We start from the raw sequence: 43,564 nt of genomic DNA on the forward strand, positions 1-43,564 counted from the left end.
TGAAGTGTGTTGGTGTGGTGGTGGTTTGAGAACTCAATAGTGTATTTGTACTACTAAATACTTTTTATAGTCAATGATTGCCAGTCCGGTGTCGGCCCGTGCCTTTGGGTGTGGGTGGTCTTAGTTGGTCTTGAATGACATCGGGGTTTTTGTGGGATGGTTTTTCTGTATAAAACTATTCCGTCAATGTATATATTAGAGAGCCTTTGATGAGGCTTTCCGCATTTTTTTGTGGAGGGTTCGATTCTGGCTCAGGATGAACGCTGGCGGCGTGCTTAACACATGCAAGTCGAACGGGATCCAGGCAGCTTGCTGTCTGGTGAGAGTGGCGAACGGGTGAGTAATGCGTGACCAACCTGCCCCATGCTCCGGAATAGCTCCTGGAAACGGGTGGTAATGCCGGATGTTCCGCACCATCGCATGGTGGTGTGGGAAGGATTTTATCGGCATGGGATGGGGTCGCGTCCTATCAGCTTGTTGGTGGGGTAGTGGCCCACCAAGGCTTCGACGGGTAGCCGGCCTGAGAGGGTGACCGGCCACATTGGGACTGAGATACGGCCCAGACTCCTACGGGAGGCAGCAGTGGGGAATATTGCACAATGGGCGCAAGCCTGATGCAGCGACGCCGCGTGCGGGATGACGGCCTTCGGGTTGTAAACCGCTTTTGATTGGGAGCAAGCGAGAGTGAGTGTACCTTTCGAATAAGCACCGGCTAACTACGTGCCAGCAGCCGCGGTAATACGTAGGGTGCAAGCGTTATCCGGAATTATTGGGCGTAAAGAGCTCGTAGGCGGCTTGTCGCGTCTGGTGTGAAAGTCCATCGCTTAACGGTGGATCTGCGCCGGGTACGGGCAGGCTAGAGTGCAGTAGGGGAGACTGGAATTCCCGGTGTAACGGTGGAATGTGTAGATATCGGGAAGAACACCAATGGCGAAGGCAGGTCTCTGGGCTGTTACTGACGCTGAGGAGCGAAAGCGTGGGGAGCGAACAGGATTAGATACCCTGGTAGTCCACGCCGTAAACGGTGGATGCTGGATGTGGGGCCCTTCCACGGGTTCCGTGTCGGAGCTAACGCGTTAAGCATCCCGCCTGGGGAGTACGGCCGCAAGGCTAAAACTCAAAGAAATTGACGGGGGCCCGCACAAGCGGCGGAGCATGCGGATTAATTCGATGCAACGCGAAGAACCTTACCTGGGCTTGACATGTTCCTGACGACTGCAGAGATGTGGTTTCCCTTCGGGGCAGGTTCACAGGTGGTGCATGGTCGTCGTCAGCTCGTGTCGTGAGATGTTGGGTTAAGTCCCGCAACGAGCGCAACCCTCGCCTTGTGTTGCCAGCGGGTTATGCCGGGAACTCACAAGGGACCGCCGGGGTTAACTCGGAGGAAGGTGGGGATGACGTCAGATCATCATGCCCCTTACGTCCAGGGCTTCACGCATGCTACAATGGCCGGTACAACGGGATGCGACATGGCGACATGGAGCGGATCCCTTAAAACCGGTCTCAGTTCGGATTGGAGTCTGCAACCCGACTCCATGAAGGCGGAGTCGCTAGTAATCGCGGATCAGCAACGCCGCGGTGAATGCGTTCCCGGGCCTTGTACACACCGCCCGTCAAGTCATGAAAGTGGGTAGCACCCGAAGCCGGTGGCCTAACCCCTTGTGGGAGGGAGCCGTCTAAGGTGAGACTCGTGATTGGGACTAAGTCGTAACAAGGTAGCCGTACCGGAAGGTGCGGCTGGATCACCTCCTTTCTACGGAGAATTCAGGCGGCTGTTTGGCCGCCGGTGTCGGACCCGCCCCCGGATGTTCCGGGTGGTTGATGGTCCTGCTGGTGTGGAGAGATTGTTGGGTCCTTTTGGGCCGGTACGGATACACTGTTGGGCTCCCGGATCGCCACTTGTGGCGCCGGAATGCCATCGCATGGTCCCTGTGGGTTCGTCCTGCGGGTGTGGCGTGTGGTGTGCGTGGTGGTTTGAGAACTGGATAGTGGACGCGAGCAAGTATGTTTTTACTTGCTTTTATATGACAATTTCAGACCGACCCTGATAGGGTCGTGTCGATCGTTTTGTGATCATTGTAGTGTGATGATTTGTTGTCTGGGAATAAGCTAGAAGAGGCCTTACGGCAGTCGCATGGTTGTGTGTGCGTTGCTGGTAAGGGCGTATGGTGGATGCCTTGGCAGACAGTACCGATGAAAGACGTAGCAGGCTGCGATAAGCCTCGGGGAGCCGTCAAGCTGGCTTTGATCCGAGGATTTCTGAATGGGGAGACCCGCCGTCCGTCATGGGGCGGCACCGCACTTGTGCGGGGGGTACGCAGGGAAGTGAAACATCTCAGTACCTGCAGGAGAAGATATTCCGTGAGTAGTGGCGAGCGAAAGCGGATCAGGCTAAACCGGCCGCGTGTGATAGCCGTCAGGCGTTGCGCGATCGGTGTCGTGGGAACGAGCATCCGGCCTCTGACGGGGCCGGCGGAAGTCATAAAGTGGCGTGTTAGACGAACGGGATTGAATTCCCGGCCGAAGAGGGTGATGGCCCCGTAGTCGGACATGCGCCGCCTTCCGGTCTTGTCTCCCAAGTAGCACGGGACTCGAGGAATCCCGTGTGAATCCGCCCAGACCGTTGGGTAAGCCTAAATATAACTGTCTGACCGATAGCGAACGAGTACCGTGAGGGAAAGGTGAAAAGCACCCCGGGAGGGGAGTGAAATAGTTTCTGAAACCATGCGCTTACAAACCGTCGGAGCCTTTCGGGGTGACGGCGTGCCTATCGAAAAATGAGTCTGCGAGTCAGTGGTATGTGGCAAGGCTAACCCGAGTGGGGGAGCCGTAGCGAAAGCGAGTCTTAAAAGGCGTTTGAGTCGCATGTCCTGGACCCGAAGCGGGATGATCTAGCCCTGAGCAGGTTGAAGCGCGGGTAAGACCGCGTGGAGGACCGAACCCACTTAGGTTGAAAACTGAGGGGATGACTTGGGGTTAGGGGTGAAAGGCCAATCAAATTCCGTGATAGCTGGTTCTCTCCGAAATGCATTTAGGTGCAGCGTCGCGTCATTGCCTCCAGGGGGTAGAGCTACTGGATGCTTGCGGGCCCGTATAGGGTACCAATAGCAACCAAACTCCGAATACCTGTGAGGTGTATCGCGGCAGTGAGTCGGCGGGGGATAAGCTCCGTCGTCAAAAGGGAAACAGCCCAGATCGTCGTCTAAGGTCCCTAAGCGTGTGCTAAGTGGGAAAGGATGTGGAGTCGCATAGACAGCCAGGAGGTTGGCTCAGAAGCAGCCACCCTTGAAAGAGTGCGTAACAGCTCACTGGTCTAGTGGTTCCGCGCCGATAATGTAGCGGGGCTCAAGCACACCACCGAAGACGCGGCAGCATGCTTTGGCATGCTGGGTAGGAGAGCGTTCCATACGGGGCGAAGCGGCGGCGTAAGCCGGCCGTGGACTGTATGGAAGTGAGAATGCAGACATGAGTAGCGAAAGACGGGTGAAGATCCCGTCCGCTGGATGACTAAGGGTTCCGGGGCCACGTTCATCGTCCCCGGGTTAGTCGGGTCCTAAGGCGAGGCCGACAGGCGTAGTCGAATGGATGAAGGAGTTGATATTCTCCTACCGGCTTTCAACCGCAAAATCCGAGGCTTGGAGTACTAACCTCCGGTTCCGTCGATCCCTTCCTTCGGGTTGGGTGACATGGTTCAGTTGGGACCGATCCTTGTAGTAGGACAGCACAGGAGTGACGCAGAGAGGTAGCCGGCCGCGGAGGTGGTTTTCCGTGGTCAAGCACGCAGGCCGTCCCATAGGCAAATCCGTGGGGCATATGGCTCAGGTGTGATGATGGGGCCCGTTGGGGCCGAATCCGGTGATCCTAGCTGCCAAGAAAAGCTTCGGTGTTAGGTTGCTAGCCGCCCGTACCCTAAACCGACACAGGTGGTCAGGTAGAGAATACCAAAGCGATCGAGCGAATCCTGGTCAAGGAACTCGGCAAATCACTCCCGTGCCTTCGGTATAAGGGAGACCCCGGACTGTGAAGGGACTTGCTCCCGGAGCGGTTTGGGGTGGCACAGACCAGGGGGTAGCGACTGTTTACCAAAAACACAGGTGCATGCGAAGACGAAAGTCGCTGTATATGCACTGACGCCTGCCCGGTGCCGGAAGGTTAAGAGGATCCGTCATCCACTTCGGTGGTGCAGCGGTGAATTCAAGCCCCGGTAAACGGCGGTGGTAACTATAACCATCCTAAGGTAGCGAAATTCCTTGTCGGGTAAGTTCCGACCTGCACGAATGGCGTAACGACTTCCCCACTGTCTCGACCAGGAGCTCGGCGAAATTGCAGTACGAGTAAAGATGCTCGTTAAGCGCAGAAGGACGAAAAGACCCCGGGACCTTTACTATACCTTGGTATTGTCATTAGGTGTGAACTGTGTAGCATAGGCGGGAGGCTTCGAAGCATGGGCGCCAGCTCGTGTGGAGCCGCAAGGTGAAATACCGCTCTGTTCCCACTTGATGTCTAACCTCGACCAGTTATCCTGGTCAGGGACAGTGCCTGGCGGGTAGTTTAACTGGGGCGGTTGCCTCCTAAAGAGTAACGGAGGCGCTCAAAGGTTCCCTCAGCCCGGTTGGCAATCGGGTGTTGAGTGTAATTGCACAAGGGAGCTTGACTGTGAGACTGACGGGTCGAGCAGGGACGAAAGTCGGAAATAGTGATCCGGTGCCGGCGTACGGACGCGGCATCGCTCAACGGATAAAAGGTACCCCGGGGATAACAGGCTGATCATCCCCAAGAGTCCATATCGACGGGATGGTTTGGCACCTCGATGTCGGCTCGTCGCCGCCTGGGGCTGTAGCAGGTCCCAAGGGTTCGGCCGTTCGCCGATTAAAGCGGCACGCGAGCTGGGTTCAGAACGTCGTGAGACAGTTTGGTCTCTATCCTCTGCGCTCGTTGGAATCTTGAGGAGACCTGCCCATAGTACGAGAGGACCTGGGTGGACGAATCTCTGGTATGCCGGTTGTCGCGCCAGCGGCACGGCCGGTTGGCTACATTCGGAAGGGATAACCGCTGAAAGCATCTAAGCGGGAAGCCTGCTCCAAGATTAGGATTCCATGGGACCTTGAGTCCCTGAAGACCCCATGCTAGAACACATGGTTGATAGGCCGGACGTGGAAGCCCCGTAAGGGGTGGAGCTGACCGGTACTAACGGTCGAGAGGCAATCACACACCAACACACCCTTGTGGGTGGGTTGGACGTGGGGTCCGCCTTCTGCCTATGCCCCTTACAGCAAGGAGCACTGCAACACATCACAGAACAACAGTCGTATCGCGTCCGCCGTCCGGTTCCCAAACCGCCACATCCCCCCGGGCCCCTTAGGGGCGGGGACAACAGAAAAGATTTGCGGCGGCCAGAGCCTGGGTGAGACGCCCGGTCCCATTCCGAACCCGGAAGCTAAGGCCCAGCACGGCGATGGTACTGCACTCGGAAGGGTGTGGGAGAGTAGCACGCCGCCGCATCACACGTTCGAGGGGCCCCCGGCCGGCACACAGCCAGCCAGGGGCCCCTCACGCATACCCAAACACGACCCACCGGCCCACCACACCAGCGCCAGAATGGCACCCATCCTGACAGGAGCAAGCCCAGGACCTCATACCGTACAAGCCGGACGAGACCGGCGACTACCATGGAAACACCAAGCATTGAGGCTACCGGTTTGTCGTTGCTTGTGTGCAATTAGCGCAAGCCATTGCTGCAAACGAATCCCCTCACACGTATTCGGGTATACTGGCTTCGGCCTCACCAGGGCTACTGTACTAATTGATGCGTATTCGTACGTTGGGAGGATGTGATGATTCAGGTGCGTCGAATAAGCATTAAAGAGCTTGAGGCGACGACCGCACGACTGGGACTCACCCTTCCTATCGAACAGACCGCTGTCTGGCGGCAATATCAGGACACCATAGATGGTCGCAGTAATTGGGGTGCCGTGGCAGTGGAGAATGATGGCTCTCCGTTAGCTTTCGTAGATCTCACCGATTACAGAACCCACGGATACCATTCACTCCACGCCACTCACGCGCCCGTATGGGTGCGTGAGCCCTCCGCTAAGGAGGAGCAAGCCGCCCTGCAAGCCCTCGCCGCATTTGTGCGCCGTGAGGACCGCAAGCAGGTCTTCCTGCGTATCGCTGTCACATCCGATCTTGGTATGACTAGGCCTGTGCTATCCACCATTGCCTATGACCAGACAGTGGTGATTGATGTAACGGGCGGTGATGAGGAGATACTGTCGCGGATGAAGTCACGTGGTCGCCGTGATGTCCGTAAGTCCCTACGAGAGAGTCCTGCGGTCTGCGCCGACGAGACAGAGCTTGCTCAAGCCTCCTTTCAGGAATACTACGACGTCATGCGTGAGACGGCCGAGCGGGACGGCTTCAATCCGGCCCCCTGTTCTGATTATGAGGATATGATCCGAATCCTCGGTCAGGAGCACTGCCGGGTCTATGCGGGTCGGGTTGACGACCAAGTGGTTACCTGGTCCATCGTCACCATTTCGGGATCCAGAGCTGTTCGCTATTACGGCGCCAGCCTCAACAACACTATGCGGGGGCATGTCACCGATAAGCTGGTCTACTTCGAGTGCTGTGACCTAGGTGCAAACAAGGACGTGGAGAGCTACGACATGATGGGGATTGGTGACGACTTCGCCCCAAGCCTCAAAGGCCTCAACGAATTTAAAACCAAGTTCACCAAAGAGGTCACTCCCGTCGCTCCAAGCCGCGACATCCCCTTGAGGAAAGCGTTCTACTGGTCTTTGGTCACCGCCAAACGTTTGCGTGATAGGTGAGGGAAGCTCCTGGGGATACGACCTAGTTGTTCATAGGTTGGCAATGGGGCCGATCAGGGAAGCATTCGTCTGCAGGTAGTGATCACCTATCTGAGTCAGACGAATGCTTCAGACATAATGTCCCTTATCGGATGACTGAAGAAAATCCTTCTAGCCGTCGGACCGGTGGAAGCCAGTCCGATGGCGGCCTTGAGAATGCTCAGCTGTTGCTGCTGGTTGGTAGTTGGTCGTCAGTGGTAGTTCATAGTCCGTAGTCGGTAGTCCATAGTCGGTCGTTCGTAGTGGCAGTCGTTAGTCCTTAGTTGTAAGGGATCGGTCGTAACGTGAATTGCCCGCAAATCTAACCAGGGATTAGCAGACTGTTTCTGTGAATATACGGTTTCGATACTGCTCAAGTCGTCAGGCAAGGGGGGTTTGGACCAGTGGAGTATCTCATATTGGCTCATGCTGGGTATGTGAAGCGACTGATCAGGCAAGATGCTATATCACGGGTATCTACAGGGCTTCATTGCAAGGCAAGACTGAGTGACACGCCCGGAGGGCAGGAATTTTGACCAATTTCAGAGGTCTGCACAGGCAGAACGGTAAAGTATTGAAACGTATACGCGGAAAAAGACACGCCGGTAAAACCGTGTAATTCCAACGAAAAGAACCAACGTCCCAAACCCCGATTTGCTTCGGTGGGCACTTCCGTGTAAGTTTACCTCTTGCTGCCTGACAGCGACAAGAAATCTTCTGGATACTTGAAGTGTGTTGGTGTGGTGGTGGTTTGAGAACTCAATAGTGTATTTGTACTACTAAATACTTTTTATAGTCAATGATTGCCAGTCCGGTGTCGGCCCGTGCCTTTGGGTGTGGGTGGTCTTAGTTGGTCTTGAATGACATCGGGGTTTTTGTGGGATGGTTTTTCTGTATAAAACTATTCCGTCAATGTATATATTAGAGAGCCTTTGATGAGGCTTTCCGCATTTTTTTGTGGAGGGTTCGATTCTGGCTCAGGATGAACGCTGGCGGCGTGCTTAACACATGCAAGTCGAACGGGATCCAGGCAGCTTGCTGTCTGGTGAGAGTGGCGAACGGGTGAGTAATGCGTGACCAACCTGCCCCATGCTCCGGAATAGCTCCTGGAAACGGGTGGTAATGCCGGATGTTCCGCACCATCGCATGGTGGTGTGGGAAGGATTTTATCGGCATGGGATGGGGTCGCGTCCTATCAGCTTGTTGGTGGGGTAGTGGCCCACCAAGGCTTCGACGGGTAGCCGGCCTGAGAGGGTGACCGGCCACATTGGGACTGAGATACGGCCCAGACTCCTACGGGAGGCAGCAGTGGGGAATATTGCACAATGGGCGCAAGCCTGATGCAGCGACGCCGCGTGCGGGATGACGGCCTTCGGGTTGTAAACCGCTTTTGATTGGGAGCAAGCGAGAGTGAGTGTACCTTTCGAATAAGCACCGGCTAACTACGTGCCAGCAGCCGCGGTAATACGTAGGGTGCAAGCGTTATCCGGAATTATTGGGCGTAAAGAGCTCGTAGGCGGCTTGTCGCGTCTGGTGTGAAAGTCCATCGCTTAACGGTGGATCTGCGCCGGGTACGGGCAGGCTAGAGTGCAGTAGGGGGGACTGGAATTCCCGGTGTAACGGTGGAATGTGTAGATATCGGGAAGAACACCAATGGCGAAGGCAGGTCTCTGGGCTGTTACTGACGCTGAGGAGCGAAAGCGTGGGGAGCGAACAGGATTAGATACCCTGGTAGTCCACGCCGTAAACGGTGGATGCTGGATGTGGGGCCCTTCCACGGGTTCCGTGTCGGAGCTAACGCGTTAAGCATCCCGCCTGGGGAGTACGGCCGCAAGGCTAAAACTCAAAGAAATTGACGGGGGCCCGCACAAGCGGCGGAGCATGCGGATTAATTCGATGCAACGCGAAGAACCTTACCTGGGCTTGACATGTTCCTGACGACTGCAGAGATGTGGTTTCCCTTCGGGGCAGGTTCACAGGTGGTGCATGGTCGTCGTCAGCTCGTGTCGTGAGATGTTGGGTTAAGTCCCGCAACGAGCGCAACCCTCGCCTTGTGTTGCCAGCGGGTTATGCCGGGAACTCACAAGGGACCGCCGGGGTTAACTCGGAGGAAGGTGGGGATGACGTCAGATCATCATGCCCCTTACGTCCAGGGCTTCACGCATGCTACAATGGCCGGTACAACGGGATGCGACATGGCGACATGGAGCGGATCCCTTAAAACCGGTCTCAGTTCGGATTGGAGTCTGCAACCCGACTCCATGAAGGCGGAGTCGCTAGTAATCGCGGATCAGCAACGCCGCGGTGAATGCGTTCCCGGGCCTTGTACACACCGCCCGTCAAGTCATGAAAGTGGGTAGCACCCGAAGCCGGTGGCCTAACCCCTTGTGGGAGGGAGCCGTCTAAGGTGAGACTCGTGATTGGGACTAAGTCGTAACAAGGTAGCCGTACCGGAAGGTGCGGCTGGATCACCTCCTTTCTACGGAGAATTCAGGCGGCTGTTTGGCCGCCGGTGTCGGACCCGCCCCCGGATGTTCCGGGTGGTTGATGGTCCTGCTGGTGTGGAGAGATTGTTGGGTCCTTTTGGGCCGGTACGGATACACTGTTGGGCTCCCGGATCGCCACTTGTGGCGCCGGAATGCCATCGCATGGTCCCTGTGGGTTCGTCCTGCGGGTGTGGCGTGTGGTGTGCGTGGTGGTTTGAGAACTGGATAGTGGACGCGAGCAAGTATGTTTTTACTTGCTTTTATATGACAATTTCAGACCGACCCTGATAGGGTCGTGTCGATCGTTTTGTGATCATTGTAGTGTGATGATTTGTTGTCTGGGAATAAGCTAGAAGAGGCCTTACGGCAGTCGCATGGTTGTGTGTGCGTTGCTGGTAAGGGCGTATGGTGGATGCCTTGGCAGACAGTACCGATGAAAGACGTAGCAGGCTGCGATAAGCCTCGGGGAGCCGTCAAGCTGGCTTTGATCCGAGGATTTCTGAATGGGGAGACCCGCCGTCCGTCATGGGGCGGCACCGCACTTGTGCGGGGGGTACGCAGGGAAGTGAAACATCTCAGTACCTGCAGGAGAAGATATTCCGTGAGTAGTGGCGAGCGAAAGCGGATCAGGCTAAACCGGCCGCGTGTGATAGCCGTCAGGCGTTGCGCGATCGGTGTCGTGGGAACGAGCATCCGGCCTCTGACGGGGCCGGCGGAAGTCATAAAGTGGCGTGTTAGACGAACGGGATTGAATTCCCGGCCGAAGAGGGTGATGGCCCCGTAGTCGGACATGCGCCGCCTTCCGGTCTTGTCTCCCAAGTAGCACGGGACTCGAGGAATCCCGTGTGAATCCGCCCAGACCGTTGGGTAAGCCTAAATATAACTGTCTGACCGATAGCGAACGAGTACCGTGAGGGAAAGGTGAAAAGCACCCCGGGAGGGGAGTGAAATAGTTTCTGAAACCATGCGCTTACAAACCGTCGGAGCCTTTCGGGGTGACGGCGTGCCTATCGAAAAATGAGTCTGCGAGTCAGTGGTATGTGGCAAGGCTAACCCGAGTGGGGGAGCCGTAGCGAAAGCGAGTCTTAAAAGGCGTTTGAGTCGCATGTCCTGGACCCGAAGCGGGATGATCTAGCCCTGAGCAGGTTGAAGCGCGGGTAAGACCGCGTGGAGGACCGAACCCACTTAGGTTGAAAACTGAGGGGATGACTTGGGGTTAGGGGTGAAAGGCCAATCAAATTCCGTGATAGCTGGTTCTCTCCGAAATGCATTTAGGTGCAGCGTCGCGTCATTGCCTCCAGGGGGTAGAGCTACTGGATGCTTGCGGGCCCGTATAGGGTACCAATAGCAACCAAACTCCGAATACCTGTGAGGTGTATCGCGGCAGTGAGTCGGCGGGGGATAAGCTCCGTCGTCAAAAGGGAAACAGCCCAGATCGTCGTCTAAGGTCCCTAAGCGTGTGCTAAGTGGGAAAGGATGTGGAGTCGCATAGACAGCCAGGAGGTTGGCTCAGAAGCAGCCACCCTTGAAAGAGTGCGTAACAGCTCACTGGTCTAGTGGTTCCGCGCCGATAATGTAGCGGGGCTCAAGCACACCACCGAAGACGCGGCAGCATGCTTTGGCATGCTGGGTAGGAGAGCGTTCCATACGGGGCGAAGCGGCGGCGTAAGCCGGCCGTGGACTGTATGGAAGTGAGAATGCAGACATGAGTAGCGAAAGACGGGTGAAGATCCCGTCCGCTGGATGACTAAGGGTTCCGGGGCCACGTTCATCGTCCCCGGGTTAGTCGGGTCCTAAGGCGAGGCCGACAGGCGTAGTCGAATGGATGAAGGAGTTGATATTCTCCTACCGGCTTTCAACCGCAAAATCCGAGGCTTGGAGTACTAACCTCCGGTTCCGTCGATCCCTTCCTTCGGGTTGGGTGACATGGTTCAGTTGGGACCGATCCTTGTAGTAGGACAGCACAGGAGTGACGCAGAGAGGTAGCCGGCCGCGGAGGTGGTTTTCCGTGGTCAAGCACGCAGGCCGTCCCATAGGCAAATCCGTGGGGCATATGGCTCAGGTGTGATGATGGGGCCCGTTGGGGCCGAATCCGGTGATCCTAGCTGCCAAGAAAAGCTTCGGTGTTAGGTTGCTAGCCGCCCGTACCCTAAACCGACACAGGTGGTCAGGTAGAGAATACCAAAGCGATCGAGCGAATCCTGGTCAAGGAACTCGGCAAATCACTCCCGTGCCTTCGGTATAAGGGAGACCCCGGACTGTGAAGGGACTTGCTCCCGGAGCGGTTTGGGGTGGCACAGACCAGGGGGTAGCGACTGTTTACCAAAAACACAGGTGCATGCGAAGACGAAAGTCGCTGTATATGCACTGACGCCTGCCCGGTGCCGGAAGGTTAAGAGGATCCGTCATCCACTTCGGTGGTGCAGCGGTGAATTCAAGCCCCGGTAAACGGCGGTGGTAACTATAACCATCCTAAGGTAGCGAAATTCCTTGTCGGGTAAGTTCCGACCTGCACGAATGGCGTAACGACTTCCCCACTGTCTCGACCAGGAGCTCGGCGAAATTGCAGTACGAGTAAAGATGCTCGTTAAGCGCAGAAGGACGAAAAGACCCCGGGACCTTTACTATACCTTGGTATTGTCATTAGGTGTGAACTGTGTAGCATAGGCGGGAGGCTTCGAAGCATGGGCGCCAGCTCGTGTGGAGCCGCAAGGTGAAATACCGCTCTGTTCCCACTTGATGTCTAACCTCGACCAGTTATCCTGGTCAGGGACAGTGCCTGGCGGGTAGTTTAACTGGGGCGGTTGCCTCCTAAAGAGTAACGGAGGCGCTCAAAGGTTCCCTCAGCCCGGTTGGCAATCGGGTGTTGAGTGTAATTGCACAAGGGAGCTTGACTGTGAGACTGACGGGTCGAGCAGGGACGAAAGTCGGAAATAGTGATCCGGTGCCGGCGTACGGACGCGGCATCGCTCAACGGATAAAAGGTACCCCGGGGATAACAGGCTGATCATCCCCAAGAGTCCATATCGACGGGATGGTTTGGCACCTCGATGTCGGCTCGTCGCATCCTGGGGCTGTAGCAGGTCCCAAGGGTTCGGCCGTTCGCCGATTAAAGCGGCACGCGAGCTGGGTTCAGAACGTCGTGAGACAGTTTGGTCTCTATCCTATGCGCTCGTTGGAATCTTGAGGAGACCTGCCCATAGTACGAGAGGACCTGGGTGGACGAATCTCTGGTATGCCGGTTGTCGCGCCAGCGGCACGGCCGGGTGGCTACATTCGGAAGGGATAACCGCTGAAAGCATCTAAGCGGGAAGCCTGCTCCAAGATTAGGATTCCATGGGACCTTGAGTCCCTGAAGACCCCATGCTAGAACACATGGTTGATAGGCCGGACGTGGAAGCCCCGTAAGGGGTGGAGCTGACCGGTACTAACGGTCGAGAGGCAATCACACACCAACACACCCTTGTGGGTGGGTTGGACGTGGGGTCCGCCTTCTGCCTATGCCCCTTACAGCAAGGAGCACTGCAACACATCACAGAACAACAGTCGTATCGCGTCCGCCGTCCGGTTCCCAAACCGCCACATCCCCCCGGGCCCCTTAGGGGCGGGGACAACAGAAAAGATTTGCGGCGGCCAGAGCCTGGGTGAGACGCCCGGTCCCATTCCGAACCCGGAAGCTAAGGCCCAGCACGGCGATGGTACTGCACTCGGAAGGGTGTGGGAGAGTAGCACGCCGCCGCATCACACGTTCGAGGGGCCCCCGGCCGGCACACAGCCAGCCAGGGGCCCCTCACGCATACCCAAACACGACCCACCGGCCCACCACACCAGCGCCAGAATGGCACCCATCCTGACAGGAGCAAGCCCAGGACCTCATACCGTACAAGCCGGACGAGACCGGCGACTACCATGGAAACACCAAGCATTGAGGCTATGGACTCTCGTCAGTAGGCAGGCGAATAGAGGAGGAGAGCAGTATGCAATTCCAAGAAATAGGAACCTCAGGTCTTAAGGCATCTAGGGTGGCCCTGGGAGCCATGAGAATGGCCGACAGGACTCAGGATCAGTGCGATGAAGTGGTCTGTGCGGCCGTGGAATCCGGCATCGACTTCTTCGACACTGCTGACTGCTACACGGCTGGAGTAAGCACGGCAAAGCTGGGCCAGGCACTCAAGGATTTATCGGTCGAACGGTCCGGTGTCTTGTTGCAGACCAAGTTCGGCATCTACCGCAACCCAGATACCGACAAGATTACACGCTATGACTTCTCACGGGACCATCTGGTCTCAGCCCTGGAAGGCGAACTTGAGTGCTTGGGCACCGATTATGTGGACTTCGTCCTGCTGCATAGGCCAGATACTTTGGTTGAGCTGGACCAGCTTGCTGAGGCCTTCAACTACCTGCAGAACCAGGGCATGGTCCGGCATTTTGGTGTCAGCAATGTCAACCCGCAACAGGTGGAGTTGCTGCAGTCCGCCCTAGGTCAGCGCCTGGAGGTCAACCAACTCCAGTTCGGACTCGGCCATACGGGTATGGTCCAGCAGGAATTCCACGTGAATATGGGGGATGCTCCCAGCCTTGACCATGATGGCGGACTGATCTCCTATTCCCGTCGCAAGCAGATGACCATCCAGGCATGGAGTCCCTTCCAAACAGGCTTCTTCGAGGGGGTCTTTCTGGATAATCCGGCATTTGCCGAGCTCAACGCTGCCCTGCAAAAGCTCGCCGACCAGTACGGCGTGGCCCCAAGCGCCATCGCAGTGGCCTGGATTCTCAGGCACCCGGCACGGATGCAGGTACTCCTTGGTTCCATGACGCCCAGCCGCATCAGACAGATGGCTGCCGGGGCAGATGTGGAACTGACGGCCCAGGAATGGTACGATCTTTACCTTGCGGCTGGCAACGATCTTCCCTAGGCTGGCTTGTCGTGCATTACTTCACTCCCCAACGCTGTGCCGCCACCCATAAGATCATCTACCATGATCGTGGCCAGGCCCAGCGTGCCGCAGACCGCTGCCTCCTGGAACGTGACGTCGAACTATGGACCTACCGCTGTGACCTATGTGGCTCCTGGCATCTGACCCACCGTGACCCCAGCCTCCATTACGCGGCTGGGGCGAAGCGACGGGACAGTAAGCCACGTTCCCGTAAACGTGGATACAAGCCACGGCAGCGATGACTGCCAGCAGGTGACCATGGGAGGCTGCACAACTGCAATGCCGTAAAGGCACCGAAGACGCAGCCTTGGGATAGCTTTGGCGATAGCTCAGTCCAAGACGAACGGCTGACTAGTGGAGGCCAACACTGCGTATCCGTAGCAGTTTCCCCTTGACCTAGCAAACAGATGCAGTATCAAGGGGAAGCGATCCTAAGTCCGATATGTGGCCCTAGAGGCCAAATGCGCCAATTGCGGCCGGCTTCAACGGTCCAGACGGAACCCCTGGCGGGCTGCGGCAGGGCCGATGGCCTTCTGTAGGACATGCTGGTCGACGGCCTTACTGGCAGTCTGGTCACTGTATGCGTCCACCGGTCGGTCGCTGTCACGAAGGTCGTAATATTCATGGACCCGCTGGTCGAAGTCCTTGAGGTCGGCCAGCATTTCACCGGTCCCTGCCGGATAGGCGTTCTCGAAGAATTGGGCTGAGCGCGGCATCCGTGGCTTGAGCATGGGTGACTGGTCGGGCTTGCCGATGGCTAGTCCCAGGACAGGGTAGGTGTACTTGGGGAGTTTGAGCAGGTCTATGAGCCCATCAATGTCGTTAAGCAGGGAGCCCAAGATCACGCAACCCAGACCCAGGGCGTTGGCTGCGGTCTCCATGGCACTTAGGGCCAGTACAGTATCGTTCTGTGCTTGCGCGAAGCGGTAGCTGGCGGTCAAGGTGAATTCGGAGCTGCTGGTGTCCACCCCTTTGTTGTGAATAATGGCTATGTTGCGGCTTTCGTCGCTTACAAAGACGTAGAGCAGTGGGACCTGGGCGACATAGGGTTGCTTGGCGATTGCCGCTAGGGTGTCTTTCAAGCCAGGGTCCGTGATCCTGACGGCAGACCAGTCATTGAGGTATTCGCTGGAGGGAGCCTGCTGGGCCGCCATCTCCAGTTGCTTGACGATACCCTCGTCAATGGGGTCCGGCTTGAATTTACGGATGGATCGCCGCTGCATGAGTGTGGTGATGGTATCGCTGCCGATAGTGTTAGCTTGCATAGTCATGATCCTTGTTGTACTTGTACCCTCCCTACACGATGTTGGTTCATCGTTGTTCATGGCAGCTTGTCTCGGCTTGCACAGTCGACCTGTCGCCAGGTTGCGGGGAGAGTATGCCTTACTTGCCCAAGCGTTTGATTTGCCGGTGGTTGACCAGGGCTTGGGACCCTTTGTCCGAGAGTTGCGAGACAACGGCTCCGAATGCGGCTGATGCGGCGGCGAAGATCAGGCTCATGGCAAACCCTTGGCTCCGTTCCTGGTCGCTCTGTTGCCCACTGGACTTATGACCGGCGACACCCTTGTTCCAGAGGGTTTGGAACAGTTTTCCCCCTAGCAAGCCGGCCAAGGTTGGAAGGGCAAACTTGATGAGCTTATCCCCTATGGAGTCAGGATCGGATTCACGTGCTGCCCGCATGCCATTCACCTTCTCGTCGATGCTGTGGAGGCTGCTGATGATGCGGTCCGCAGTCGATTCCGCCGGCTCTTGCGAGCTATTCGGACCATCTGCATTCTTGTAGGCCTCAGTCATATCTCCATTCTAGGCCATCAGAAGTATTTTGCCCTGTGCCGATTTTCTAGCCATCACCCAAGGGGGCAGCCGATCCGTCAAAGGTGATGCCGGCTTGTGGCATAGTGCTCCCGCACGGACCTGACAGTAGCGGTGATGACATGGTAGCTGCGGAAGGTACGTGTCTTCCGGCAATGCAGCCCAGTGGAAGGGTCTTTTGCTACCAGTGGCTACAGGCAAACTACCCGGAGCGGTTTCGAATCAGCATGCCATAAGCCCGCCATCGGTATTTCGGCTGCGAGGGAGCGTTATTATTACTATATGGAACAAAATCTGTCTTCCAGCGAAGAGGCTGTATCTATCGGACATATGATTCTGCTGCGGCATGGTCAGACATCCTGGAGTCAATCGGGGCAGCACACAGGCCGTACGGATCTACCACTGACTGAGGTCGGCAAGCAGCAGGCCCTTGAGGCCGGTGAGCGACTCAGATGTGCCTTTCCCCAGGGGTTTGAAGCGGAATATGTGTTTTCCAGCCCCCTGCAACGGGCCAGAGAAACGGCGATCTTGGCTGGCTTCAAGCATCCACATGATTTGCCAGACATTGCTGAATGGGATTACGGACGGGCTGAAGGGCGCTCGCGCTCGCAGATTCGGGCGTTGGCCGGTTGGGATTGGGATTTGTGGGCTGATGGACCCCAGTCCTTGGATCCTTCCATGGAAGGGCACCATGAGGAGCTACTGCCAACGGGGCAGCATATTGCCGTTAGCAATGGCAGTGGCGAGACCTTGGAAGAGGTTGCTGTTCGGGCCAAAAACGTGACCCAGGCCCTCCGACCGGTAATTGAGGCTGGGCATAATGTGTTGTTGGTGGCCCACGCACATATTCTGCGAATACTGGCCACGCAGTGGTTGGAGGTCGATCCTGCTTTTGCCAAGCATCTGCGTATGGACACTGCCCATTTTTCCGTATTGGGCGGGTACAAGGGAGACAATGTCATCGAGCATTGGAATGATTGAATGTCGTAATTGACGGGCCATGGTGTTTTGGATCAACTATGTTCTGGATTACCTATGACTATTGAGTTCAGAAGTGCAGGGACTCATGCCATGCCATGGTCACGGCACAGGCGCATCCATCAATGAGTCCGTAAGCGGTGAAGGTCCTGGTCCGGCTGGACATGCATGGTGCTTGTCAACGGATTTGACCAGAAGTGAACCGGAATATTAGCATGAGCTGAATGTGCACATGGATGTGCTTATCTTATGTGAGAGATATAAAATGTGATTCTTATCTCATTTGGCGTTGACTCAGGGTTAAACCTTTCAAACTCAAACATATTGACCATTTGCGCCCTAGTGATGCAAATATCCCACCAGGCAGCGCACATAATTGCTCTGAACCAATCCCTCGAAATTGGGTTATTTGCTGCAAAATCAAGCGTATTGCAACGATAATCAGTCGATTTTGGTCGCTGTGGCCCAAGCTTTCGGCCCGTTGAACTGGGGGTTGGGGTGTCCGTCGGGGGGAGTGACAAATTGTCAGAATGTTGTCAATCTGAAGCGAACATAAAACGAACAAATGTGACATGTTCTCTGTGGGGTGGATTTGCATTTTTGAAATTTCCAGTTAGAGTTTCAATCACTACGAAATTTGTGGTGGATGACACGGGGGACCGTCATTTGGAAGTTTCTGGATAGCGGAATAAGGGTTTCGCCTCCAGATATCTTGAACAGATAAGAAGCGATCTGTTGGACAAATGAAGGTAAAGGAAAGGTGAATCTCTGTGTCGGTCCAGACCGGTCGCCAAAGTGAGCGTCGCCACGCATCCCTACGTATTCTGATTGCAGTGCTTGCTTCTGTGCTCTGCTTCACCATTCTCCCAAGTGCGGGTGTGGTTAAGAGTGCTTACGGCAGTGCTTTTCAAGCTCCTGCAGTAGATCATAAGCCCAAGCTGTATGCCATGTTGGGCTACAACAACCGTATAGACACTCAGAATGATGAGTTGCGTATGGACTTCGTGCTGCGTGTGGCTCATGGTGATGTCAACCCTGAATGCCCCTCTCAGCCTGACGGCGCCGGAGACTTCAGCAAGTGCAGACTGACCTTTCTGATTGCCTACAATTCACGGCGTTGGCCCCTCCAATCATCTGAGGGTGTCAGGACCATGAGGGCCAGGTATGTCAACACCTTGGATGCTGAGCAGGGTGCCATTCGTTGGGCGAACAACGTCAATGCCTTTTACACCATTCACAAGGTGATTCCCTCTGGTGATTACGACTTTCTCAATATCTCGCTTGAAAGCGATATTGATTATCCCGACAATGCCACTGACGACACCAAGTATGACGAAACAGCGACAGAGAAGGTAAACTACGACAGGCTCGGTGGCGCCAAGCTGAATCAGTACGTCTATGCGGTTGTCGACGGGCCAAACAATGGCAGTGACCCCAACTGGAATCACTCCAGGCTGAAGCCGCCAAGCTGGGACAACTATGACTTCATGACTGATCTGACCACTCTTGATTCCCAATACTCCGTCAATGTCACTGAGGATCATCCTGCCTATGTCTACAGTGATGACTACAAAAACGGTGTCTTCAACGGCCCCATCTCGTACATCGGCTGGGATGCCCATCCCAAACTGTGGAGTGACGGTCAGGCTAACTGGGGTTTGGTTACCGACTATGGCTTCCCATCACGTGGGGTCAAGGAGGGTGTTGCTCCTGCCAATTCCTTCTTCGTTCTTTGGGGCAACCCCATGAACGGAACTGGGCTGAACTGCTCCAGAAACACCTCGTACTACTTCCAGTGGGTGGCACAGGACAACGGTCGGCAATGGGTACCAGTCAAAGCCCTGACGCCACAGGCATTACGGGTGGATGGGCAACCTACCACCAAATCGGCGGGTGATTTCTCTGGTGCTTCCGATGACCGCAATCGGCTGTCCTTCAACGCTCCCAAGGCAAACAGCAAGTTGGATCTCTTGTCCAGAGACCCGGCCACGGGGCAGTTGGCTCCGGCGCAGCATTCAGACGGCTCCATAGACTTCGCCAAGGCCAAGAGCCTTCAGCCTGGTTTGAATGGGTACTTCAAACTGTTGACGTGGCCGGTGACCACTGATGCTGATGGGTCCATTGCTCACTGCACTACGCCTGATAGGAAGGCTGTGCTGAATCCTGACCCCGGCATTACCGAGGGCATGTCGCAGGCCGACCTCGATGCCCGCATTGATAGCAGTTGGACCATTGATACCGCTTACTACAAGTACGATATTGAACGTCCTGAAGCCCCGGTTATCGAGGAGCCAGCAGAGGGTGCCCACCTTTCAACGCTCAATCCCCTCATTAAGGGCAGCTCATCAGTGCGAGGCAAGAACTATGTGGTGACCCTCTACCGTGAGGATCCCGCCCATAGCATTGATCCGGCCAACCCGGATGAGCGCAGCACCTACGGTATACGTGTTGGCAGTGCGCCGGTTAATGAGGCTGATGGCACTTGGCAGATTGAGGATTCCGCCTTGCCCCTCAACACGGACGGTGGGTCCGCAAAATACCATGCTTATCTGACTGACTATGGTTCCCCATACCAGCTGTCGTCCAAGTTCTCGAACATCCGTCAGGTCTTCTTCAACACCAAGGCTGATGTGGCTCCTACCGTCGATACGGTTACGGTGCCCCATACGGTGGATGGGGAGTTGCCTGCGGGTTCGCATGTGACGGTTACCGGCACCACCGACTCCTTGTACGGCAATACCACCCTCAGGGTCTATGCGGTCCAGGAGGAAGCTGCCCAGCCGAGCCAGGGAACCAAGATTCTGGAGAAGCTCATTCCCTCCGTAGGCAAGTCGGACTGGACTGTAGATGTGGATCCTTCCGTCTTTGCTCAAGGCCTTGATAATGTTTATGTCTTCAAGGCCGTGATGACCACACAGGCTGGCCTGCAATCACGTTGGGGTGAGAAATCGGCAGATGTCGATATGACTCCACCTGACCCGGGTACCTCGGCCGCGGATTGGAGAGGTGTCGTGGGTCTGGCCACGAACGGTCTGCCGAACTCCTCGGATGCTGAAGCCAGGGCCAAGATCAAGCTGGCTTGGCCGCGAGGAAATGCTCCGGCTCAATCCCAAACGGAGGCCGGCACCAATGGTAAGTGGCGGATTGATTTGCCTGCTGGGGTCCAGAGCGGACAGATCAAGGTGCAGGCCACAGATGCCTCAGGCAATGAATCCAGATGGAATCCATACAAGCTTGAGGTTACTCCGCCGGTCAAGAATCTGCCTATGACGGGCACCATGGATTGGGTTCCTGCCGCTGCGGTTTTCGCGATACTGCTGGCGCTCAGTGCCGTGGTCTGGTGGCTAAAACGGCGATACGCACGTTTCCAATCCATGAACTGATCGGGATTCTATCGCTCGTCCGCCGTAAGGGATGAGACTCGGTATTGCCTGAGATAACCATAACCCTGTGGCACATGCGACTGGGGGTATGTGCCACAACACACTTGACCGTTGGATATGTGCTCCGGCGATCGGGAATAAACAGAAAATTCTGTACAGAATTAAGGAGAAGTATGCAGTTGCATAAAGGAATGAGGAGTGTCGCCGGCTTAGCGGTTTCAGCTGCCATGCTGTTCGGCCTGTCAGTGGCAGGGAGTGTCACGGCTTCCGCGGATTCCGGTGATGTCGCCGTGTCTCAGACCGATTTGGCTAAGAACGATGCCACTCTTACTGTCAAAGGTAAGGCCTCTGACTTCGTCAATCACAAGTTTGCTGCTGTGCGGGTGGGCACTTACCAGAGTGCCACAGTCGATGCCAGTGGCAAGGTGAAGTCCGTGGCTGTTGGAACTGATTCCAATGTTGCCGCCATGGCCACCCAGGCCCTGGACGACACTTTTGCCGCAATCAACGCATCAGGGAGCAAGTCTCCCGTCGCGCACAACCCTGCCTATGCTGGGAATCCAGTTGGTGAGGTCGCATCCCTCTGGCTCGGTTTTACCGGTAGCGACACCGGTTCCAACTCAAGGGAGGCCGCCTACAACGGTCACCTGCGTGACTTCGTGACCAACCTGGGTAAGCAGAGCGGCTTCGTCGCTGCTGAGGAGGCATCCACCTACAAGGCCGATGGCCCCACCGCGGCCGCCACGCCCACCGCTGATGACTCTATCAGCTTCAGCGCTTTGCCTCAGGGCATCTATGCGGTGATGGATATCACCGACAACAAGGACCTGACCCCCACCACCAATTCCATTCCCATGCTGGTAGGCACGGCAGTGGCAGGTCATGCAAACTGTGTCAGCGGTGGCCCCGCCCTGGGTGTCATCAACATCAAGAGCTATCTGCCCCGTTTCAAGAAGGAACTAGTCAGCAAGAGCAAGACCGTCTCCATTGGTGACGTTCTTACCTATCACCTCACGGTCAGTGTTCCCCTGACCACCGGCTTCCAGCACTACAAGTACACCATCACGGATAAGCCTTCTCAGGCGGGTCTGCAGATCATGGGCAGCCCGGTCGTCAAGACTGGCGCGAAGGGCACTGATTTCTCTGCCATGAACACCGTTGACCCGACCAATGACACCTACTATTCCGTGACCAACAATGCCGATGGTGGAGCCACTTTCGACTTCAGTGACAAGATCATGAAGGTCCCCTATGTCTTCGACAATGACATTGTCATCGAGTACAAGATGCAGATCACCGATGCCGCTAAGGACGGCACCGGCAATCTTTCCAACGGCGCCCGTCTTGAGTATTCCAACGATCCCAATCACGGAACGACCTCTCACCAGGACACCGGTAACGATGATACTACCAAGATCTACTTCTACCAGTTTGAACTCAGCAAGGTCGCCAAGGCCTCGAACGAGTCCCTGACCGGTGCGCACTTCACCGTTGCCAATGACTCCGGCGCACCCATGTACTTCATTCAGCAGAAGAGCGATACAGGTGAACTCATCCCCGGTAGCTACAAGAAGGCCAAGAACCAGACCGGTGTCGCGGGTACTACCACTGACCTGGTGGTATCTGACAACAGTGCACTTGGAGTCGCCAAGGGTCATCTCCTGGTTGACGGCCTGGGCGAAGGCAGCTATAAGGTGGCAGAGACTGTGCAGCCCACTGGTTACTCAGGAACCTTCCTGCCCAGCTTTACCGAGACCATCTCGGTGAAGGGTTCTGACTACACATCCCCTGACTACCAGAATGGGCATGATACCTGGAATCTGGTTACCGAGAATGCCGCCTCCAAGACCAAGTTGGTCACGGTCATGAACGTGACATCCTTGTCTCAACTGCCTATGACTGGTGGTGCAGGCATCATCCTGGCCGTCTTGGCCTCCCTCGTCTTTGCCGGTATTGCCGGCAGCCTTGTCCTGGTGAGCAAACACCAGGATCCCATCCAAGCCTGATATCAGACTTGCGTAAATAGACTTCCGTTTTTCTGCGTCGGCAGACCATCCCTTAAACGATCTGCCGTTTATCAGGTCCCCCAATCTGGCGGGAAAACGGAATGCTCGGCCGACATCAAGTGGAACGACCTGCTTCTGTTGTTATGCTTGATGTCGGCTATCTCACACTTACTACATCATTTTATATACAAGGTGTACATTTTATGGCCACTTGTTCATGTTCTGCGACTGAATATATACATCCGTGCGGCTTCTGGTGCTGATCGGATGCCTGTATTTGCCGAATATATGGACGTGCCTTCATTCTCTTCCTTCTTTTCAGGTGGTGTTGTGGACCGCCAGGAGGTACAGAGACGGCGGGTCAATATGCTCTTTCGCGTCCTTATTTTCCTGTTCTCACTGATGTCGGTTGCGGTTGTGGTATGGATACCGGTGGTGCAGTATGTGCATGGTCAGGAACAGGCCGCACGGTCGGCTGCTGCCAATCAAGCCGTACAGTCATGGCCGACCGCCAAGGTCGCCGGCCAGCTCCATGCCGCTGAGGACTATAACCGGCAGATTGCGGATTCAAAGCAGGAGCTGCTGGGTGAGGCAAGCGACCCCTTCCAGCCGGCGGGTACCCAAGGACCAACTCTTTCTGAAAAGGATGGCCGTTATCAACGCCTCCTTGATGCAGGTGACGGAGTCATGGGCACCATACGCATACCCAAGGTCTCCATAGACATGCCCATATACCACGGCACTTCTGAGTTTGCCCTGGCCTCCGGTGCCGGGCATCTATACGGAAGCAGCCTTCCTGTCGGCGGGGCCTCCACCAATGCCGTTATCTCTGGTCATAGGGGACTGACGAATGCCCTGATGTTCACGCGCCTCGATGAGCTCAAGGAAGGCGATACCTTCTATATCCAGACCCTGGGAAGAACCATGGGCTACCAAATAGAATCCATACATGTCATTGACCCGGACGATGTCCACCTCTATAAGGTCAGGCCTGGTAAGGATCTGGTTACGCTCATGACCTGCACTCCCTATGGGGTAAATACCCAGCGGCTGGTGCTCACCGCTGCCCGGAAGTCGATGCCTGGATCCATCCCTGAACCCGCTCAAGCGCCGAAAGACGCCCTGCTGCCTGCTGTGGCGGTGGGCGCGGTTGTGGCATTCGGCGGCTTTCTGGTCCTGTCCATTCAAAATCTTCTGCGTTTGCCTCCCCGTCATGGCAGCAGGCTGGTATCCGAGTCGCTACCGCGTTCGTATGCATGAATCATGTTGTTCCACGGGTCGGTGATTGCCGCCGGTTCAGCTTGTTGCCCAAGCATATCCAGACAGTCGCCGGAAGCATGACCCAAGCTGTAACAACCCGGTGGGGGCAGGCACCCATATGTTTCGACGGTCTCGGCACGGTGCGGCCTTTGCCAGGCAGAGGGCAAGGATGCTTCCTAAGCTGTGCCTCCGTGCATTACCTCACCCCCGTCCTTGGGTCGCACCCACAAGATCAGCTACCGCGATAAGGTTCAGGATCAGCGAGCGGTGGACATGTGTCTAGTGGGTGGGGCAGGAACTGCGGGCATACCGGTGTGAATACTGTGGCTCCCGGCAGCTATGCATCGACGGGGCCAGCATCCCCAGGACCTTCTTCGGCATCGTGGTGCCGGTGATGCGGCCTTCCATCATCTCTGTGGCCATATTGGAGGACATGTGGATATGGAATGACTTCCTCCTGCCCTTTTGACCTTTAATCTGGGGAAATGCAGGACCATAAGCATAGCCGTACAGCAGCTGAAGGGGAGCTTTGGGTCGGTTGATATTGGTGCCATGATAGCTTGCCTGGTCCTGGCGATTATTCCTATTCTCCTCTGCTACTTGATATGCCAGAAATACATCATCCCCGGCGTTCTGGCGGGGGTGGTCACAGGCTAGGCAAGAATCTCGGGACCATATCGTGGCCGTGTGCGAACGCGCCGGTTGAGCATGGTGCGGATCTGCCAGGGCATGGCTGCCAGCGGTCGGCTGTTGGCTTTATAGCAAAGCTTGCTAGACTGTTGAGCTTATAGCGTCAACAGTAAGGAGTGGTCATGGCTGAGCATCAGACTCAGAGCGGTCCCGTACAGGGCAAGAACAAGGAGGATTTCGTTCCGGAAGGTGACGGCAGGGGCATCACGATTTCGGGCGTGCCCAACGCCAGGGGTATTGGTGGGTTCCCCACCCTTGACGGTCGTAGGACCAAGAGCGGGCTCTTCTTCCGTTCCGCGGGCCTGAACTTCATGGATGAGGGAGGCGTTGACGACCTGCACCGTTTGGGTGTCAAGCTTGTGGTCGATCTCCGGGCCCCCTGGGAGGTGAGCCAATGGCCCTATCAGCTGCCGGACGACATCAAGGTCGAACGTGTGAGCCTGCTGTCTGAGGATTCGCAGCCGGGCGACGGGTCGGACGGCACACTGGGGGAGCAGGCCCAAGGTGAAGAGCTTGGTATGCAGATGGCCCCCATGTACCGTGACATCGCTTTCGGCAGCGCCGGCAAAATCATGGGGATCCTCAAGGAGCTGGCCACCGGTGATGGCCATCCCATGCTCATTCACTGCACGGCCGGCAAGGATAGGACCGGAATCACCGCTGGCATCCTCATGAGCCTTCTGGGTGTTCAGGAGGACATGGTGGTTTCCTCCTATGCCCAATCCGCCGGCAACTTGGGGCAGGCCTTCAAGGAGGCAGTGCTCAAGGGGCTGCCAGCCGATGCTCAGGGCGCGGACGACCTGGAGGGTGCCCAGTCCGCCTTGCTGGCCTCCCCGCCGGCCTTGCTCCAGGGCCTGCTTCAGGAGATCCGTCAACGGTTCGGCTCCGTGGAGGGCTACTGCCTGCGCAACGGTATGGAGCCCGCCGAGGTCCAGACCCTACGTGATCTCTTCTTGGAGTAGCCCCGGATATTGTCTAACGCTGGTCAGGGCCCGGTATGTGTGGTGCTGTGCCCTGCTGCGTGGTTGCTGGCAGGGCATGGTTGTTCCTGCCCCTCCTTGTTCCTTCAGCAAAGCCCCCCGAATCGGGGGGCTTTGCCGTATCTGCGCTTCGTTTCAGAAACATTCTTGAGGAATCTGGAAAAGTCGGGAATAATCATCTATAGTTCAAAGTTGAGTGATATAGGCTCAAGTTTAGAGACGAGGTGGATGAACCAGCCGGGAGGGATTCCGACCGGTTAGGGGAATCGCCGCTATCCGCGGCTTGAGCGGAAACGTAAGACAGTACAGACGAATAAAAGGAGTACAGACATGGGACGTGCAGTAGGCATTGATTTGGGAACCACCAACTCCTGCATCGCAACACTTGAGGGCGGCGAACCCACCGTTATCGTGAACGCCGAGGGCGCTCGCACCACACCGTCGGTCGTGGCATTCAGCAAGTCCGGCGAGATCCTGGTCGGCGAGGTCGCCAAGCGCCAGGCCGTCACCAACGTGGACCGGACCATCTCCTCGGTCAAGCGCCACATCGGCACCGACTGGTCTGTCGACATCGACGGCAAGAAGTGGACCCCCCAGGAGATCTCCGCCCAGATCCTCATGAAGCTCAAGAGGGACGCCGAGTCCTACTTGGGCGAGCCCGTGACCGACGCGGTCATCACCTGCCCGGCCTACTTCAACGACGCCCAGCGTCAGGCCACCAAGGATGCCGGCAAGATCGCAGGCCTCAACGTCCTGCGTATCATCAACGAGCCCACCGCGGCAGCTCTGGCCTATGGTCTGGAGAAGGGCAAGGAGGACGAGCGCATCCTGGTTTTCGACCTCGGCGGCGGCACCTTCGATGTCTCCCTGCTGGAGATCGGCAAGGATGATGACGGCTTCTCCACCATCCAGGTCCAGGCCACCAACGGCGACAACAAGCTGGGCGGCGACGACTGGGATCAGAAGATCATTGACTGGCTGGTCGGTGAGGTCAAGAACAAGTACGGCGTGGACCTGTCCAAGGACAAGATCGCTCTGCAGCGCTTGAAGGAAGCCGCCGAGCAGGCCAAGAAGGAGCTCTCCAGCTCCTCCTCCACCTCCATCTCCATGCAGTACCTGGCCATGACCCCCGACGGCACCCCCGTCCACCTGGACGAGACCCTGACCCGCGCCCACTTCGAGGAGATGACCGCGGACCTGCTGGACCGTTGCCGTACGCCATTCAACAACGTGCTCTCCGACGCCGGAATCTCCGTCAAGGACATCGACCATGTGGTCCTGGTCGGCGGCTCCACCCGTATGCCCGCTGTCAAGGAGCTGGTCAAGGAGCTCACCGGCGGTAAGGAAGCCAACCAGACCGTCAACCCTGATGAGGTCGTGGCTGTCGGCGCCGCCGTCCAGTCCGGCGTCATCAAGGGCGACCGCAAGGACGTGTTGCTGATCGACGTGACCCCGCTCTCCCTGGGTATCGAGACCAAGGGCGGCATCATGACCAAGCTGATCGACCGCAACACGGCCATCCCCACCAAGCGTTCCGAGGTCTTCTCGACCGCCGAGGACAACCAGCCCTCCGTGCTGATCCAGGTCTACCAGGGTGAGCGTGAGTTCGCCCGGGACAACAAGCCTCTGGGTACCTTCGAGCTGACCGGCATCGCCCCGGCCCCCCGTGGCGTCCCGCAGATCGAGGTCACCTTCGACATTGATGCCAACGGCATCGTGCACGTCGGTGCCAAGGACAAGGGCACTGGCAAGGAGCAGTCCATGACCATCACCGGTGGTTCAGGCCTGCCCAAGGACGAGATCGACAAGATGGTCAAGGAGGCTGAGGCCCACGAGGCTGAGGACAAGCAGCGCAAGGAGGACGCCGAGACCCGCAACCAGGCCGAGTCCTTCGCCTACCAGACCGAGAAGCTGGTGACCGACAACAAGGACAAGCTCTCCGACGATGTCTCCAAGGAGGTCACCGAGAAGGTCGAAGCCCTCAAGGAGGCTCTGAAGGGTGAGGACATGGAGAAGATCAAGTCCGCCCAGTCCGAGCTCATGACCTCGGCCCAGAAGATCGGCCAGGCCCTCTACGCCCAGGGTGACCAGGCCGGAGATGCTGCCGGTGCCGCAGGTGCTGGTGCGGCTGGTGCCGCTGGTTCCTCCTCCGACGATGACGTGGTCGACGCCGAAGTGGTGGATGATGACGAGTCCAAGGACGAGAAGTAATCATGGCCGAGTTCAACAAGGACGACTACCTGGATGATCTGCCTGATGCGGACCAAGTGGCCGGTGACCGGAAGGCTGGTGGGGCGGCTGACGAAACAGCCGCAGACCAGCCGGCCGCCGGCGCCGACGGCGACGCCAATCCGCCAGGGGCGGGGAAGGGCTCTGAAGATGGCCCCGACCAGCAGCAGTCCGACGGCAAGCAGGGCAGCGCCGATGGCGAGGATCAGCTGACCCCCCTGGGCCAGGCCAAGAAGGAGGCCGCCGACTATCTGGAGGCCCTCCAGCGCGAGCGCGCCGAGTTCGTCAACTTCCGCAACCGCTCCCAGAAGGAACAGGACCGCTTCCGCCAGCACGGCATCATCGACGTGCTCACGGCCCTGCTCCCCGCCCTGGACGACATCGACCGGATCCGTGAGCACAGCGACCTGGATGAATCCTTCCAGGCCGTGGCCACCAAGATCGACAAGGCCTTCGAGAAGTTCGGTGTGGAGAAGTTCGGTGAGAAGGGTGAGTCCTTCGACCCGACCAAGCACGAGGCCATCCTGCACAAACCGGACCCGGACGCCAAGTCCGAGACCGTCGACACGGTGGTGGAGGCAGGCTACCGGATAGGCGACAGGGTCATCAGGGCCGCCCGAGTGGTGGTCGCCTCACCCCAGGCCTGACGACCAGGCTGACTGATTGATACGTGGGTGCGTTGCCTGGTGCAGCGCACCCACACTACTACTGAGGCTCATCGGACTGGACCGGTGGGCCGGTCAATTCATCCAGGGAAGGAGGGAATGACAATGGCTGAAAACGATTGGCTGAGCAAGGACTTCTACAAGGTCCTGGGGCTCACCAAGGAGGCCAGCGACGCTGACATCACCAAGGCTTACCGCAAATTGGCTCGTAAATATCATCCGGACCTCAACAAGACCAAGGAGGCCGAGGAGAAGTTCAAGGACATCTCCGAAGCCTATGACGTACTCAGCAACAAGGAGGAGCGTCAGAAGTACGACGCCATCCGTCAGTTCGGCATGGGAGGCGCCAGGTTCGCCGGCGGCTCTGGGCAAAGCGGATTCGACTCCTCTGGCTTCTCCGACTTTTTCGGCTCCATGTTCGGCGGGGGTGCCGGTGACGGTTCCGGTATCCGCTTCTCGACAACCGGTGGCGGCCAGCCCAACATCAACGACATCTTCTCCATGTTCGGTGGTGCGCCGCAGGGTGCCTCCTACGGGTCCGGCTATGGGTCCGGCTATGAGGAGCGCCCGCAACCGCGCAAGGGCGAGGACCGGAACTCCAGAATCAGCCTGACCTTCCGCCAGGCGGTCAAGGGGGCCACGGTGTCCCTGGGGGTCAGCGGCTCCAAGTTCAAGACCCACATCCCCGCAGGGGTCAGGGACGGGCAGAAGATCCGCCTGGCCGGCAAGGGCAAGCCAGGGGTCAACGGCGGCAAGGCCGGGGATATGTACCTGACCATCTCTGTCAAAGCGGACCCCAAGTTCTCCATGGAGGGCAAGGATTTGGTCATGGCCCTGCCCGTCACGGTCGGCCAGGCCGTGGCCGGTGCCAAGGTCCGGGCCACGGATATCGACGGCAACACGGTGACCTTCAAGGTTCCGGCAGGATCATCCTCCGGCAGCGAGGTGCGCATCTCCGGCAAGGGGCTGCCCGGCGGTGAGGGCGACCTGGTCGGACGGGTGGAGATCCAGATTCCCGCCAAGCCGGGCCTGGCCCTCAAACATGCGGCCAAGGAGTTCGACAAGGCCTCAGGCGATTTCATCGACCAGCTTGAGCAGGAGCGCTGATAGCCATGGCACGAGTGGAACGGCAGATACGCGCCCTCTATGAGATGTGCGCCCTGGCTATGGTTCAAGGCCGGGCCGACCTGGACGGAGCCGCAGAGGTAGGTTTCGACATCAATCTGCCGGTCTTCACCGTAGGCAAGGCCGGGGAGCTGGCCAGTGTGCACCCCCAGACCCTGCGCCAGTACGACCGCCTTGGTCTCGTCGTCCCCCAACGCACCGAGGGGGGCGCCCGACGCTACTCCCTGCGTGACGTGGAACGGCTGGTGCAGGCCCAGGAGCTCAGCCAGGAGGAGGGGGTCAACATCTCGGGTGTCTCCCGGATCCTGGAGCTCCAGGAGGAGAATCGGCAGTTGCGCCGGCAGATACGGCGTATGAAAGCCGACCAGGAGTCCAGTGTCTTCGCGGCCGACAAGGACGGCGACATCGTGGAGGTGCCCCGGTCCGAACAGGCCCGCCAGTGGCGGCATCAAATCCGAGTCCGCTCACGCGAGCTGCCGGTCGGCCGTACCGGTGGCCCCCAGTCCGACTCCAAGTCCATGATCCTCTGGGCCAATTACCTGAGGTGAGTACCTGAGCTGAGCGTCTACGTGTCCACGCTTCTACGTGTCTACGTGTCTGCCCGTCCACACCAGCACACCTACACACAGGGCCGGCCGACTATACAATGTCGGCCAGCCCTGCTGTGATATAGACATACCGTAAGGCCCTATGGGCATATGGACTACTGAGACAACGGGTGGAGCAATGCTATTGAAAGCCGTCTTCTGGGACATGGATGGGACGCTGATAGATTCGGAGCCCTACTGGCACGAGTCCGAGATGAAAATCGCCGCCGAATATGGCGGGTATTGGGATGATGATTTGGGTTGGCAGGGTTCCGGCAAGCCGGTCCCCGAAGTGGCCAAGATGATGGTTGCACACGGGACCAAGCTTTCCATCGAGGAGATCGGCAAGGGCATGATCGACTATGTGACGAAACGCGAGCAAGAGCGCATTCCCTGGATTCCCGGTGTCGAAGACCTGCTGCGCTCGCTGTCGGCTGCCGGTGTCCCCTCGGTGTTGGTGACCGCCTCGCCACGCAACCTGGCGCAGAATCTGGTCAACCAGGCTCCGTCCGGGTCCTTTGTGGATTTTGTCAGCGGAGACGATGACGTGGCCAAGAAGCCGGATCCGGCCCCCTACCTGCGGGCCGCGGAACTGCTGGGGGTAGCCCCCGAAGATATGGCCCGCTGCATCGCTGTAGAGGATTCCATCTCCGGTATCACCTCGGCTGCCAGGTCGGGTGCCACCACCCTGGCCCAGACCGCCTACATGCGCAACGACACCAGCGCCGGCCCCCAGTTCGCTTCACTAAACGGATACGCCGGCATCACCGTTGACTCCTTGGACGGTTACATCCGCCAGCGCCTGGGGCAGTGAGCCGACTCAGCCCCAACCCCTCCGGCTCTTGGGCCTAAATGTTGTGAAACACGCGCCCCACACATTAATGCGGAATTTGTGACGTTTGGGATCGGCAACATGGCGAGCACGCGCTAGGGCATGTGGATGTGGCGTTCTGGCCTGGATGCACAAAGGCTTGTGCCGGGGGCGCAAAGCTATTCGCCGACTCAGCGCAAGCCATGAATCGCAGATGGGGACTACTCCTGCTCGACGGGGTGGCCGCCGAACTCCTTACGCAGAGCCGAGACCACCTTCATGGTCGTGGGGTCGGCGATCTGCGAGTCCTGGCGGGCATAGAGGGAGGCGGTGGTGACCGGGGTGGGCACGCCCAGCTCCAGGGCATCCTCAATCATCCACTTGGCCTCACCGGACTCGTTGGCTTTGCCGGCTATGTGCTTGAGGCCCGGATCCTCCTTGAGGGCTTTGACCAGCAGGTCCAGGAGCCAGGAGTTGATGACCGAGCCCTCCCGCCAGGAGGCCATGACCTGGCCCGGGTCCTTGACCAGATCGGAGGCATCCATAACGGCGTAGCCCTCGGCCAGGGCCTGCATCATGCCGTATTCGATGCCGTTGTGGACCATCTTGGTGTAATGGCCAGCCCCGGTGCCGCCGGCGTGGACCAGTCCGTTCTCACCTTCGGGCTTGAGGGTCTGAAGGATGGGCATGACCCGCTCCACGTCCTGGTCGGTGCCGCCGACCATCAGGGCGTAGCCCTTCTCCTTGCCCCAGATGCCGTTGGAGGTGCCCACGTCGACCAGGTGGATGCCCTTGGGTTCCAGCATCCTGGCGTGCATCTGATCATCGGCGAACCTGGTGTTGCCGCCATCGACGATCAGGTCGTCGTCGGAGAGGAGGGAGGCCAGCTGGTCCATGGTGCTTTGGGTCGGCTTTCCGGCCGGAACCATGACCCAGATGATCCTTGGCGTCTCCAGTGCCTCAACCAAGGCCTGGATGGAATCCACATCCCTGCCGGACTGGGGGTCCAGATCGTAACCGACAACCTCGTGGCCGCCGGCCCGAAGCCTGTCGGCCATGTTTCCGCCCATACGGCCCAAACCAATCATTCCGATCTTCATATCTGCACTTCTCCTCTGTAATGGATGCTGTTTCTTCAGTTGTTGACTTCCGCCGGCCATCGCCGCTGTGCCTGGTTGGTTGGCGCAGCGGCGATGGGGCTAGTGGTTCCTTTTGGCCTGGCGGGCCCGTTCCGCCTCGACAGCTTCGGTGTGGGCATCGGCCGTGCACTCCAGACCCAGCGCGTCGATGACCTCCTCGGATTCGGTCTGAGGTGACGCTTGCCGGTCAACGTCTATGGTCACGTGAATCTCGTCCGGTCCCAATGATTCCAAGGTGTCGAACTGGGACTTGAGCATGTCGGGCTTCATGAAGTGGCCCTTGCGTTGGGAGAGCCGCGCCATGATGACGTCGTAGTCGCCGGCCAGGTGGATGAAGATCACGCCGGGCATCCGCAGTTTGTCCCGGTAGGAGCGCTTCAGGGCCGAGCAGGTGACGGTGCCGGGAACCCCCCTGCGGATATGGTCCTCGATCCAGTCATGGATCTTGTCCAGCCACGGCCAGCGGTCGTCGTCGTCCAGGGGAATGCCCTGGGCCATCTTGTCGATGTTGGCCTGGGGGTGGAAGTCATCGGCCTCGGCCATGTCCCAGCCCAGCTTCTGGCTGAGCTCGGTGTTCATGGTGGTTTTGCCGCAGCCGGCGACCCCCATGATGACCAGGATCGGGGTCTTGCCGTCCAGATACCCCGGCGGCACGGTGTTTTCCATGGCCTTGGGTATCTGCGTGTTCTGTGCGTCTGTCATGATGAAGCCTTTCTATGCGCCGGGACGGGAGGCCTTCCAGCCCCGGCGCCATGATTGATGAACGGTGCCAGGACCTGTGTCAGATGGTCAGCGGGATGAAGAGGCTGAGGATCATGACCAGAATCAGAACGACGACCGAGAGCAGGCATTCCAGCACGGACCAGGTCTTCAGGGTCTGGCCCACGCTCATGCCGAAGTATTCCTTGATCAGCCAGAAGCCGGCGTCGTTCAGATGCGACAGGAAGATGGACCCGGCGCCGATGGCCAGGACCAGGAGGGTGACGGCCATGGGGCTGGCGTGCATCATGGTGACGGCGTTGGAGAGGATGCCGGCCGTGGTCAGGATGGAGACGGTGGCCGAGCCGGTGGCCACGCGCACGAAGACGGCGATGAGCCAGCCAAGCAGGAAGATGGAGACGTGGGAGGTCTCGACGAAGCCGCCGATGATCTTGCCGATGCCGGTGCCCACCAGCACGCCCTTGAAGCCACCGCCAGCGCCGACGATCAGCAGAATGCCGGCCACGGCGGGCAGGGAGGCTCCCAGGGAGTCATTGACGGTCTTCCAGGAGATGCCGGAGGCCCAGTGCAGGACGATCATGGAGAAGACCAGGGAGATGGCCAGGGCCATGGAGGGCGCCCCGATGAAGTTGATGGTCTGGGAGAAGGGGTCGGTGGCCTTGGTGAAGCCGGGGATGGCGATCTCGAAGATCGAGGTAAGCAGCATGAGCACCGCTGGAAGGAGGATGCACAGGAGGGAGATGCCGAAGGAGGGGAGCTTGGTCTCCTCCTTGGAGGCCTCCTCGCTCTTGACCGTGAAGTTGGCCGGTGCCTCGATGGGGACCCACTTGGCGGCGATCTTGGAGAAGAGGGGGCCGACGATGAGCAGGGTGACGATGGCGACCGGGATGCCGAACATCATGGTCAGTCCGACGTTGCCGCCGTCCTTGAACTGGCTGATGGCTGCCAGCGGGCCGGGGTGGGGCGGCACGCAGGCGTGCATGATGGACAGGCCAGCCAGGGTGGGGATGGCAACCCGCATGAGGGGGAGCTTGGTGCGCTGGGCGGTCAGGATGATGACGGGCACCAGGATGACCAGGCCGACCTCGAAGAACATGGGCAGGCCGATCAGGGCGCCGATCAGGGCCATGATCCAGGGGATGGTGGCCGCTGTGGACTTGGATACCAGGGTGTTGACCACCTGTTCGGTGGCCCCCGTATCCATCAGCACCTTGCCGATCATGGCTCCCAGGCCGATCAGGATGCCGACCGAGCCCATGGTGTTGCCGAATTCGCCGGTGAAGCTGGTCAGGGTGGCCATGGGGCCGTAGCCTGAGCCGATGCCGACCACCAGGGCCGCTCCCAGAAGGGAGACGAAGGGATGGAGCTTGGCGACGGTGACCAGGAGGATCAGCACCACCAGGCTGAGGACCAGGCTTATGCCCAGTCGTGTGGGGTTGAGTGCGACTGCCGGAGCAGCGTCAGCGGCCAGAACGGTCCCGCCCGCTGTAAGGCTCATCAGGGTTCCCATGGTTACTACCTCTTCTCTGAGGAATGAAAACGGGCGCTTGGGCTGCAACCCATCTCATTGATTCGCTTCTTTATTTGTATGACGTAATAGGCAATGTTGCTATATTACGTATGTTGTAATAACAATCTAGACCATGACCATTGGCTGCGCAAGTGAACCTCGTGCCGGAATTGATAGGCATTGCGCAAGAGACCACTCCTGCGAATCCAATGTGATAGCCGACTCCAGCCTATCTAGCGGGCAAGCAGCAGGTGCGGTCTTTCCTGATTGCGTAAAGGGGCACGGGTAAAGACCGGGAATCTTCCTGATTGCCGATTCGGACTGATGGACATTGCTAGAGTGGTGGTCATGAACTCCGAAATGACTGTATCGGCTGAACCGTCTGCCCCCGATGCGCCGGTTGAATCGGCCGGGCAAGCGGCTGAGATGTCCCTGCATAATCGACTGCTCGACCAGTGGGGTATGGCCATTGTTGGAGGAGATGTGCATGAGGGGCAGCATTTGCCCGATCCCGATTTCTACGAGGGCACCCCCTCAAGAACGGCCACACGTGAGGCCACCAGGGTCCTGGAGTCCATGGGCTTGGTCAGCGTCAAACGTAAGGTTGGCGCCACCGTCAATCCGGCCGACCAATGGAACATCTTCGACCCCCAGGTCATCGACTGGCGCCTTCGTGGGCCGCGACGCAGGGAAGTGCTCCACGAACTCTCCCAGCTACGGGAGGGGGTTGAGCCCCTGGCCGCCCAGCTGGCCGCCAGCAACGCCACACCTGGTGACTGGGCCACCCTGACCCAGGCGGCCATCACCATGGTCGCCCACAGCGAGGAGGCCAACCGGCCCGCCTACCTGGCCGCCGACGAGCTCTTCCACCGTACCCTGCTCAAGGCATCGGGCAACAGTATGTTCGCCGCCCTGGGTGACGTCATATCCTCCATCCTGATAGGCCGGACCAAGTACGAGCTCATGCCCCGCAAGGCCAATGAGCACGCCCTCCGCCTCCACAGCGACGTGGCCGCCCTGATTCGCAGAGGCGACGGCCAAGGCGCCAGGGAGGCCATGGAATGGATCGTAGGCGAATCCGACGCTGCCATAGAGCAGATCGCGAAAGGTGAGTAGGCGGAAGGGATTCCCCCTGGCTCAATTCGATATTCTGAAATGCGGCCTGTTGCTGTCGTTGCAAAGTTGCCCGCACGAACCGTCAGTGGTGTAGGGGCTTGTAGTTCTGAATGCTTGGCCTCGGCGTGGTATCTATGCTCTGCCGCTAGAAGCGCGTTGCTTCAGGCTATGGATACGATTGGTGTTCGTTTGACTCGCCATGAGATATGCACGGCACATTGCCAATGGGCCGTGAAAGACCTTCGTGGAGCTGATGGTAATCGAAACCACGACCTCTTCGATGCGAACGAAGCGCTCTACCAACTGAGCTACAGCCCCATTGCCTCAGCAGAGACAACTCTAACGAGAGTAGTACAAGCTCTGCCCAAGCGCAATGACCCGTGTGCGTGCTTGGGCAGGGGCGAGTTACTCCGCAGCTGGCTGCCTCTTGCCGAACTTGGCCTTGTAGAGGCCGACGATGGTGGGAATCAGTGAGATGGCCAGGATGGCCACGATGACCAGCTCGAAGTTCTTCTGGACAAAGGGGATGCCGCCGAAGAAGTAGCCCAAGAGGGTGAAGAGGGTGGACCAGACCAGTCCTCCCAGCACCGAGAAGGGCGTGAACCGTGACCAGCGCATGCCGGAAAGCCCTGAGATAAAGGGCATGAAGGTTCTGATGAAGGGGAAGAAGCGGCCCAGGAAGACGGCCAAGGGCCCCCACTTGTCGATCATGGATTCCGTCTTGGCCAGGCGTTCGTGGGTCATGGCCTTGACCTTGCCTGATTCGATGATTCGCCTGCCGAAGAAATGGCCGATGAAATAGTTGCACTGGTCTCCGACGATCGGGGCGCACCAGACCACGGGCAGCAGTGCGAACAGGGGCAGGGCCGACTGGCCGGTCCTGGCGTCCGGGGCGGCGAAGAAGCCAGCGGCGAACAGGAGTGAGTCACCCGGCAGGAAGGGGAAGAAGACCACACCCGTCTCGATGAAGACGATGAGGAAGATGAAGCCAAGCGTCGGAGCCACACCCATGGAGATCCATCCCGCGATGATGGTCCGGGGGTCCTTGAGCAATTCGATGATGAATCTGATGAAGCCCATGCAAGTCCTGTCGTTGTGGTCAATGCAGCTGCATACGGTCGGCCCGTTTCAAGTCCGGCCTCGGCCTCAGCCATAGGCCTGATGCTCAAACACCAGCGAATCCGCATGCCTGTATATCCGCATTTCACTGTATCAGCCAGTCTGTAAAGCTTCTGCAAGTGCGGCTGAAAGGCGGCGCTTGCCGCAGGCGGAACAAAGCCCCATCCACGTGCCGACCGGTTTGTTGAAGCGATTGACAAATTATGGGGGGCTGCTACGTTGGGCAATTAACTCTCTGTACTTGCGCCCTGTTGGTGGCGCACTATGGAATGGGGCTAAGTATGGCTGGAACCATCGGAAAACCAGGGGGCTCCAGGCCATAGCGCTGATAACGGCACCCGTTTCATGGGAGTGGATGGCGAGGGGACCCGGTAGTGGCCATTCCCGACTCTCTGGTCTACAAGCCCCGGCGCGATCGGTAGGTTTGGTTGTAAGTGCTTGGTGGCCTCCCGATTAAGCTCAAGTCCTTGCTCAAAAGGTTTCGGAATTGACGGATTTTCCAGTTCGGTGTTATAGTTAGCGAAACGTTTCGATTAGCTGGATCGTCAGGAGCTGGTCGACATGCTTCAGCGGTGTTGACGTGGTCGTCAATGGTATAAGGAAGGGGTGAGGATGCCTGGAATAAAGGATGTGGCACAGCTCGCCGGCGTATCGGCCTCCACCGTCTCCTATGTGCTGACCGGCAAGCGCTCCATTTCTGCCAAGACCACGAACAAGGTCATGAAAGCCATAGACCAGTTGGGCTACACACCGGATGCTCGTGGGCAAAGACTGCGCGGTAGCCGAAGCCAGGTCATCGCCTTAAGCGAACCGATTCGTGAGGGCATGAACCAGGTTCAGTACAGTGCCTACTTCATGCAGGCGGCCTTACAGGCTCGCAAGGCTGGGTATGATGTGCTCCTGCTTGGTGCCGAAGACGCTGTTGGAGACATCAGGCGTGTGACCAATGGGAATCAGGCCGACGGGGTGGTTCTGCTTGATGTCATGGCAGATGACAACAGGTCAGCTGAAGCTGGCAGCTATACCAAACCCTCGGTTGCTATTGGATACCCCCATAGTCACGAATCATGCGCCTGCATTGATATAGACTTTGTCGCCTTGGGCAAAATGGCGGCCCGAAAGCTTGATGACTTTGGCCACAAGCGAGTGGTTCTCCTGCGTGGTCTTGAGGATAATTACGCGCGCGGTGCCGGGTACATGCTGCTCTTCCGAGCCTCCTTCCTTAGTAACTGCGAAAAACTCGGCATTGAGGTTAGGGAATCCGGCAAGGTCACCCCGGACTTCGACGCGGAGGGCTTTGTCCGTAATCTAATTCTGGGCCCAAAGGCTCCGACGGCCATTGTCAACCAGTCTCAGGCTGGCATCCTGAACGTTGTGCTCGATGCTCTGGGCAAGGCAAGGATTCGGGTTCCTGAGGATTTATCGGTTATCTCCTGTGGAACCTTCCTGCAGGGAGAGATGATTCGTTATCCCGTCAGTGAGGTGCCCTTGGACCCTGGGACATTATGCCGCAAGGTCATTACGGTCCTGGTGGATGCCATTGAGAATAAACGTGACATCAGAGGGTTGGTTGAGCTTACCGAACCAACATATGTCGATCGAGGTTCCCTGGGTCCGGCCCCAGGCGATGGAAAGGAGATTGGCCAGACGTTGTAATGGAATCGGGCCCATGGCCTGAGCAATTCCGGGTGCTGTTCGTTGTGGAAGAGCCTCGGTTCATTGACTGCCTTTCAAAGAAGTGAGGAAGTACATCAAGAAGAACGAAGGAGTCTTTTATAGGAAGATTCGAAACGTTTCGATTGTTGTGGTGGACCCACATCTGAGAAATATGATGATTAAGGAGAAAAGATGAAAATCAAAGGTATGGTTGCCGCTTTGGCTATCACAGCCATGTCGATAAGCACCCTTGCGGCTTGTGGAAGTGGCGACAATCAAAGTCAGGAGAAGCCAGAAACCCTGTCTGTCTGGACCTATGAGTCACCGACTTCGGCACAGTACCACGCTTGGAAGAAGGCTGCCGAGGAGTTCACAAAAGAGACTGGCATCAAGACCAAGTTCGAGACCAAGTCCTTCACCCAAATCGCGCAGAACAGCAGTCAGTTTCTGGATTCCGACCAGGCGCCGGATGTCATGGAGTCCAACCGTGGCAACGGAAGCGCCGGGATGCTTTCCTCCATGGGTCTGCTGAGCGACCTTGGCCCCTATGTGAAGAAGTACGGTTGGGATAAGAAGGTTACCCAGGCGGATTCCTCCATGGCCCGTTACGATGATAAAGGGATTATGGACGGTAACACCTGGTATGGCCTCCCCAGCTATGCGGAATTCCAGCGGGTCTACTACAACAAGGACATGTTCGCCAAGTATGGCGTGGAGATTCCCACCACCATGGATGAGTTCGAGCAGGCCTGCCAGAAATTCAAGGATGCCGGCGTGACGCCCATCGACGCGGATGCCGGCGAGTATGGAGTTCTCTGGCTGTGGTGGCAGCTGGTGTCCACCAAAGCCGACAAACAGTTCATGGCGGATTGGCAGATGTACAAGCACGATGTCAATTGGAAGAGCGAGCCGTTGACCTACGCCACCAATACGATCAATGAATGGCTTGAGAAGGGTTATATCTCCCGCAACGCCACCGGTCTCAAGGCAGAGGACACCAATTCGTCCTTCATCAAGGGTGACTATCCCATGTACCAGACCGGCACCTGGAACCAAAGCCGCTTTATCTCACAGGTCAAGACCTTCGATTGGGAGGCGCACATTCTTCCCGGCTCTAAGCTGGCCCAGGGCTGCACCGGCAATCTCATGGTCATTCCCGAAAAGTCCAAGCACAAGGACTATGCCGCTCAGCTCCTGGACAAGATCATCTCCGACGGCATTCAGAAGGGCATTGCCGAGGAGGGTGGCATTCCTGTCTCCTCCAAGGTCAAGACCTCTTCCAATGAGAAGAACCAGGCCATGATTGAGGAATACGCCTCCTTCTCCAAGAAGGACGCCCTGTCCTACTATCCCGACTACCCTGCTGCCAACCTGACGGATGCCATCCCTGCCGCTCTGCAGGAGCTGGTCAACGGCACCAAGAACCCCGACCAGGTTCTCTCCAGCATCAAGGATGCCTACACCTCTGGTGTTAAGGATATGGACGTTAAGAACTGAGCGTAGAGCGCCTCACCTTCCACAGGTAACCGAACGACTGGTCGCCAGTCGTTCGGGCCTGTCCAAACATATACGAACTTCAGTGAGATGGGAGACTGGGATGTCTCAACAAGTGGTAACCAAAAAGCCGGCGCTCTCCCGATTGCCCGGCAGCAGGCCTTCAAAGTTCCTGCCATATCTGATACCGGGTTTGGTGGCCTTGCTGGTCATCGTGATTGTTCCCTTTGGGTGGAACATCTATCTGAGCCTTACCCGCTGGCGCGGGGTCGGTCCGGTCAAATTCGTTGGTTTCGCCAACTGGCAGAGGCTCATGGCTGATGCGACCTTCTGGAAGTCCTTCCTCAATTCCTTTTGGATCATCGTCGCCATCGTGGTCATCCCCACCGCGCTGGGCCTGCTGATCTCCTCGGTCCTGACGGATGTCATCCAAAAGAAGTTCGGTTCAGGCAACGCCTCCTTCATCAGGGCACTTTACTACTTGCCCCAGCTCCTGCCCGTAGCTGTGGCATCGGTTATCATGGGGTGGATCTTCAGACCCGATGATGGAGCGGTCAACGACCTGCTTGAGAAAATCGGCTTGGGATCCCTTCAGCACAACTGGCTGGGTGACGCGGACAGCGCCCTGCCTATCCTCATGGTCATCCTTATCTGGATTCAGCTGGGCTACCCAATCGTCATCTTCATGTCCGGTCTGCAGAGGGTCGATCCGGAGCTCTACGAGGCCGCAAGCCTTGACGGGGCCAACTGGTGGCAGAAGTTCCGTGTGGTGACCCTGCCCTCTATCGTCCCAGAACTTTTGGTGGTCATCCTGACCGCTACCATCGGGGCATTGAAGACCTTCGGACCTGTCTACCTGTTGACCAAGGGTGGCCCAGGCACCACCACTATCGTGCCGTCGTACTACTCATACAACCAATTCTTCCAGCTCCATCAAGTGGGGTATGGCGCGGCCATTTCAACCGCTCTGACCTTGGTGATCATCGTCTTTTCGGTGATTTTCACCATTATTCAGGGTCGGGTCGAGAAGAACGCGGCATAGGGGAAAGGAGCCATCTATCATGACGGACGCAACAGTTCAAACACCCTCGCAAGGCGCGAGCGGCAAGGTTCGAAATCAATCCAAGCATATACGCACCTGGGGGGACTGGCTGGCCCTGGTATTTTTGATCATAGGCGCGCTTGTAATGCTTTTCCCCCTGCTCATCCTGGCAATGAACGCCTTCAAGACCATCGGCGACTATAACGCCAACGGTCCTTTGACCCTGCCGGACCATCCGACCATGGAGGGCATCGCATCCTTCTGGAAGTCCAGCAACTTCCCCCTTAAGTTCGTGAACAGCTTCGTGATCGCCCTGGTGGTCGCCATTCTTGGTGTGACGCTTTCTGTGCTCAATTCCTTTGCGCTGGGTATCGGACGTGTCAAGGGGAACAGGTGGATAATACTGCTCATCATGCTGGCCAACATGATGCCCCAGGAGGCTCTGCTCTACCCCCTTTACACCATGTTCAAGCAGGTGGGCATCTACAATTCACAGCTGTCGATCATCGTGATCTTCACCGTGATTCAAAGCGCCTACGGCACCTACTTGTTGTCGGCGGTATACGGAACCTTTCCCCAGGCGATTCTGGAGGCCGCCACCATTGACGGAGCATCACGATGGGAGACCCTGCTCAAAGTGGTGCTGCCGATATCCTGGCCGACCATCAGTGTGCTTTTCGTCTTCTTCTTCGTGTGGACGTGGAACGAGTATATGATTCCCATGGCCTTCCTGATGGACGACAACGTACAGACCATACCGCTGGCACTATCCGCTCTCCAGGGGCAGCACACCATTGATGCCACCCAGCTGGCCTCGGCCTCGCTGCTGAGCATCATCCCGACCATCATCTTCTTCATCGTCTTCCAGCGCAAGCTTAACCAGGGCATTGTCGCTGGAGCCGTCAAGTAAGGCCGGCTCACCGACGTTGACTAGGCGTTCGTGGTGCGCGTATGCAAGAACGGGCGCCTTGGTATGGAATTCCAATATCAGTGAGAATATTGACATAAACATCAGCGGCAGGGCGGCGACGAACGGGAAGCCCGTCCGAGCAGCAAGGGCGCGGTCTGTGCTGAACAGGCGCAAGGAAGCTCCCACACGTACTGCACGGCAGCGACAAGTCTCAACAGCGAAAGGTACAGGAATATGGACCAGGTGACTGGCATGGGGTATGGCATGGGAGGCTTCGACTCCCTCATGATGGCTTCGGGCGGGCGCTCGCGGTGCGTCAACGCGGAGAACCCCACGGGCGGCAAGGGGGTTGCGGCCATGGCCGCCAGCCATCTTGGCCCCTCGCGCAAGGGGAAGCCCTGCCTGAGCACCGTCAAGGCGGGGGAGTGCGTGACCCTGATGGATGTGGACGGCCCCGGCATCATCCGCCATATCTGGATGACCGTGACCGACAAGACCTCGCCCAAGGGCCTGCACGTGCTACGCAACCTGATTCTTGAGTTCTACTGGGACGGCGAGGAGACCCCCTCGGTGGTCAGCCCCATCGGCGACTTCTTCTGCTGCGGTCACGCCCAGGCCTGCCGCATCAACTCCCTGCCGGTCATGGTCAACCCCAACAGGGGCTTCAACTGCTTCTTCTCCATGCCCTTCGAGCATGCCAGAATCGTGCTGCGTAACGACCACAACGAGGACGTGCCCGCCTTCTTCTATCAGATCGACTACACCGAGGTCGACCAGCTCCCCGCTGATGCCATGCGCTTCCATGCCCAATGGCGGCGGCAGAAGGTCACCGAGCTGGCGCACGACTACGTGATACTCGACGGGGTGAAGGGCCGGGGCACCTACTTGGGCACCTACCTGGCCCTGACCGCCCTGGAGAGCCGCTGGTGGGGCGAGGGCGAAATCAAGATGTACATCGACGGTGACGGCGACTACCCCACCTGGTGCTCCACCGGCACTGAGGACTACTTCGGCGGGGCCTGGTCCTTCGCCGCCTTCGACGACCAGGGCCACATGCGCGAGGAGACCTACAACGGCCCCTTCATGGGCTTCCCCTTCCGCTCCCAGACCATGGCAACCCCGGAGAGCGCCTACTGGGACCAGGCCAGCCCAGTCATGCGCGGCCTCTACCGCTGGCACCTGCCCGACCCCATCCATTTCCAACAGGATCTACGCGTGGAACTCCAACAGATCGGCACCGGCGAAAACGGCCTCTTCGAGCGCTCCGACGACGTCGCCTCCGTGGCTTACTGGTACCAGACCGAGCTCCACTCCCCCTTCCCGCCCTTGGCCGACCGCTGTGGCCGGCAGCCACGCTGATGTGGCCGGCAGGCCCCCATGGCCTGCATTGAGGCGTATGTCAGGGTGTGGGGGGTTAGGTGTGTGTTGTTGGGTGTGGCAGTGCCCCCGAGCTGTGCTGGGTCGGGGGCACTGTTTGTGCTGGTTGGGGTGGGGCCTGGCTGGTGTGTTGTTGGTTTAGTGTCTGAGGTTGTGTCCTGTTTGTTTTCGGCGGTGTGTGAGTCCGATGGCGGTCAGGGTGGTCAGGGGTAGGAGGATGCCGAGGGTGGGTAGGGTCCAGGCTCCCAGTGGTCCTCCGGTGAGGGGGAGTTGGGTGATGGCTGGTGCCCATTTGGCTTTGAGGAGGGTCCAGTCGGTGATGGGTGTGGTGGTGGGGTCGAAGTCGGCTCCGTTGTTGGTCCATCCGGTCAGGATCCATCCGGGTTTGGTTGGTGGGTCGGGCATGGTGGCCAGGTCGCCGTGGGGGACGTCGTTGATGTATTTATTCCAGGTGGTGCCGTCGGGCCAGGTGCCGCCGTTGGGGTCCAGGGTGAGGGTGTAGGCGGCTCGGGTCCATCCCATGTATAGGTCGGTGTCGGCGGTGATGGCCTGTCCGGTGTAGTGGGTGGTGGCCGCTGGGTCGGTGTACCAGTCGTCGAACCACCATCCGGTCCTGGTGGGTATGGTTATCTCACCGTACAGGGCGCTCATGGCGCTGTCGCCGTCGCCTACGTGCAGGGTCCA

Annotated in this window: 26 protein-coding genes, 1 tRNA gene, 6 rRNA genes and 1 pseudogene; 26 read left to right on the forward strand and 8 right to left on the reverse strand. The window is 57.9% G+C overall.

What is annotated here, in order from left to right:
- Window positions 1-228: 228 nt before the first annotated feature.
- From CRD60_RS07225 to CRD60_RS07265, 9 genes are all read left to right on the forward strand, one after another.
- Window positions 229-1,753 (forward strand): 16S ribosomal RNA (locus CRD60_RS07225).
- 391 nt (window positions 1,754-2,144) lie between these two features.
- A 23S ribosomal RNA gene (locus tag CRD60_RS07230) occupies window positions 2,145-5,211 on the forward strand.
- 174 nt (window positions 5,212-5,385) lie between these two features.
- Window positions 5,386-5,502, forward strand: a 5S ribosomal RNA gene (gene rrf, locus CRD60_RS07235).
- The 16S, 23S and 5S rRNA genes sit together here, the layout of an rRNA operon.
- Window positions 5,503-5,834: 332 nt before the next feature.
- Window positions 5,835-6,830 carry a lipid II:glycine glycyltransferase FemX gene (locus tag CRD60_RS07240; protein WP_113860618.1) on the forward strand — a complete coding sequence of 332 codons (996 nt, stop codon included), beginning with the start codon at window positions 5,835-5,837 and terminating at the stop codon, window positions 6,828-6,830.
- A gap of 972 nt (window positions 6,831-7,802) precedes the next feature.
- Window positions 7,803-9,327, forward strand: a 16S ribosomal RNA gene (locus CRD60_RS07245).
- Between the two features lie 391 nt (window positions 9,328-9,718).
- A 23S ribosomal RNA gene (locus CRD60_RS07250) occupies window positions 9,719-12,785 on the forward strand.
- Window positions 12,786-12,959: 174 nt separating this feature from the next.
- Window positions 12,960-13,076, forward strand: a 5S ribosomal RNA gene (gene rrf, locus CRD60_RS07255).
- Between the two features lie 235 nt (window positions 13,077-13,311).
- A complete protein-coding gene (locus CRD60_RS07260) occupies window positions 13,312-14,250 on the forward strand; it encodes an aldo/keto reductase (protein ID WP_113860619.1) in 939 nt (312 codons plus the stop codon).
- Window positions 14,251-14,261: 11 nt separating this feature from the next.
- Complete coding sequence (locus CRD60_RS07265) at window positions 14,262-14,513, forward strand: hypothetical protein (protein WP_113860620.1); 252 nt, start codon at window positions 14,262-14,264, stop codon at window positions 14,511-14,513.
- A 240-nt stretch (window positions 14,514-14,753) separates the two neighbouring features.
- On the opposite strand, the gene CRD60_RS07270 is transcribed toward CRD60_RS07265, so the two are convergent.
- Complete coding sequence (locus CRD60_RS07270) at window positions 14,754-15,542, reverse strand: nitroreductase family protein (protein ID WP_113860621.1); 789 nt, start codon at window positions 15,540-15,542, stop codon at window positions 14,754-14,756.
- 112 nt (window positions 15,543-15,654) lie between these two features.
- On the reverse strand, window positions 15,655-16,065 hold the full coding sequence (locus CRD60_RS07275) for a DUF4235 domain-containing protein (RefSeq protein ID WP_113860622.1): 411 nt from the start codon (window positions 16,063-16,065) through the stop codon (window positions 15,655-15,657).
- Window positions 16,066-16,365: 300 nt separating this feature from the next.
- Between CRD60_RS07275 and CRD60_RS07280 the strand changes: the two genes are divergently transcribed.
- The 11 genes and pseudogenes from CRD60_RS07280 to CRD60_RS07330 all read left to right on the forward strand — a co-directional run bounded on the left by CRD60_RS07280 (window position 16,366) and on the right by CRD60_RS07330 (window position 30,800).
- Window positions 16,366-17,064, forward strand: coding sequence for a histidine phosphatase family protein (locus CRD60_RS07280; RefSeq protein WP_113860641.1), 699 nt, complete (start codon window positions 16,366-16,368; stop codon window positions 17,062-17,064).
- A gap of 944 nt (window positions 17,065-18,008) precedes the next feature.
- Window positions 18,009-20,444 (forward strand): hypothetical protein, encoded by a 2,436-nt coding sequence (locus tag CRD60_RS07285; RefSeq protein WP_113860623.1) that lies wholly within the window; start codon window positions 18,009-18,011, stop codon window positions 20,442-20,444.
- A 434-nt stretch (window positions 20,445-20,878) separates the two neighbouring features.
- On the forward strand, window positions 20,879-22,450 hold the full coding sequence (locus CRD60_RS07290; protein ID WP_161522211.1) for an isopeptide-forming domain-containing fimbrial protein: 1,572 nt from the start codon (window positions 20,879-20,881) through the stop codon (window positions 22,448-22,450).
- 150 nt (window positions 22,451-22,600) lie between these two features.
- Entirely contained in the window at window positions 22,601-23,710 is a 1,110-nt protein-coding gene (locus CRD60_RS07295) for a class C sortase (RefSeq protein WP_236630905.1), read from the forward strand.
- 343 nt (window positions 23,711-24,053) lie between these two features.
- Window positions 24,054-24,367, forward strand: a pseudogene (locus CRD60_RS07300) (ABC transporter permease subunit); the annotation flags it as partial.
- A 155-nt stretch (window positions 24,368-24,522) separates the two neighbouring features.
- Window positions 24,523-25,362, forward strand: a complete 840-nt coding sequence (locus CRD60_RS07305; protein WP_113860626.1) for a tyrosine-protein phosphatase — start codon at window positions 24,523-24,525, stop codon at window positions 25,360-25,362.
- 348 nt (window positions 25,363-25,710) lie between these two features.
- The gene (gene dnaK, locus CRD60_RS07310) at window positions 25,711-27,591 is read left to right on the forward strand and encodes a molecular chaperone DnaK (RefSeq protein WP_113860627.1); all 1,881 of its coding nucleotides are present in this window, start codon (window positions 25,711-25,713) and stop codon (window positions 27,589-27,591) included.
- 2 nt (window positions 27,592-27,593) lie between these two features.
- On the forward strand, window positions 27,594-28,256 hold the full coding sequence (gene grpE, locus CRD60_RS07315) for a nucleotide exchange factor GrpE (protein ID WP_113860628.1): 663 nt from the start codon (window positions 27,594-27,596) through the stop codon (window positions 28,254-28,256).
- A 123-nt stretch (window positions 28,257-28,379) separates the two neighbouring features.
- Complete coding sequence (locus CRD60_RS07320; RefSeq protein ID WP_113860629.1) at window positions 28,380-29,381, forward strand: DnaJ C-terminal domain-containing protein; 1,002 nt, start codon at window positions 28,380-28,382, stop codon at window positions 29,379-29,381.
- A 5-nt stretch (window positions 29,382-29,386) separates the two neighbouring features.
- A complete protein-coding gene (locus CRD60_RS07325; RefSeq protein WP_113860630.1) occupies window positions 29,387-29,947 on the forward strand; it encodes a heat shock protein transcriptional repressor HspR in 561 nt (186 codons plus the stop codon).
- 178 nt (window positions 29,948-30,125) lie between these two features.
- Window positions 30,126-30,800 carry an HAD family hydrolase gene (locus tag CRD60_RS07330; protein WP_113860631.1) on the forward strand — a complete coding sequence of 225 codons (675 nt, stop codon included), beginning with the start codon at window positions 30,126-30,128 and terminating at the stop codon, window positions 30,798-30,800.
- A 218-nt stretch (window positions 30,801-31,018) separates the two neighbouring features.
- Here the strand turns inward: CRD60_RS07330 and gnd are convergent, their stop codons facing one another.
- The 3 genes from gnd to CRD60_RS07345 form a co-directional block, all read right to left on the reverse strand.
- The gene (gene gnd / locus CRD60_RS07335) at window positions 31,019-31,957 is read right to left on the reverse strand and encodes a phosphogluconate dehydrogenase (NAD(+)-dependent, decarboxylating) (protein WP_113860632.1); all 939 of its coding nucleotides are present in this window, start codon (window positions 31,955-31,957) and stop codon (window positions 31,019-31,021) included.
- A gap of 39 nt (window positions 31,958-31,996) precedes the next feature.
- Window positions 31,997-32,638: a gluconokinase gene (locus CRD60_RS07340; RefSeq protein ID WP_201737243.1), complete on the reverse strand. Its 642-nt coding sequence runs from the start codon at window positions 32,636-32,638 to the stop codon at window positions 31,997-31,999.
- A gap of 79 nt (window positions 32,639-32,717) precedes the next feature.
- Window positions 32,718-34,154 carry a GntP family permease gene (locus CRD60_RS07345; protein ID WP_113860643.1) on the reverse strand — a complete coding sequence of 479 codons (1,437 nt, stop codon included), beginning with the start codon at window positions 34,152-34,154 and terminating at the stop codon, window positions 32,718-32,720.
- A gap of 372 nt (window positions 34,155-34,526) precedes the next feature.
- On the opposite strand from CRD60_RS07345, the gene CRD60_RS07350 reads away from it, so the two are divergent.
- Complete coding sequence (locus tag CRD60_RS07350) at window positions 34,527-35,282, forward strand: FadR/GntR family transcriptional regulator (RefSeq protein WP_161522212.1); 756 nt, start codon at window positions 34,527-34,529, stop codon at window positions 35,280-35,282.
- Window positions 35,283-35,527: 245 nt separating this feature from the next.
- On the opposite strand, the gene CRD60_RS07355 is transcribed toward CRD60_RS07350, so the two are convergent.
- Together CRD60_RS07355 and CRD60_RS07360 are read right to left on the reverse strand one after the other, a co-directional pair.
- Window positions 35,528-35,600, reverse strand: a tRNA-Ala gene (locus CRD60_RS07355).
- Between the two features lie 87 nt (window positions 35,601-35,687).
- Window positions 35,688-36,362 carry a DedA family protein gene (locus CRD60_RS07360; protein WP_113860634.1) on the reverse strand — a complete coding sequence of 225 codons (675 nt, stop codon included), beginning with the start codon at window positions 36,360-36,362 and terminating at the stop codon, window positions 35,688-35,690.
- A 651-nt stretch (window positions 36,363-37,013) separates the two neighbouring features.
- Between CRD60_RS07360 and CRD60_RS07365 the strand changes: the two genes are divergently transcribed.
- From CRD60_RS07365 to CRD60_RS07385, 5 genes are all read left to right on the forward strand, one after another.
- Entirely contained in the window at window positions 37,014-38,057 is a 1,044-nt protein-coding gene (locus CRD60_RS07365; RefSeq protein ID WP_113860635.1) for a LacI family DNA-binding transcriptional regulator, read from the forward strand.
- Window positions 38,058-38,249: 192 nt separating this feature from the next.
- Complete coding sequence (locus CRD60_RS07370) at window positions 38,250-39,554, forward strand: ABC transporter substrate-binding protein (protein ID WP_113860636.1); 1,305 nt, start codon at window positions 38,250-38,252, stop codon at window positions 39,552-39,554.
- Between the two features lie 100 nt (window positions 39,555-39,654).
- Window positions 39,655-40,593, forward strand: a complete 939-nt coding sequence (locus tag CRD60_RS07375) for a carbohydrate ABC transporter permease (RefSeq protein ID WP_113860637.1) — start codon at window positions 39,655-39,657, stop codon at window positions 40,591-40,593.
- A gap of 19 nt (window positions 40,594-40,612) precedes the next feature.
- The gene (locus CRD60_RS07380) at window positions 40,613-41,503 is read left to right on the forward strand and encodes a carbohydrate ABC transporter permease (protein WP_113860638.1); all 891 of its coding nucleotides are present in this window, start codon (window positions 40,613-40,615) and stop codon (window positions 41,501-41,503) included.
- 234 nt (window positions 41,504-41,737) lie between these two features.
- Window positions 41,738-42,862 carry a glycoside hydrolase family 172 protein gene (locus CRD60_RS07385; protein ID WP_113860639.1) on the forward strand — a complete coding sequence of 375 codons (1,125 nt, stop codon included), beginning with the start codon at window positions 41,738-41,740 and terminating at the stop codon, window positions 42,860-42,862.
- Window positions 42,863-43,018: 156 nt separating this feature from the next.
- Here the strand turns inward: CRD60_RS07385 and CRD60_RS07390 are convergent.
- Window positions 43,019-43,564 (reverse strand): InlB B-repeat-containing protein (locus tag CRD60_RS07390; protein ID WP_145961905.1); only part of this gene is annotated, 546 nt, incomplete at its 5' end.

It is taken from the genome of Bifidobacterium aemilianum (assembly GCF_003315635.1).
Lineage (GTDB): Bacteria > Actinomycetota > Actinomycetes > Actinomycetales > Bifidobacteriaceae > Bifidobacterium > Bifidobacterium aemilianum.

Bases quoted from the DNA above. Each gene is read 5' to 3' on its own strand.
- CRD60_RS07240 (WP_113860618.1), top strand. From the start codon at position 5,835: ATGATTCAGGTGCGTCGAATAAGCATTAAAGAGCTTGAGGCGACGACC.
- CRD60_RS07260 (WP_113860619.1), top strand. From the start codon at position 13,312: ATGCAATTCCAAGAAATAGGAACCTCAGGTCTTAAGGCATCTAGGGTG.
- CRD60_RS07270 (WP_113860621.1), bottom strand. From the start codon at position 15,542: ATGACTATGCAAGCTAACACTATCGGCAGCGATACCATCACCACACTC.
- CRD60_RS07275 (WP_113860622.1), bottom strand. From the start codon at position 16,065: ATGACTGAGGCCTACAAGAATGCAGATGGTCCGAATAGCTCGCAAGAG.
- CRD60_RS07280 (WP_113860641.1), top strand. From the start codon at position 16,366: ATGGAACAAAATCTGTCTTCCAGCGAAGAGGCTGTATCTATCGGACAT.
- CRD60_RS07285 (WP_113860623.1), top strand. From the start codon at position 18,009: ATGTTGGGCTACAACAACCGTATAGACACTCAGAATGATGAGTTGCGT.
- CRD60_RS07295 (WP_236630905.1), top strand. From the start codon at position 22,601: ATGTCGGCTATCTCACACTTACTACATCATTTTATATACAAGGTGTAC.
- CRD60_RS07305 (WP_113860626.1), top strand. From the start codon at position 24,523: ATGGCTGAGCATCAGACTCAGAGCGGTCCCGTACAGGGCAAGAACAAG.
- dnaK (WP_113860627.1), top strand. From the start codon at position 25,711: ATGGGACGTGCAGTAGGCATTGATTTGGGAACCACCAACTCCTGCATC.
- grpE (WP_113860628.1), top strand. From the start codon at position 27,594: ATGGCCGAGTTCAACAAGGACGACTACCTGGATGATCTGCCTGATGCG.
- CRD60_RS07320 (WP_113860629.1), top strand. From the start codon at position 28,380: ATGGCTGAAAACGATTGGCTGAGCAAGGACTTCTACAAGGTCCTGGGG.
- CRD60_RS07325 (WP_113860630.1), top strand. From the start codon at position 29,387: ATGGCACGAGTGGAACGGCAGATACGCGCCCTCTATGAGATGTGCGCC.
- CRD60_RS07330 (WP_113860631.1), top strand. From the start codon at position 30,126: ATGCTATTGAAAGCCGTCTTCTGGGACATGGATGGGACGCTGATAGAT.
- gnd (WP_113860632.1), bottom strand. From the start codon at position 31,957: ATGGCCGGCGGAAGTCAACAACTGAAGAAACAGCATCCATTACAGAGG.
- CRD60_RS07340 (WP_201737243.1), bottom strand. From the start codon at position 32,638: ATGACAGACGCACAGAACACGCAGATACCCAAGGCCATGGAAAACACC.
- CRD60_RS07345 (WP_113860643.1), bottom strand. From the start codon at position 34,154: ATGAGCCTTACAGCGGGCGGGACCGTTCTGGCCGCTGACGCTGCTCCG.
- CRD60_RS07350 (WP_161522212.1), top strand. From the start codon at position 34,527: ATGACTGTATCGGCTGAACCGTCTGCCCCCGATGCGCCGGTTGAATCG.
- CRD60_RS07360 (WP_113860634.1), bottom strand. From the start codon at position 36,362: ATGGGCTTCATCAGATTCATCATCGAATTGCTCAAGGACCCCCGGACC.
- CRD60_RS07365 (WP_113860635.1), top strand. From the start codon at position 37,014: ATGCCTGGAATAAAGGATGTGGCACAGCTCGCCGGCGTATCGGCCTCC.
- CRD60_RS07370 (WP_113860636.1), top strand. From the start codon at position 38,250: ATGAAAATCAAAGGTATGGTTGCCGCTTTGGCTATCACAGCCATGTCG.
- CRD60_RS07375 (WP_113860637.1), top strand. From the start codon at position 39,655: ATGTCTCAACAAGTGGTAACCAAAAAGCCGGCGCTCTCCCGATTGCCC.
- CRD60_RS07380 (WP_113860638.1), top strand. From the start codon at position 40,613: ATGACGGACGCAACAGTTCAAACACCCTCGCAAGGCGCGAGCGGCAAG.
- CRD60_RS07385 (WP_113860639.1), top strand. From the start codon at position 41,738: ATGGACCAGGTGACTGGCATGGGGTATGGCATGGGAGGCTTCGACTCC.